The following is a 54299-nucleotide window of genomic DNA, read 5'->3' as shown; positions in this document are numbered from 1 at the left end:
CTGACGCACGGCTGGCCCGGCTCGGTGCTGGAGTTCGAGAAGGTGATCGGGCCGCTCAGCGATCCCGTCGCCCACGGCGGCTCGGCCCGCGACGCCTTCCACGTCGTCGTACCGTCGCTGCCCGGCTTCGGGTTCAGCGACCGGCCACGCGAGCGGGGCTGGAACCCGGGCCGCGTCGCGCGGGCGTGGGCCGCGTTGATGACCGCGCTCGGCTACCAGCGCTTCGGAGCGCACGGCGGGGACTGGGGTGCCCACGTGAGCACCGAACTGGCACTCCTTGCTCCCGAACGCGTCGCGGGCCTGCACCTGACGATGCCGCTGGCCTCTCCCCTGCCGGAGGACCGCGTCGCGCCCGACCCGGCCGAACAGCGCTTGCTGGACCGGCGCGACCTGCATCTGGCGGACGGCTACGGCTTCGGGATGGTGATGAGCACGCGCCCGCAGACGCTCGGCTACTCCCTGCTCGACTCGCCCTCCGGCCTGGCCGCGTGGCTCGGCGAGAAGTTCGCCGCCTACTCCGACACCCGGCCCGAGGCCGGTGGCGGCGTGAGCGTGGCAGAGCAGATCGACAACATCGCGCTGTACTGGCTGACCGGCACCGGCGCTTCGTCCGCTCGCTGGTACTGGGAAGCGATGCGCCGCTACCTCGACCTGCGGTCGTGGCACGAACTCGACCACGGCGGCCACTTTCCCGGCCTGGAACAACCGGCGGTTCTGGTGGCCGAGATCAGGGACGCCTTCCGCCATGCGCGGGATGCGGCACCCGTCCCTTCGGGGAACCGATGAACGAGTTGAGGGAGCGGTCGTGATGGAGTTCAACGGCAAGGTCGCGCTGGTCACCGGAGGTGCGGCGGGCATCGGACTGGCGGTCGCGCGACGGCTGGCGCTGGGCGGTGCCGTGGTCGTCGTCGCGGACCGCGACAAGGCCGCCCTGGACGCGCTGGACCTGGACAACACCATCGAGCTGGACGTGGCCGACGCGGGGTCGGTCGAGGCCGGAGTGCAGCGGATCGTCGACCGGTTCGGGGGCCTGCACCTGGCGGTCAACAACGCGGGCGTCAGCGGGACCGTCACCCCGACGGGCGCGTACGACCTGGCCGAATGGCACCGGATCATCGACGTCAACCTGCACGGTGTCTTCTACTCGCTGCGCTACGAGCTGCCCGCGATCGTCGCCTCAGGCGGCGGGGCGGTCGTGAACATGGCCTCGGTTCTGGGCACCAACGGCTTCCCCGGAGCCGCTGCATACGTGGCCGCCAAGCACGCGGTGGTGGGCCTGACGAAGACCGCCGCCCTCGATTACGCCGAGCAAGGAGTACGCGTCAACGCGGTCGGCCCCGCTTTCATCGACACGACGCTCCTGGCCGAGGCCGACAAGCAGGCCGTGGTGCCGCTGCATCCGCAAGGTCGGCTGGGGCGGCCAGAGGAGGTGGCGGAAGTGGTGGCGTTCCTGCTTTCCGACCGGGCCTCGTTCGTGCAGGGCAGCTACCACCTTGTCGACGGCGCTTACACGGCGCTCTGAGCTGCGCGACGGTTCTCGCTGCTGACGTCGAACGCAGAAGCGCGCACCGCACACGCGCTCGTCTTGCCGTAACCGCAAGATTTCGTGCCAAATCGTGGGTCTCCTGTCAAGACTGAACGCATCCCACACAAGGAGGCCCACCGTGCCCAGCACCGCATCACGACAGGAATCCATGACCACCGCTCCCCGGCCGCCGTCGCGCCGCCGCCTCCGATCAACGCGCGCAGCGACGGCCGCCGCCCTCGCCCTCCTGCTCGCGACCGGCACCGCCGCCTGCTCCCCACCGGCGGCCGACGCCGTCCCCTCCTACGCCACCGCCACGCAGGACGATCCCCAGTTCAAGAAGACCTTCCGGCACCAGTTCGCCGATGTCGACGGCGTCCGCATGCACTACGTGACGGGCGGCCGCGGCACGCCGGTCGTGCTGATCCACGGCTGGCCGCAGACCTGGTACGGCTGGTGGCCGATCATGCCGGAGCTCGCCAAGCACCACACCGTCTACGCCATCGATCTCCCTGGCCTGGGCGACAGCACCGGCTCACCGACCGGCTACGACAAGGCCGCCCTGGCGCGGTACGTGCACAAGCTGATCGCCGAGCGGCTCGGCGTGCGCGACGCTCGCGTCATCGGGCACGACTTCGGTGCCGCCGTGGCCTTCCAGTACGCCGCCCAGTTCCCCAACGACACCGCACGCCTCGGCTACCTCGACCTGCCGCTCCCCGGCCCCGCCATCGACGCGGCCAAATACCGCTCGATGAGCTGGCACATCGCCTTCCACTCCCAGCGGCGCGTCCCCGAAGCGGTGGTCAGTGACGACGTCCGCGAGTACCTGGCGCTGTTCTACCCGCAGGTCTCGTTCGGCGGGACGGCGTTCGGCGGCACCTCGGAGCGGTCCCCGTTCACCAACGCCGAGATCGACGAGTACGCGCGCACCTACCGCCGCCCCGAAGCCCTGGCAGGCGGCTTCGAGCTCTACCGCGCCCTCGACAAGGACGTCCGCGACACCACGGCCGCGCGACCGGTACGCGTCCCGACCCTGCTCATGGCCGCCCAGGGACAGATCGGACCGGTCCGGGCCACCGCCGCCCCGCGCATGACCAACATCGTGCGCGCGGTGGACGTGCCGAAGGCGGGCCACTGGCTCGTCGAGGAGAACCCCCAGTTCGTCACCGCCGAGTTGTTGCGCTTCCTCGGTGGATGACACCGCCCGCCCCTTCACCCAAAGGAGCCATCTGACATGCACAAATACGACGTCACCGTGACCACCAGCGCCTCGCAGGAGACCGTCTGGAAGCTCCTGGTCGACGCCGCGAGCTGGCCGCGCTGGTCCCGGATCGACAGCCTGGAGACGGCACGCTCGGTCGGCCTCGATCCCGGCGGCGACGATGAGGTCGGTGCCATCCGGGCCTTCCGGACGGGACGCACCGTGACCGGCGAGCGGCTGACCGAGAAGATCGAGCCGCGCCTCCTCGGCTACGAGGACGCGTTCGTCTCGTCGATGAGCAACTATCGCGCGCGCATCGAGCTGGATCCGATACCCGGCGTAGGCACGCTCATCCACTGGCACGGCCAGTACGAGACGAGCTGGCTGCTGCGCTGGTTCATGCCGCGCTACATCAGGAAATTCATGCAGGGCATGGCGGAGGGACTGGCCCGTTACGCCGAGGAGTGCGAGCGGACGCAGTGAGGTCTATGCCGCGCCGGGCACGAAACCGTCCGGGACGAACACCACGGGCGTGACGCTGCGGCGGATGCAGTACAGGCCGATGCCGCCGGGGATCTCCGGGGAGCTGATCCCGGTGGTGCCCAGCACCAGCAGCCGCGCGTCGCGGGCGCGCTCGACCAACTGCTCGCCGGGCGGGCCGTGCAGCGGTGCGGTGATGACGTGCTCGGGGCGTTCGCGGCAGCGCACGAAGGTCTCCAGCGCGCGTTGCAGGCGCTCGCCCGCGATGCGGCGCCGGTCGTCGTCCAGGGCGGGCAGAGCGGGGGCCTGCTCGCCCAGGTCCTCCCACACCGACACCACGTCCAGCACCGCGCCGTCGTCGGCCGCCTGCTTCGCCGCCCAGCGCAGGGCCCGGTCCGCGCCGAACGAGCCGTCGACGCCGACGACGATCCGGTTCCGCCAGGACTCGGCGTCCAGGCCACCGGCGGGCACCTCCCAGATGTCGCGCATCGGGTCCGGAGCAGAGGAGGAGGGCATGGACTGTCCTTTCGAGGGGTCGGGTTGAGGCATCAGCGGGTGAGGTGCAGGTAGGGGCCGTCGTGCCGGTCCAGCGCGTCGTGGGGGCCGTGCTGGACCACCCGGCCCCGGTCGAGCACGACGATCTCGTCCACCTGGTCCAGGCCCGTCAGGTCGTGGGTGATGAGCAGGACGGTCCGGTCGCGGGTGGCGCGCAGCAGGTCGGCGGTGAGGGCGGTGCGGGCGGCCGGGTCCAGGTGGGCGGTCGGTTCGTCGAGGACCAGCACGGCGGGGTCGGCGAGCAGGGCGCGGGCCAGGGCCAGGCGCTGGCGTTCGCCGCCGGACATGCGCGCGCCGTGCGCGCCGACCGGGGTGTCCCAGCCCTGCGGCAGCGACTCGATCCACGGCAGCAGGCGGGCGTCGGCGGCGGCGCGGCGCAGGTCGTCGTCGGTCGCGGTGGGATGGGCCAGGCGCAGGTTCTCGCGGACCGTGCTGTCGAACACGTGCGGGTCCTGCGGGCAGCCGCCGACGACGGCGCGTACGTCGTCGGACGCGTAGTCGGCCAGGTCGCGGCCGTTGAGGGTCACGCTGCCCCGCTCGGCGTCCAGGAAGCGCAGCAGCACGGCCGCGACGGTGCTCTTGCCCGCGCCGCTGGCTCCGACGAGCGCGACGCGGCGGCCGGGCGTCAGGTCCAGGTCGAGATCGCGGATGGCCCAAGGGCCGTCCGCCGCGTAGCGGGCGCTCATGCCGCGCAGCCGCAGCGTGACCGGCCGCTCGGGAGCCGGGAGCGGCAGGACCGGCTCCCGGACGGGTTCGGGCGTGTCCAGAACGCCGGTGATGCGACGCGCCGCCGCAGCCGTCTCGGCGAGGCGGGCCGCTGCGGCGGGCAGGGGCGCGACGGCCTCGAAGGCGGCGAGCGCCGTCAGCGCCAGCGCGGCCAGCGGGACGCGGCCCAGCGTGCCGTCCTCGACGGCCGCCACGCCCAGCACCAGCACGCCCCAGACCGTCGCGCCGCTGGTCAGGACGGCCAAGCCCGCGCCGACCGCCTGCGCGAACGCGTTGCGGCGGGTGTGGGCGGCGAGGTCGGCTTCGGCGGCGTCCAGGGCGGCCAGGGCGCGGTCCTGCGCGCCGAACGCGGTCAGGTCGGCGACGCCGGTGAACACGTCCACGGTCCGCGCCGACAACGTCCCGCGCGCGGCGCTCGCCCGGTGCGCGGCGCGTCGGGCCAGCACGGCGGTCGTCCACGGCACGACGACCCCGGCGACCAGCAGCCCGACCGCCAGCACCCCGGCGGCCGGAGCGAGCAGGAACGCGCACGCCGCCACCGTCGCGCCGCCCGCCAGCGCGGCCGCGACCGGCGGCAGCACGCCGCGCAGGAAAAGGTCCTGGGTGGCGTCCACGTCCGACACCAGCCGCGCCAGCAGGTCACCGGACCGGAACCGCCCCAGGCCCGCCGGGGCCAGGCGCTCCAGGCGGCGGTAGACGCGGACGCGCAGGTCACCGAGCACGCGGAACGCCGCATCGTGCGAGACGAGCCGTTCGGCGTAGCGCAGCACGCCGCGCCCGATGCCCAGGGCGCGGACGGCGACGACGGCCACGGTCAGCGCGGTGACGCTCGGGTGCTCGGCGGCGCGGGCCAGCAGGAAGCCCGACGTCCCGAGCAGCGCGATGCCCGCCAGTGTTGTCCCGGCTCCGGCGAGGGCCGCCAGCGCGAGCCTGCCGCGCATCGGGCGGGCGTAGGCCAGCAGGCGCACCGAGGGAGTGGTCATGCCGGCACCGCCAGGGGTTCGTGGACGGTCAGGCGGCCGTCGCGGAGTTCGGCGACGCGGTCGGCGGCCCGCGTCCAGGTGTGGTCGTGGGTGACGAGCACGACGGTGCGGCCCGCCATGAGCCGTTCGACGGTGTCGCGGATCTCGCGGGCGGTGCCGCCGTCCAGGTGGGCGGTGGGCTCGTCGAGCAGCAGCAGGGGCGCGTCGCGCAGGAACGCGCGGGCCAGCGCCAGGCGTTGCCGCTGGCCGCTGGACAGGCGCGCGCCGCGTTCCCCGACGGGGGTGGCGTAGCCCTGCGGCAGCTCCTCGATGAAGGCGGCGGCCCCGGCCAGGTGGGCGGCGCGGCACACGGCGGCGTCGTCGGCGTCGGGCGCGCCGAGCCGGATGTTGTCGGCCACGCTGGCGTCGAACAGGTGCGGCTGCTGCGGCACCCAGGAGACGCCGCGTCGCCACTGCTCGGCAGGGACGTGCCCGAAGCCCGTGGTGCCCTCGGACGGCTCGACGAAGCGCAGCAGCAGCGCCAGCAGCGTGCTCTTCCCTGCGCCACTGGGGCCGGTGACGACCAGGCGTTCCCCGTCGCGAAGGTCAAGGGTGACGTCGGACAGGGCGGGGCGGTCCCGATCGGGGTAACGCACGGTGACGTTCGCCAGGCTGGGACGGGCGGGCCCCTCCCCCGTCGCCAAGCCCTCAGGAACGGGAGCGTCCAGCACGTCGAGAACACGTTCGGCGGCGGTGACGCCCTCCAAGCTCGCGTGATACTGCGCGCCAACGTTGCGTAGCGGCAGGTACGCCTCGGGCGCCAGCAGCAGCACCAGCAGCGCGGTCCGGTAGTCGATGCCGCCGCCCAGCAGTCGCAGCCCGACCTCGACCGCGACGACGGCGACCGCCAGCGTGGCCAGCAGCTCCAGCACGAACGCCGACAGGAACGCCACCCGCAACGTGCGCATGGTCGCCCGGCGATGGGCGGCGGTGATGTCGCCGATCACGGCGGCCTGCGCCTTGGCACGGCCGAAGACCTTCAACGTGGCCAGGCCCTCGACCACGTCGAGGAAGTGGCCGCCCAGGCGCTCCAGCAGCAACCACTGCCGTTCGGTGCGGGCGCGGGTGTGCAGCCCCACCAGGATCATGAAGATCGGAACCAGCGGCAGGGTGAGCGCGATGACCAGCGCTGACAGCGGGTCGGCGCGGACGGTCACGGCGAGGACCGCGACCGGTACCAGGCACGCCAGGACGAGTTGCGGCAGGTAGCGGGCGAAGTAGGCGTCCAGCGCGTCCAGGCCTCGGGAGGCGAGGACGGCCAGCTCGCCCGGCCCGCCGCCCGCGCGGCGGCCGGGCCCGAGGCGCAGCGCGTGCGCGGCCAGGTCGCGGCGCAGGCGCGTCTTGACGGCGGCGGCCGACCGGTGCGCGAGGGCCTCGGCCGCCCAGGCGACGGCTGCCCGCGCCGCCGCGATCGCCAGCAGGGCCAGCAGCGACGGCGTCAGCGCGGCGGCGGTCCGTCCGGCGAACGCCCCGGCCAGCACGTCGGCCAGCAGCACCGCCTGCGCCACGATCAGGCCCGTGGTGACCAGGCCCGACACCGCCGACGCGGCCAGGAAGGCGCGCGCGGCGCGGGCCCGGCGCAGCAGGCGCGGGTCGAGAGGCTTCACCGGGCAGCCTCGTCGGCGGCCGGGACGGGCGTGATCGCGGTGCGGGTGATCCGCTGCCGGAACACCCAGTAGGTCCAGCCCTGGTAGAGCAGCACCAGCGGCGTGAAGACGACCGCGACCCACGTCATGACGGTCAGGGTGTAGGGGGTGGAGGCGGCGTTGTGCACGGTCAGGCTGAACGCGGCGCTGGTGGAGGACGGCATCACGTTCGGCCACAGGTCGCCGAACAGCGTGGCGACGGTCGCCACGATCGCGACGGCCGTGCCGGTGAAGGCGATCCCCTCGCGGCCGCGCAGCGCCGCCGCGACCCCGCCGACCAGCGCCGCGGCGGCGACGGCGGCGGTGACCCAGGTGAGGGCGCGGCCGTGCTGGAGCTGGGTGGCGACGAGGAACGCCACGGCGACCGCCGCCGTCGGGAGCCACATCCGCTCGATCAGGGCGCGGGCGCGGTAGCGGACCTCGCCGTCGGTCTTCAGCGCCAGGAACACCGCGCCGTGCAGGGTGAACACCGCCAGCGTGGTGAGGCCGCCGAGCAGCGCGTAGGGGTTGAGCAGGTTCAGCAGGCCGCCGGTGTACTGGTGGTCGGCGTCGATCGGGACACCGCGCAGGATGTTGGCGAACGCGACACCCCACAGGAACGCCGGGACCAGCGACCCCCAGAAGATCGCGTGGTCCCAGGCGCGCCGCCAGCGCGGATCGTCGGCCTTGCCGCGGAACTCGAAGGCGACGCCGCGGGCGATCAGCGCGGCCAGGATCAGCAGCAGCGGCAGGTAGAAGCCGCTGAACAGGGTGGCGTACCACTCGGGGAAGGCGGCGAAGGTCGCGCCGCCCGCCACCAGCAGCCACACCTCGTTGCCGTCCCAGACCGGCCCGATCGTGTTGATCATGATGCGGCGGTCGGTGTCGGCGTGCGCGGCCGAGCGCGCGCCGAGCACCGGCAGCAGCACCCCGACGCCGAAGTCGAAGCCCTCCAGGACGAAGTAGCCGGTCCACAACACGGCGATGAGCAGGAACCAGACGGTGGTGAGTTCCATGGCCTTGGGTCTCCGGAGATCAGTACGAGAAGGCGGGCATCGGCTCGTCGGCCGCGGGCGTCTGGTCCTCCGGCGGCGGCCCTTGCCGCACGTGCCGGACCATCAGGGCCCCGGCGACGGCGGCGAGCACCGCGTAGAGCAGGGTGAACACGACCAGGGAAGTGACGACCTCGCCGGACCCGACCGACGGGGACACGCCGTCGCGGGTGCGCAGGACCCCGGCCACCACCCAGGGCTGGCGACCCATCTCGGTGAAGATCCAGCCCATGGTGTTGGCGAGGTAGGGCAGCGCGATCGCCGCGAGCGCCAGGCGCGCGAACCAGCGTCCGGTGGGGGTGCGGCCCCAGCGTGTCAGCCAGAGCCCGGCGAGCGCGAGCAGCCCGGCCAGCGCCCCGAACCCGATCATGAAGCGGAAGCTCCAGTAGGTGACCGGCACGACCGGCTTGTAGCTGCCGGGACCGTAGGCCGCCTCGTACTGGCGCTGCACGTCGTTGATGCCCTCGACGCGCCCGTCCGGGTCGCCGGTGGCCATGAACGACAACACGTGCGGCACCCGCAGGCTCCACAACTCCCGGCCGCCGTCCAGCGAGCCGACCGTGAACAGCGAGAACGAGGCGGGCGCGGTGGTGTCGTACAGCGCTTCGGCGGCGGCCATCTTCATGGGCTGCTGCTCGGTCATGATGCGGGCCTGGACGTCGCCGGAGACGGTGACGCCGAGCGCGGCGACCAGCGAGACCGCCAGCCCCGCCCGCAGCGCGGGCCGGAACACCGTCGCGTCGCGGCCCCGGGCGAGCTGCCAGGCGCTGATGCCGATGACGAACAGCCCGGCGGTGAGGAACGCCCCGAACAACACGTGCGGGAACGTCACCAGCGCGGTGGAGTTGGTGAGCAGCTTCCAAATGCTGGTCAGCTCAGCGCGGTTGGTCTCGGGGTTGATGCGGTAGCCGACCGGGTGCTGCATCCAGGAGTTGGCGGCCAGGATGAAGTAGGCCGACACGTTGGAGCCGATCGCGGCGATCCAGATCGTGGCCAGGTGCAGCCGGGGCGACAACCGGTCCCACCCGAAGATCCACAGTCCGAGGAAGGTGGACTCCAGGAAGAACGCGAGCAGCCCCTCCATGGCCAGCGGCGCGCCGAACACGTCGCCGACGAACCGCGAGTAGGCCGACCAGTTCATGCCGAACTGGAACTCCTGCACGATCCCGGTGACCACGCCCACCGCGAAGTTGATCAGGAAGAGCTTGCCGAAGAACCTGGTCATCCGCAGGTGGGCGGGGTTCCCGGTGCGCCGCCAGGCGGTCTGCATGCCCGCGACCAGCAGCGACAGCCCGATGGTGAGCGGGACGAACACGAAGTGGTAGACGGTGGTGATCCCGAACTGCCAGCGGGACAGGTCCAGTGCGTTCACCGGCGGGTCAGCCTTCCTCGGTCACGTCGGCGGCGCGCCGCACGGTGGCGAACCCGGGCCCGGCCGCCGTGCCCAACCGCAGGATCATCTGCGGATGCGCGCCCGCGCAGAACCGGTCACGGACGAAGTCGCGCAGCTCGGGGATCTCCAGGGCCTGCGTGTGGAACGCGGCCGCCAACCCGGCCTCGGTGGCGCGCAGCAACACACGTTGCAGGGCCTGCCCGGCGCGGACCCAGTCGCGCGGCTCGTCGGAGCCGGTGACCAGCAGCAGGACGGCGCCGGTGAGCAGAGCGTCCTCGGGCGGCTCGACGTGCACGCCCCAGCCGTGGCCGCGGGCGAAGTCGCGCGTCGGGAAGTGCGGCTCGGTGCGCGGCGACTGCTGCGGGTAGGACTCCTGGGGCACGCCCTCGGCGCGGGTGCTGCCGGGGGCGGGGGCCCAGCGGGCGGTCTCGCTCATGTACTGGCGGCTGCGGCGCTGCACGTGGTCGGCGGCCTGGGTGAGCGCGGCCAGGGCGCCCTTGGTGTGCATCTCGATCGCCTGGACGAGACGGGCACCTTCGGCCTCGGCCTCGTAGTGCAGGCCCGCGAGGACGGGCGCGCCCACCGGCTCGTCGACGAAGGCGCCGCGATGGGTGCGCCGCCGCTCGATCTGGGCGTACAGGCGGCGCACGTCGGCGTCCTCGATGGCGTCGCCCTCGGCCACGTGGACGTCGGCGACCAGGTGCGGCCGGTCGGGGTCGGGCAGCACGACGGTCTCGGGCCGGTAGCCCTCGGCGCGCAGCGCGAGGCGCAACGTGTAGAGGGCCGCCCCGCAGCTGAGCAGCATCTCGCGACCGTCGGGGTCGGCGACCTCCAGCCGCCGGTCGGCGTCGGCGCGCAGGCTGATGGTGGACCCGCGCACCGAGAACCGCCACGGCTGGGTGTTGTGCACCGAGGGGGCCCAGACGGCGGCGTCGATGGCAGCCCTGAGGTCCTTGTCGGTGCGCCCGGAGGCGGGTTCGCGTGTCATGTCGGCTCCTTGCTCGTCGCTGATCCCAGCCCACCACCGGGGGCGGGGGCGGAGGCAGGGGCGAAGGATCACAAGGAGTGGGACCTTGGTCCCGGAACGAGGCAGGTTCGTTAAGGAGCGCGGTGGACTTGACGGCCGCCTGGCCTGGGACGTCGGCGCGCCCCAGGCCAGGCCGGGTTCAGGCGGCGACCCACCTGGTGCAGTTGGTCGTGGTGTTGGGGCCGACGCAGACGCGGAAGGACGTGACCCGCCATCCGGACGGCGTTCTGATGGCCCCGCACCCGGAGGCGCTGCCGTTACCGTCGCCGACCCAGTTGAACTGGCCGTTGGCGTAGAACTCGGTGCGGATGCCGAGGCCGTCGGCGTTGGTGTCGCAGGCGTAGACGCGGGTGTGGCTGTTGGTGACACCGCCGTACCCGCGGTTGACGTAGGAGACGGAGGCGTCGTGGGCGCTGACGGGCATGGCCGTGGCGGTGGCCAGGGCGAGGGTGCCCACGGCGACGGCTGATCCGAGTGCGATCCGCCTCGTAGTGGCGTCCATCGCAGTCCCTTCTGTGCGGCGGGCCGGTGGCTCCAGCCCGCTCACCCCCACTCCACAGGCGTTCACGAAAATGCGCCAGTATTCACTGGCTTATAACGGTCGACACGCCGAGGAGATGTCCCGGCCAACGACCGGAGGACACCCACATGGTCGCCATTGGATCTCCATCGACCGCAATTCCTCCGGCTCCGCCGCATCCATCCTTGGCCGAAGCCGGACGCGGACCACCGCTCGCGCGGGTGAGACTTCAGCGCTGGTCCTCCACGTGGACGATCCAGAGCTCACGGCCGTCGCGGTCCCGCTGGAGCCCGCCGCGCAGATGATCGGGCTCCTCAGCCCGTCTGGCGCCACGTAGGTCAGCACGTCCGGATGGTGGCCCTGCACCGCCCATCCGGGGGCGGCTTCCACTGCTTCACGCTGGACACCCACCACACCGGCGGCTTCGAGGACTACCTGTCGTGAACCGGCCGGGCGTGCTCCTGCTGAACGCGTCCGGCCCCGAGGCAGGCCTCCTCACCGACCGCAGAGCGCCTTCAGCTGCTGGCGGCGTGGACGGCCACCGCGATGACGGCGCGGCGCTGATAAGCCGATCGCGGCCGAACCCGGCCTGACCGCGCCGTACGCCTCGATGCGGTAGCCGGTGTCAGCGGGATGCGTCGGCCGGCCGGGCTTCAACCGGTTTTGGGGCCGGGCTCTGTTCGCTGGGAATCACGAGCCGTCCACCGGGTATGCCGGCAGAAAGCCCTGCGGGGCAGATGTTCAAGGAGAAGATCACGATGGCGGAAGACCATAAGGCTCAGGCGGCGTTCGACGACTTCGTCCAGCTGTGGACCACCGGCACGACCGCGGGGCGCCGCGCACCGGTGCTGCGCCGCCCCGACGAGGTGGGGCTGGAGTACGAGGACGTCTTCTTCCCCTCGATGGACGGCGTGCCGCTGGAGGGCTGGTTCATCCCGGCCGATTCGGACAAGCTCGTCATCCACAATCACTTCCTGCCGGGCAACCGGTACGGGTACCCCGGGCATCTCCCGGAGTTCAGCGGCCTGGGCGGCTTCGAGGTGAGCTTCCTGCCCGAGTACCGGGCCTTGCACGACGCCGGCTACAACGTCCTGGCCTACGACATCCGCAACCACGGCATGAGCGGTCAGGGCAACGGCGGGATCACCGGAATCGGGCTGCGCGAGTACCGCGACGTCATCGGCTCGTTGCGCTACGCCGCCTCGCGGCCCGACACCCGAAGCATGAGGAAGGTCCTGCTGTCGGTGTGCCTGGGCGCTGACTCCACCGCCGTGGCCTGGTCCACCCACCCCGAAGAGTTCTCCGAGATCCAGGCGATGGTCATGTTGCAACCGGTCTCGGCGCGCCCCGTGATCGAGGAGTTCGTCAAGGGCATCGGCATGGCCGACGGGTTCGCCAAGTTCGACAAGGCCGTGCACGAGCGGACCGGGTTCCACTTGGACGAGCAGTCCCCCATCGAGCACGTCAAGGCGGTCACCGTCCCCACGCTCGTCGCGCAGGTCCACGACGACACCATGACCCGCCCCGAGGACGTCCAGTCGATCTACGATGCCCTGCCGGTCGCCGACAAGGACCTGCACTGGATCCGCGGCACCGACCAGCGGTTCCGTGGCTACAACTACTTCGGCGAACACCCCGAAGTCCTGATCAACTGGTTCGACAAGCACCTCCAGTGATCCAGAACCCGCAGAGGGCGGCGGGATGGCTGCGCCCTCCAGAGAGACCATCGGGGAGGACGCTGCCATGCCGAACGTGCTGGTACTGGGCGCCGGCGGACGGATCGCACAACAGGCGACCCGCATGCTCGCCGACAACGACGCCGACCTGACCCTGTTCGCACGCGACCCCGGCCGCCTCACCGACACGCCCGCCTCAGCCCGGGTCGTCGAAGGCGACGTACTGGACCGCGACCGCCTCGCCGATGCCGTGGCCGGGCAGGACATCGTCTACGCCAACCTTGCAGGCGACCTCGACGTCCAAGCCGAACGCATCGTCGAGGCGATGCGGAAACAGAGCGTCCAACGCCTGATCTTCATCACCTCGCTGGGGATCTACGACGAGGTCCCGGGCGCCTTCGGCGAATGGAACCGGCGGCAGATCGGCGGAATGCTCCCGCCCTACCGCGCCGCCGCCGACACCATCGAGGCCTCCTCCCTCGACTACACGATCCTGCGGCCCGCCTGGCTCACCGACACCGACGAAGTCGACTACGAGCTCACCCGGAAAGACGAACCCTTCAAGGGAACCGAGGTCTCCCGCAAGAGCGTGGCGGCCCTGGTCGCCGACATCATCGCCTCGCCCGACCTGTGGCCGCGCTCGAACCTCGGAGTGAACAAACCCGGCACCGACGGCGACAAGCCGTCATTCCTATGACCTGTCGAGTTTCTCCCGAACGTGACTCCAGGGCCGAAAGGAGTCATGCGCAGCGACCGTCGCTCTTCGTGCTCGCATAAATGACCGGTTGTGCGAGACCCGCGAACCGCCCCGGCGCCGCCGTGTCCGCCCAGGTCGCGATTCTCAGAATTCCTCGCAGAACCCGATGGTTGTGCGAGAAGGTTCTGCGAGGCTGGCCGGGTGGACCTCACCCCAGATGAGGCGGCCGACGCCGTCGAGGCCCACGACTGCCCGGCATGCGAGGTGATGGCACCCTTCACCGCGCCGCACCCGCGGCGGCAAGGTCGCCGCCAAGTACCACACCGCCCGGTTCATCCTGGTGCCCGCACTGCGCGACCTACTCGAGGTACCCGTCCCAGCCGGGCGCCGGCCCGGCGCGCCATGGCAGGCGCGGCCGCCGGTGCCGCCCGCCGAGATCAGCCCGGCCGCGCCGCCGATCCGCGTCGGGTACGCGCGCTGCTCCACCAAGGGCCAGGAGCTCGACAGCCAGCTGCCCGCGCTGCGCGCCGCTGGCTGCCCCCGAATCTTCGCCGAGAAGATCTCCACCCGCGTCAAGGTGCGGCCCGAGCTTGAGGCGGACGGCGATCGGCGGCACCGTCCACCCACCGGGTGCCAACAGACACCGGCTGGGATCGTTCGTGGTCACCGGCCCGGACGCCAGCGAGATCGAAGAGCGGGCCGATGCGCTCCTGCGGCGGGTCCGTATCGGCGTGGAGCCGCTCCCCGTGCTCGTTCAGGCCAGTTCGGCCAGCACCTCGGCCATCGCGCCGTAGCTGTCGCGGACCGCGTCCGCTTTGGCCAGCCGGTGGCGCTCCAAGCGGATCGCGCCCAGGTGCCGGGCCTGGTAGACCCGCGCCCGCCACTTTGCGGCAGGCGAGCGGTCCAGCACGCCATAGGTCTCCCAGAACGCGGTCCGCTCGTCCTGCTTGGCCGTCGCCATGCGGATGGTCCAGTCAGCGGCGGGATCACCGAACCATGCGCGGTCGAAGTCCACCACGCCCGTGATCACCGGTTCGGAAGCCGCCGGGTCCATCAGGGCGTTGACGGTCCACAGGTCACCGGTCAGCAGCCTGGGCTCGGTGACCTGGTCGAGCACAGCGCGGTCATGCGCGGCCGCCGCAGCGACCTTCCGAACATCGGCCGCGTCCAGGTCGACACCGTCCAGGTCAGCGGCGATGTCCTCCAGCGACGCGATCACCGCCTCACCCCACGTCCCGTACCCCGGACCGCCGACGGGCCCAAAGCGCGGGCCCCGCACGTCGTGCACGCAGCGGGCGATGGCGCCCATCTGCCGGAAGAACACCGGCCACGCCGCGCGTGGATAGGTCCCCAGGTGCTCCGGAGCCGGGACACCGTCCAGCTGAGTCTGGATCATCCAGTCCCGGTCGATCACCTGGTGCGACCAGTCCGCGGCCAGCACCTGCGGCATCAGCGGCGCGATCACCGCCAGCCAGGGCTGGGTGGCGTACTCGTTGCGCATCAGACGGCGCTCACTGCGGAACTGGCGCTGCTTGTGCGGCGCGACCCGCAATATCACCGGCCGCTCCCGTCCGGCCAGGGCCACGCGGTAGATGTTGTTGTACATCCCCGTACCCAGCTCAACCGCAGAGACCGGCGTGGCGGTGTCCCCGAATGCCCGCCGACAGACACTCGCGATCTCCTGCGAGGTCAGCGACTGCTGGAACGCCTTCGCGGAACGCTCGACGGGCTGGAAATCCATGCCGCTCAGGATGCCCGCCCGCAAGCTGTTCGTCACGCACACCCCATACTTGGCCGCCAGGGCACCCACGGCTCGGCCGTGTCCGAAGTGCCACAATGCGACGAGCTCTCCGATGCTGATCGTGGTCAGCGGCCCGTCTGGCAGTGGTAAGACCACTCTGGCCAGGACGGTCGCCGCACAGATCGGCTGCCCGTTGATCGTCCGACGATTGAATGTGAGCAGTATTGAGCCCCTAAGTCAGCGACCTAGGGACCCTCGCAGCAGGGATTCTGTTGTTTGTTCAGAGGCCCTTCATGACGTCCACGAAGCGCCGGAAGTCCTGACGGTCAACGAGGATATTGCTGCCCTCAGGGTCCTTTGAGTCTCGCACAGCGACGCTACTGGGCATGGTGGCGAGTTCCACACAGGCATCACCTTCCTGGTGCGAACGCTTGCTCTTTCGCCAAACAGCTTTGCTCAGGTCCATCTTTCGCTAACACCTTTCTGACGAACTTCTTTATGTCGGCCACATTAAGGGATTCAGTCGACAGTGTAACCATTGTACGCGATGTTCGCGACAAGTGGGCGGACTCATTGTGAATGTTCCCGCCAACAGCATTAATTGTATAGAGAAATTCACGGCAATTCTGCCTCACCTGACTCTCCTCCGAGACCGCGAGATGGGGAGCCGTCTCCGGTTTTGGGGAACATCGGCTGCCCTGATGTCCCCAAGGCCGATCTCCCGCGGACGTCACCGCTTCCCCATGCACCGCGCTGTTCACGCCAACCCCTGATGAGAACGTGCGTCTCCTTAACTAGTATGTAGTGCTGTACCGCCCAATTGCATGCGAGCAGCATTGAGCCCCCCTGAGTCAGTGACCCAGGGGGCTCGTGTAGCAGGGATTCTTTTGTTTATTCAGAGGCTCTTTATGGCGTCCGCGAAGCGTCGGAAGTCCTGACGGTCAACGATAATGTTGCTGCCCTCAGGGTCTTTTGAGTCTCGCACAGCGACGCTACCCTGCAGGCCAGTGATTTCCACACAGTTGTCGCCTTTATCGCTACTGCGGGATGACTTTCGCCACGTGGCGTTACTCAGGTCCATCGTTCAGTTAGCACCTTTCTTAATTGGAGCCCCCTAAGTCGATGACCTAGAGGGCTCTGTGCAGGGAATCCTACAGGGCTTTTACGGCCTCGCCTAGCCGCGCAAATTCATCACGGCTCATGGTGAGGTGTCCGGCCTCTGGAGCCTTGCTATCGCGAATGGCGACCGCACAGGGCGTGCTGGCGAGTTCCACGCAGTTATCACCTTCAGCGCCACTGTAACTGGACTTGCGCCATGCAGTGTTGTTCAGGTCCATAGTTCTTCAATCACCTTTCTGATGAGGGTGCGAGTGTCCCTCACGTTGAGCGCTTCGCCCTGTATCGTAGCGTGCTTAGCCGTGATATCCGCGAGTTCCTGGGGGTCGGACGTCGTAACTCCGCCTGTTTCGGTCGTTAGATAGGCGACATCCCCACGACTTTGCTGGGTCGCGATAGTAAACGCCCCCCGTGCAGCGGGAACGTATATCTCCGGCAGGACCTGCAGTGTGATGTTCCTGTGTTCGGAAAGTTCTAGGAGATGTTCGAGCTGTTCCCGCATCACTTCCTTGCTTCCGACAAGTCTTCTGAGAACGCTTTCGTCCAAGATGACGATGAAAGCTGCGCCGTTCTCGAATACCTGACGCTGACGCGCCATTCGCTGTTCTAGGTCTTCCGGATTATAGAGAACTGCCGTTGCGTAGGCTTTCGTCTGGAACAGGCCGTAGACGAGGTGGTGTTCGTAAGCACGTAGCATGCATGCTGCTGCTTCTGCGCGCTTGAAGGTCGCAAAATAGGTCGGATACTTCTTCTCCTGCAGTGGTTCTATGAATTCCCGCCATGCGCTGTGAATCTCGCTTCCAGTGTCAAGCGCAGCGTCCATCCGTTGTGCGAAATCTTCCCTGCACTGGGCGTCCCCGGTCTCCACCTGAGAGATATAGGACCTCACGACATTGAGTCGGCCGGCAAGCGTTTGTTGAGAGATCTTTGCACGCTTACGCCGCTTGCCAACCTCCCGACCAAAGGCCATGGACTCCGGAGTCTTTGGCGGATTGCCCATGATCCTCAAGACCCTTCGCTAGTACTCGTCAGACAGTCGTCAGTCGGTGTCAGACGGTGTCGGTGAGTGGAGGGGGAAGACGCTCTGACGGCGCCAGATTACGCCGCACCACGCGAATGTGTCACTAGTCACAACTCAGCGACCAGGAGTCACCGATCCAAGGTAGTAGCCATGATCACGAAGGAACAGCTCCTTCCGCCGGAAGGAATCACCCCGCCGTCATCGCTCATGATCGAAGCTAGGCCCGAAGCGATCAAGAAAGCCCGCGATTTCGTCGGCTTCTGGTTCGCCCGTCACGGCCTGGACGCCGATGACGCGTGCGCCGTCACGTCCGAGCTGGTCACCAACGCCTTCCGGCACGCCTGCCAGCCGGGAGACAAGATCATCATCCGCGTTTACCGCAGCGCCCAAGGCGAGGTGATCGAGGTTCTCGACCCCTCGCCGGAACTGCCCACGATCAAGCCGTTCGATCTCACCAGCGAGGACGGGCGGGGGCTGGCGATGCTGTCGATCATGGCGGCGAAGTGGGGCACCTACACCCGGCTCGCGGGCGGCAAGTGCGTGTGGGCGGTGATCACGCAATGAGGTTCCGGCTCAGCCCGCGCCACGTGGATCACCCCGTGCTACTGCTGGTGGATCGCTTCTCCTCGCAACTGAGCGCGTGGCGGCTGGCGGTCCAGGGCGCGGATGAGATGCGCAGCATGGCCGAGTTCAACGACAAGCGTGCCGAGTACGCGAAATCACCCGAGGAGCGCGCCTACCTGTCGGGCGAGGTGGACGCCTACCGGTTTGCGGCCCTGCGGCTGGACAAGGTGGCGAACGCCGCACAACCCGGCTGGAGGAAGCAGAAGCCGCCCGACATCCCGCACCGCCCCGTCTACCTGTTCGCCTTCCGCCTCAAAGGGGCGCGCGCGGCGATGACGGCCGTGGAGAACGCCCCTGCCGTGCTCTGCAAGAAGGCCAAGCGGTACGACGAGGAAGCCATCAAGGTCGCCGTGACCGATCCCGACCGGGTCGCCTACCTCCGGGGCCGCGCCGCCGGGCTGCGCGACGCAGCCGACGAGGTGGACCTGATCTTCCTCGACTGCGTGGCGCTCTGGCCCCAGTGGCGACGGCAGGCAGGCGACAACAACCCCGCTCCGCCCTCCCCATAGACAGGAGACGCGACGGGGAAACGCCGGCCCGCGTTGGGACCGTCGCGCCTTCGCCAGACGGGTGCCAGAGCAGGGGAGTTCTCGGCACCCGGCACCCTCTCCCCGCTGGAACTCACTGTCTCCGTGGCGGGGAGAGGGTGACCTACCAAGTCATGACACCGCTTCCCCGTGCACTGCGCTATTCACGCCAGCACCTGATGAAGGCGTGCGTCAGTCCAGGTCGTCCCAGCCCCACCGCTCAGCCGGTCGACCGCCAGGATCCCGGCCGAAGGTGTATCGGGCCTGGTGGTCACATGCTTCGAGGAACTCGTGGAACAGTCCGGCGGCGGGCATACGTTCGGCCAGAACGGCGAACTGTTCCTGGGCGCCGATCTCGTGCAGGTTGCGGAGCAACATCGTCGGACCCGTATTTCCGCTGATCAGGACATGGTTGGCAGGGTCGCGGCTCAGCAGCACGGCGATCTGCTCATCGGCTCCAGCCCGATGCAGACTGTTCAGGAGCGTTGCGATGCCGAATCCGTCATCCAGACGGAGGCGGACGCCGGGATCACGAGCCAGCAGCACGGCGGCCTGCTCCTCAGCACCGATCTCGCGCAGGCTGTCCAGCAGATGTGCCACGCCGCCCCCGTCGTCCAGGAGAGCCTGGGCGGCGGCACGGGCGGCCAAGGCCGCCGCCTGCTGCTCGGCACCGATTTCCGCCATGATTTCCAGCACTGCGGTCATGGGCCACAGCGGATCCACGGGCAGGTGGGCGGCCGGGTCGCGAGCCAGGAGCGCTGCGACCTGCTCGTCCGCCCCGGCCTCGCGCAGTCCGTGCAGTGCTTCGAAAAGCATGGCCGCCTTGTCCAAGGCGACGTGGGCAGCGCAGTGATCGGCCAACGCCTCGGCCCGCTCATCCGCTCCGACCCTGCGCATCATCGCCAGCATCGCGGCCAAGCCGCTTGCGTCATCGCGCAAAGCGAAGTCGTTGGGGATCTGGGCGAGCACCGTCATGACCTGTTCGTCCAAGCCGGCGTCGTGAAGAATCCTCAGCAGCTCCGTCGCATCTCTCAGCGTCTTCAGGCTGACAGGGGCTGCGAAGAGACGGGTCCGCAGCGTGGTGGCCTGCTGGTCGGCGCCGATGTCGTGCAGGTCCCTGAGTAGCGCGAGCACCCCTGGTATGTGATCCAGAGGAGCGTGAACAGCGGCTCGATCGGCCAGGATTGTGGCCTGCTCGGCGGCACCGCCCTTATGCATGGTCGCCATGAGCAGGCTCGTGCGTCCCGGATGTTCCAGCGAAACGTGGACGGCGGTGCGGTCGGCCAGGACACGCGCCGGTTCGTGGGCACCGCTCTCTCGCAGAACGCGGAACAAGCTCGCTGCTTCCAGCGGATCGTTCAGAGGTGCGGCGGTGGCAACCTGGTCGGACAAGTCCACGGCCTGTTCACTGCTGCCGAGCTTGTTCAGGCTGTCGAGCAGATGGCGCGTAGCCCAAGGGTCGTCCACCGCGACGCGGGCGACGCTGTAGCGGGCTGGGCGAGGATCGTCGGGGTGCAGTTGGTGCAGGATACGGACCAGCAGGCTGGCTGCTTCACCATCGCCTTGAGCGGTGGCGTTCTTGAGCATCTGAGCGGCAGCGCGGTACAGGCCGCGGTCATAGGCGGCCTTGCCGAGCGTGTACAGATCCCCCGGGTCGGCATACGCCGTCAAGGCATTCCAGAATCCGAGGGGCGGAAGGTGCTCGCTGCGCTCCTGACGGCCGTACTGGTCCAGGAAGTCGGTCAGCAGATAGACGGTCGCCGTTCGCTGCTTCGTACCAGGCGTACGAGGGCGGATCCGGGTGAGAGGTCCGCGGGCTCCGTGACAGGGCGCAGCGGTGTAGGCCAGAGCCTGTTCCAGCCAGTCGTCGTCCAGCAGGTCCCACTCGGTATCGGTCAGGTAGGCGGGCGCAGCGGCGGCCAGCAAGTCCAACGGCAGGGCTCGGCGATGGCCCAGGCGGCGAGCGTCCATCGCGGCGTGGATCAGTGCTCGGGCGGCCGGTGTCGCCAGCCGATAGCGGCGCAGCAGTTCGGGGACACCGGCCAGGTACTGGGTGATGTGCCCGTCCTCGGCGTGCTCCGCCGCCCGTCGCAACCGCGGATCGTCGCCAGCCGCCTGCCGCAGGTCGTGGAGCGCCTGGCCGGTGAAAGCGGCGGGGACCTCGATGTCGCTCCCGGACAACACGGCGCGGGCGGCGGCGTGCGGGTCGTCGGAACCGGCGGCCGGGGCGCGGGTGAGGGTGTCCCAGTGCTCGGGCCACAACGTGCCCAGCACCAGGACGGGTGCCCGCGCCGGATCGGCCAGCAACGAACGCAGCCCGGCCGCCACCTTCGGCCCGGTGCCGTCATGGGTGTGCAGGTAGAACTGGGTCTCGTTCAACCACACCACCGTGAACGGGCCGACCTGCTCCATTGTCTCCAACGCGGCCTCGGGTCGGGTGGGGTCGTAGAAGTGCCACAGCCGCCACCCGCCCGCCTGCCGTAGTGGCCGCAGAGCCTCCCAGCAAGCGCGGGGCTTGCCGGTTGACGATCCGCCCACCAGTACCGCCATCGCGCTGATGCCACCGACCGCACGCCCCACTACCTGTGCCAACGCGGCGTCATGCTCGCGTGGCACATACACCGGCAACCGCCCCTGCGACGGGATCTGGGCATCGTCGTCGACCTGGACCGGACGGTGGACCTCCAACGCGAATGGGTCGTCCACCTGCTCCAGCGGAGTCCCCGGCGTCGGAACGGTACGGGCCCGCATCCACAATTGGCGCGCCCGTCCGGCCGCGTCAGCGGCGTCCCAGCGGGCCATGCGCGCCAGCACCATCGCCACGGCCACGGTGTTGGCCTGCGACGGCGGAACCGTCCGATCACCCAGCACCCGACGGATGGTGTCGCGGCTGGGTGCCCCGCTCAGATCCTCGTGCTCGTCCTGGTCGATGGCGGCCTTGATGCTGTCCAGCGACGGTTCCCCGGCAGCCAGGTACAGCTCGTGCAGCAGGTCCTTCAGCTCGCGCAGCGGGCCCGCCGGGACCAGCGGTCGCGGCACGCCTCTGCCTCGGCCGACGGCGGATTCGTCGCTTTTCATCGCATCGAGCATCGCCCATCCACGCGTCGCCCGCCCGCCCAACAGGACGATCAGCGTGGCGGGATGCGGTCGCGTCGCATTTCGGAACGGCTCTCCGCGCAGGCCGAAGACTGGTCACCAAGCCGGCCGGCTCCGCCTGATCCCCTTCTCTACCAGCGGAGATGACGATGACCAGCAAACCCGCCCCCGACTCCCCCAACCGCACCGGACGCCTGGCGCTGTGGCCGGAGCGTTCTCCGGCGCCGTCCGCGCGCTGGTCGACCACCTGCTCAGCTGACGTCGGCCCCCACGGGGCGGGGCGTGACCGCGCACCGGTCACGCCCCGGTAGGCATGACCCGTCCGTTGCTTCTCAACGGTCAGTACCCGCCCCACCGAGACCTTCGCGAATGCGGGCGTAACCTGCTACCCATGCTCAATAGGGCGAAAGTTGCAGTCGTCGGGGTCGGCAACAACGTTTCCGCGCTGGTCCAGGGCATAGCCCTGTACCGCGCCACGGGCAGCCTGCCCGGCGTCCGCCGACCCGTGCTCGACGGGCTGGGCGTGGGCGACATCGACTTCGTGGCGGCGTTCGCGATGTCCCCGGAGAAGGTCGGCAAGGACCTCACCGAGGCGATCTTCTCACCGCCCAACAACTTTCCGCGGCTGACCGACGAGCTGCCGCACTCGGGCGTCACCGTGAGCCGCGGCCTCACCGACACCACCGAAGTGGAGCGCGTAGCCCGAGAGATCGCCGGGGCCGAGGTGGTGCTGTACGCGGCGCCCAGCGGTCGGCAGGAGACCGCGCGGGCCTATGCCGAGGCGGCGTTGCGGGCGGGAGCGGCCTTCGTCAACATCACCTCCGATGCGGTGGCCCGCGATCCGCAGTGGCTGGAGCGGTTCGTCACGGCCGGACTGCCCCTGCTGGGAGACGATCTGACCAGCCAGTTCGGCACCTCGGTCGTGCACCACTGCCTCCTGCGGCTGCTGGAGGAGCGGGGGCTCACCCTGATCAGCTCGTACCAGGTCAACCTTGGCGGCACCGAGGACTTCCGCAATCTGGTCGAGAACAACAACACCAAGATGCAGTCCAAGCTCAACGCCCTGACCGCCAAGCAGTCCACCGCGGGCCGGGTGGAGCTGGCTCCGCTCGGATACCTGCCCCACCTGGAGTCGCACAAGGTGGCGCACATCAATGTCGAGGCGCAGGCGTGGGGCGGGACTTCGGTGAGCCTGGACCTGAAGCTGAAGGTCCACGATCCGAGCGGCGGCGCCGGGGTGACCATCGACCTGGTCCGCATGGCGGCCGGTGCACTGCGGCAGCAGCGCGCCGGCTACCTCTCCGAGGCGGCGCCGCTGCTCAAATCTCCGCCCGGGACAACGGTCTGATCCAGCCGGGCTCAGGTTCGCGGCACGGTCCGGAGCGAGTGATCCGGGCTGAAGGCGGTGGCTGGCGCCCTGGCCGGGAAGGCCCCCGGCGTCATCGAGCTGCCGCGTCGAGGAGCGTCCGCCTCATCGGGCGAGGATCCGTCCCGCAACCCTGCGCGGGACCGTCCCGGAACCGCCCGTTTCCGGGACGGCCGATTGGGCATTTCGTGGGCCAAGTTGTGGGCATTTTCTGGGCATGATGTGAGAGGCTGGGGGCATGACCCCTTCCAAGATCTCCCCGCCTGATCAGCAGGAGCGCCCGCTGCTGGAGCTGTTGGAGGAGATGCGGGCGGTCGTGCGGTACGGGCTGCCGGTCCACGCCGACCATGCGGGCCCGCATCTGCTGGCGCTGCCCGCCGTTCGCTCCCGGGCCCTGGATCCGGGCGACCGTGTCAGCCTGGCCCGCGCGCTGGAGGCGGCCCTGCGCGAGGAGGTGGACCGGCTGCAGCACGAGCTCGCCCCCGCGGCCCGGCTGCTGCTGGGCAGCGACCCGTCGACGGCGGGCGCGCGGCTGACCGTGCGGCGCGCGGCGGCCGCCAAGGCCAGCGGGTACGAGCTGCACCATTTCCGCAAGCGGATCGAGCCGAAGATCTGGAGCCTGCTGGTCGGACAGCTCGGCCGTGCCGGGGACGTCTCGGCGGTGGTCGCGCCGGTCCTGCACCCCGCTCACCGGCCCTTGGTCCTGCCCGCCGACGTGTTCGCCTGGGAGGCGGTCGAGCACCAGCAAACCCTGGCGTCCTTGTGGGGCGCGGTGTACCTGCTGCGTGCCGAGCTCCTGCGGACCGCCGCACTGGTCAGCATGGACGCAGTTGAGGACGAACTGGTCGCGGCGGCGGCGAGCGCGTTGTGGCGGCACGCCCTGGTCCTGCACGCCACGGCCCGGTATCAGGCCGCCTACGGACAGGTGCTCCTACATTCGGCGGCCGACGCGGGGCCGGCGCTCGGCCCGACCCAGATCGCCGCCTCGGCAGGGTGGACTCCGGAGCTGACGCCCGCCCAGGAACTGCTCCTGATCGAGGTCGCCGCCCCCGAGGCCAGCCTTCTCGACTTCATGACCGTCCTGGCCTGTGCCCAGGGCGGCCCTCGGCTCATCGCGACCTGGCGATGGGCCCTGACCGGCCGCGCCCCCTCCGGGACCGGCCCCGACCAGGAGGAACCGTAAGCATGAGCCTCGACCAGTTGCTCAACCCGGCGACGCCGCCGCGCCGGTACGTCATCACCGGCGGCCCCTCCTCAGGGAAGGAAGCGGTGTTCGGGCTGCTTCACGAGATGGAGATCCCGTCGACAGAAGGTGAACCGGCGCGGGAGATCTACCGCAAGCACCGTGACCGGCTCGGCCGCCATCTGCAGGTCGGTGATCGGCAGGAGTACTCCCGTGACGTACTGGCGGCGTTCGTCGCCGAGTTCTGCGACCACAAGCAGGGGCTGCGGTTCTACAACCGCGGCATCCCCGACGGGTACGGGTGGGACGCCTTCTTCGGCCTGCGCCCCTACCCCGAACTGGAGGAGGCCACCAGGGTCTACCGCTACGACGCGGTGTTCGTGCTGGACGCCCTGGACGACTTCGACTCCGAAGACGACCTGGTGTGGGCCAAGGAACGCGAGATCCGCCGCGTCCACGAACTGATCGTGCAGGGCTACTACGACGCCGGCTACAAGCCGATCTTCGTGCCGGCCGACGAGCCGCGCCGCCGCATCGACTTCATCTGCGCCCAACTCCCCGTCCCCGCCAGCTGACCGGAAGGGACCGATCCTTCGATGAACGGCACCAACCGCTTGGAGATCGTCAGCCCGAACAACGTCCTGGCCAACGCGATGCTGCGCAGCGTGGACATGGTCCGCCCCCGGCTGCAGGCCACCAACCCCGACCGGGTCGCGTTCTGCGTCGGCACCCAGATCAACGGCGCGCCCCACCTGGGCACCTCACTGGTGCAGACGGCGGCGTTCCTGCTGGCCAAGCAGACCAAGCGCGCCTTCGGCGTCGACACCATCGTCCGGTTCGGGGCGCTGGACAACGCCCCCTACGACATCCAGCTCGACCCCGAGACCCACCACGCCTACCAGCAGACCTACTTCCACGCCCTCGGCTCGGACGGGGTGGAGGACCTGCTCGGCAAGTACTACCGGGCGATGTTCGACTCCCTGGCCGACGCCACCGGCGTCGACTACGAGATCGAGACCTACACCGCCCAGCAGGCCGACCCCGCGTTCCGGCACGAGTTCCTGGCCACCCTGGGACGCCTGGACCAGATCCGCTGGCCGCTGGCGCCCTCCCACGGCCAGGTCCATGTGCGCCTGCCCTGCCCGCAGTGCGGGTGGACCGAGAAACGCGCCGAGCGCACAAGGCTGATCCGCACCGGGTCGGGCGGCGCGGACTTCGCTGCGGTGTGCACCGACCACGGCGACTACGAGGTCGTCGTCACCGCCGACACCAGCGCCTACCTGGACCTGGCCACCCTCTACCGCAACCTGGTCAAAGAGCGGATGGCCGTCCGCGACCACGTCACCCTGTCGGTGATGGTCAAGGGCGGCGACTGGTCCTATGGCTGCCAACTGGTGGACGAGGCTTTCGCCCAACTGCCCGGCCTGGCCCCGCCGCCCCGGATCTTCACCCCGATGGTCCTGACCGACACCGGCGCCAAACTGTCCAAGTCGCTGATCAGGGACGGCCGGGTCGCGCCGCCGCCCGGCGCCCGCCCCTGGATGCTGGACGTCACCGACTGGGAGGGCGACACCGACGACTTCGTCGACGCCATGGTCTGGCTGGTGGGCAAGATGCTCGCCGACCCCAAGCACTTCTACCGCTCCTACACCACCGCCGAACTGGACAAGATCATGACCGCCCGACCCTCCGCCACCACCACGCCCCGCGCCCGGGAGATGAACCTCTACCGCCGCTACTTCGACCTGGTCGCCGCCGGAACCAAGACGATCGAGGTTCGCGTCCAGTACCCCAACCTGCGCAACCTCGCCGCCGGCGACCACATCCGCTTCGTGTGCGGCCGCGACGACGCCCTCACCCGCGTCAAACGCGTCGCCCGCTACAGCAGCTTCGAGGAGATGCTCGACACCGAAGGACCCGAGCGGGTGAACCCCACCAGCCCCCGTGACCAGCAACTGGCCAACATCCGCCGCATCTACGGCCCCGAGAAGGAAGCCTTGGGCGTGCTGGCCATCGAGATCGAACTCATCCCCGGCCCCATCCCCTGAGCACAAGGATCCGCCCCCGCCGGGCCCGCTGTGCCGTAGATCGGCACGGCGGGCCCGGCGGGGGCGGGATCTACTCGCCTTCGTCCCCCTGACCCTCGTCGTCCTCGGCGTCTTCGAGGTCGTCGTCCATGTCGAGGTACCAGTCGGGACCGCGGCACGGGTTGGAGTCGCAGTCCCACCCCTCCCCAGTGATGATCATGCCGTCGGACCACAGGGTGGCGTAGGTTCGCCTGGTCTCCGGAAGCGGTGAGCAGGGCTCCGGAGCGAAGCGTGCCGAGCGATCATGACGTCCGGCACGCCCGCCGTCGTTCCGGGCGGCCTCAGGCCTCGCCGAGGGCGGACGTCATCGTGTCGAGGTCGGTCAGCAGGGCCGCCAAGCGGGCGGCGGGGACTGCGGCGATCATTTGCCGCTCCACCTCGTACACCGCCGTCCGCGCGGCCCGCAGGCGGGCGAGGCCCTGGTCGGTGAGGTGGACCGGGAGCACGCGGCCGTGCTCGGCGGTCGTGGGGCGCGTCACCAGCCCGGCCTGTTGCAGGCCGCGCAGCACCACCGCCGAGGACTGGCGCGTGACGAACGTCCCGCGCGCCAGGTCCGAACCGGAGATCCCCGGCTGCTCGTCCAGCAACTCCAGGCACGAATACTGCGGCACCGTCAGCCCGTGCTCGCGCAGCGCCTGGTCCATCGCCCCGCGCAGCGCGGCGGCCGCCCGCTTCAGCCGGTAGCCCACGTGCTCGGTCACGTCTTTCGCCTCGTGCGGCGGCTCGGGCCGCCCTTCCTGCTCCATGTCAACATTTTGACATAGGCCACGAGCTGCGCCTACAGTCGAGTATGTCAAAGTCCTGACATCAACAAACCAGCTCAGGAGCAGCCATGACCAGCACCGCCACCGTGACCGGACCCGACTTCCTCGCCCTCCAGGTCCGCGACGTCGAGGCCGCCGCCGCCTTCTTCGAGCAGCACCTCGGCCTGACCCGCTCCCCCGCCGCTCCCCCGCACGCCGTCGTCTTCGAAACCCGGCCCATCCCCCTCGCCGTCCGCGAGCCCCTGCCCGGCACCGACCTGGACAGCGGCCAGCCCGGCCTCGGCGTCGCCCTCTGGCTCGCCACCGACAACGCCCAGGCCCTGCACGACCGCCTCGCCGCCGCGGGCGTCCCCATCCTCACCCCGCCGCAGGACGGCCCCTTCGGCCGCGTGTTCACCTTCGCCGGGCCCGAGGGCTACGCCCTCACCGCCCACGGCGGCTGACCCGCCCCGCACGAACCGACCAGGAAGAGCAGCACCCCATGACGATCGCGATCATCGGCGCCACCGGTAACTTCGGCGGCCTCACCATCGACGCCCTCATCGAGCGCGGCGTCCCCGCCGGCGACGTCCTCGCGCTCGGCCGCAACACCGAGCGCCTGGCCGCGCTCGCCCGGCGCGGCCTGCGCGCCGCCGCCGTCGACCTGGACGACGTCGTCGGCACCGCCGCTTCCCTCACCGGCGTCGACAGGCTGCTGCTGGTCTCCTTCGGCGACCAGGGCAGTCGTGTGGCCCAGCACGGCAACGCCATCGAGGCCGCCCGCCGGGCGGGCGTCCCGCACCTGATCTACACCTCAGGCCTGCACGCGCCGACGACGATCCTCAAGCTCGCCGCCGACCACAAGGCCACCGAGGAACTCGTCACCGCCTCCGGCGTCCCCGCCACCTTCCTGCGCAACGGCTGGTACACCGAAAACCACGTGCAGGACTTCACCATCGCCCGCCAGCACGGCGTCGTCGCCAACAGCGTCGGCCCCGGCCGCATCGCCAGCGCCCCACGCGCAGAGTTCGCCGAGGCCGCCGCCGTCGTGCTCACCACCCCCGGCCACCAGGGCAAGGCCTACGAGCTGTCGGGCGATGTCGCCTGGTCGTTCGAGGAGTTCGCCACCACCGCGCAGGAACTGCTCGGCACCCCGGTGCGCCACCAGGTCCTCACCCCCGAGGCCGAACGCCGGCAGCTCCTGTCGTTCGGCCTGGACGAAGGCACCGCCGACTTCCTGGTCACCTTCAACGCCGACCTGCGCGACGGTGCCATGGCCCCCACCCCCGGCGACCTGGCCCGCCTCATCGGCCACCCGACCCAGCCGCTCGACCAGACCATGAAGACCTGGCTCTGACCGCCCGGCGAACCGTCCTGCCGGTGCCCTCCTCAGCCGTCGGGATGCACCATGAGAAGGACGGCGCGATTGTGGGCGGCGTGGCCCTGGTACTGGTGGGGGCGGGCGGCGTCGAACCGGATGGAGTCGCCTTCGGCCAGGTCGGTCAGGGAGTCGGCGGGGCCGACGGTGGCGCGTCCGGAGGTCAGCACGAGGCATTCCTCGACGCCGGGCAGGTGGGCGTCGGAGTGCTGGGCGTTCTGGCCGATGGCGATGTCGTAGACCTCCACGGTGCCGCGCAGCGTGATGCGGTGGAGGAGGCGCGCGCTCACCGCGTCGCCCTCGACCTGCGGACGGCTGTCACCGGCGCGCACCACTTCGACCGTCGTGGCAGCCGGTTCCAGCAGCTCGCCGAGGGACGCCTTCAGCGCGGTGGCCAGGGCCCACAGGGTGCTCAGGGTCGGGTTGCCCTGGCCCTGCTCGATGCCGTGCAACGTGGTCTTGCTGATGTCGCTGGCGGCCGCCAGGTCGGCCAACGAGGTTCCGGCCGCCGTACGGAGCCGGTGCACGTTCCGTCCCACCACTTGCGCAAGATCCATGTGTATCAGCATAGTGGTATGCCTGTACCAGTAAAAGTTCCAACGGTGGAGGCGACATGACGGTGACGCGACTGCGCGACATCCCGGGCATCGGGGTGGACGCCATCGGTGACGCGGCCGATGCCGCAGGCGACCCGGAATTCCTGCGGCTGGAGAACCTCGACACCGACCTGCGGCCGCCCGCCGTCGCCCTCGCCGCCACGCACGCCGCCGTCGACGCCGACCCGGCCAACAGCTACCTGCCGTTCCAGGGACACCGCTCGCTCCGGGCCGCCGCCACGGCGCACGTTGGCCGCATCTCCGGGCGCTCATACGACCCCGACACCGAATGCGTCAGCGTGGCCGGTGGGCTCAACGGCATCCTCAACACGCTGCTGGCCACCGTGGAACCCGGCCAGGAGGTCGTGCTGTGCGATCCCATCTACGCCGGGCTGGTCAACCGGGTCCGGCTCGCGGGCGGCGTCCCCCGCTTCGTCCCCGCAGAGCACACCGCGGACGGCTGGACCGTCGATCCCGAACGTCTCGCCGCCGCCGTCGGACCCGGCACCGCGGCGGTCCTGATGATGGGACCGGCGATGCCGACCGGCCTCGTCCTGGACGAGCGCCACTGGTCCGCCCTCGCCGACGCCTGCGAGCGCCACGACGCCTGGCTGATCTACGACGCGGCCATGGAACGCCTCCGCTTCGACGGCCGCCCGCCCAGCCACCCGGCCGCCCACGAGGCACTGGCCCGGCGCACCATCACCGTCGGTTCGGCCTCCAAGGAACTGCGGCTCATCGGCTGGCGCGTCGGCTGGGTCGTCGGGCCCGCCCCCATCATGGCCGACATCCGCCTCGTCGGCCTGACCAACGTCGTCTGCCAGGTCGGCCTGGCGCAGCAGGCCGTGGCCGCCGCGCTGGACGCGCCCGACGCCGAGGCCGACGTCGCCGCCGCCACCGCCGAATGGCAGCGGCGCTGCGAAACGGTCCTGGACCAGCTCGCCGGCTACCCGGCCATCCGGCCGCACGGCGGCTGGTCACTCCTCATCGACACCAGGCCCCTGGAACTGACCGCCGCCGACCTGTCCCGGCGCCTGTTCGACCGGGCGAAGATCGCGGCCACCCCCATGGACGGCTGGGGCCCGAGCGGCGAGCACTACCTGCGGATGGTCTTCGCCAACGAACCCGTCGAACGCCTCACCGCCCTCGGCGACCGCTTCCGCCTGGCCCTCTGACGACAGTTTTGTGACCGCACCCGTCCGAAGAGGACACGATGGCGCTCGTCAGGTTCGACGATCTCCTGACACCCGGCGCCCCGGCCTACCGTGGTGCTCTCAAGGTGGCGACGGCGTACCACACTCCCTCCCAGCTCAACCACTCCGTCCGCGCCCACCTCTGGGCGGCGGCCCACGCCCAGGGCAACGGCATCGCGTTCGACGCCGAACTGCTGCACGACATCGGTCTGGTGGCGGAGTTCGACAGCCACACGGTGCCCTTCGAGGATGCGGGCGGCCACGTGGCCTGGGTCTTCGGCGCTGGCGCGGGCTGGTCCCCGGAGCGCCGGGCGCGGGCGTCGGAATCATCGTCCACCACATGGGGCCCGAAATCCCGGCGGCGGAGGACCCGGAGGGCCATGTCGGGCTTGACTTTGACATCGGCGTCAACCCTTACGCTGGGCCGCCTATGAACCACGACACCCTGCTGCAACACGACCAGACCTTCTTCCAGGCCCTGATGGACGCCGACACCGCCCGGCTGCAGGAGCTGCTCGCCGAGGACTTCGTCCTGGTGGGCGTCGAGGACGGCGCGGTCGCCGACAAGGCCGCCCTGCTCACCCTGATCACCAGCGGCGACCTGCGCTTCCCGGCGATCGGGTCCTTTCCCGACGAGGCCATCGTCCGCCGGGTCGGTGACGTCGGTGTGGTCGTCGGCCGAACGAGCATGACCTTCGACAACCCCGATGGGACGACGTTCAGCGCGGGCAGCCGCTACACCCACGTCTTCGCCACCGACGCCTCCGGCACATGGCGTCTGCTGTCGGCCCAGGGCACGACCATCAAGCCCTGACACCGCGCCGGACCTGACGCTTGGAGCGCTGCGCGGCTCAAGAGCCGCGCAGCGCGTACATGATGACCGCGGCCAGCGCGAACAGCACCAGCGACCTGAGCACCATCATGATCGCCAGCCTGGTGGGCAGTGCCCGCCGATCAACGGCGGGCGGGCGCGACTCGTCCACGACCTCGGCGAAGTCCCGCCGGCCCCCGGCATGCACGCGGGCTGTGCCATCCCGCTCCCGTGCGGCTCCCGAGGGATGACTTGCGTCGACGTCCTCCGTCAGGCGTCGGTTCGTGCCTGTTCGCGTAGCCAGGACACCAGTGCGGTCACGCGGTCGTCCTCGGCGGGCAACCGCGTCATCAGCAGGTAGGCGCTGCCGTCGCGGCGGAAGCCGAACGGGGCCGTCAACTGCCCGGCCTCCAGGTCATCGTGCACCAGGGCCCGGGGGCCGATGGCCACGCCCAGGCCGCTCGCTGCGGCTTGCAGGCTCAGGTAGAAGTGCTCGAAGGTCTGCTCGGGCGCGGGCGGCAGGGGCGTCGGGTAGTGCTCCGCCCAGTCGGCCCAGGCTGAGGGCCGCGTGCTGGTGTGCAGCCTGGGAACGTGCGCCAGGTCTTCGGGGCCGGACAGGCCGCGTGCCAGTTCGGGTGTGCAGACGGGGCCGACCCACTCGTCGAACAGCTCGAAGGTCGTCAGGTCGCCGGGGATCTCGAAGTCGTTGCGGCGGATCGCGACGTCGATGCTCTCCCGGTCGAAGGCGACCGGCCCGCCCGACGCGACCAGATGCAGGTTCAGGCCCGGAACGGCGCTGGTCAGCGCGGGCAACCGGGGGATCAGCCAGCGCATCAGCAGTGTCGGCTCGCAGGACAACACCAGCGGGACGGGCTGCGTGGCCGCTCGCGCCTGCCGGGCGGCAGCACTGAGCAGGTTCAGGGCGTCGTCGACGCTCTGGACGAACGTCCGCGCCGCCGCCGTCGGCACCACCGCCCGGTTGCGCCGCTCGAACAGGGCGACGCCCAGCGCGCGCTCCAACTGCTGGATCTGCCTGCTGACCGCGCCGTGGGTGAGATGCAGTTCCGCGGCGGCCTTGCTCACGCTGCCGTGCCGCATCGTCGCCTCGAACGCCACCAGCGGCCCGAGCGGCGGCAGATCGTTCCAAGACATGTGTGAGAAATTATCACGAATGCTATGCAGAACTATCGCTTTTACCTGGACAGATCTCCCCATAGGTTGATCTCAAGTAACACGTCTCCAAGAGAGCGGCGATGTACGAGATCAATCTGGCCGAAGCCTTCCCCGCCGCCACCGCGGCCGGACGCCCATGACTCCGCTCCCCAGCGTCGCCGTCGTGGCCGACGACCTGACCAGCGCCGGTGACGGAGCCGCGCCGTTCCACCTGGCGGGCTTCCCCGCGCGCATCAGCCTCGGCACCGCCGTCACGGCACCGGCCGGTGCGGTCACGGCCGTGGACTGCGACACCCGCACCCGGTCGGAGACGGACGCCGCCGCCCGCATCACCGAGGTGGTCCGGCGGCTGGCAGGCGCGGACGTCCTGGTCAAGACCATGGACTCGACCGTGCGCGGGCACCTGGCGGCGGAGATCGCCGCCGCGCTGGCGGCCGGCGGCCGGACCACCGCCGTCATCGCTCCCGCCTTCCCCGCCGAAGGCCGCACCACGGTCGGCGGGGTGCAGCACTTGGCGGGCGTCCCGGTCCATCGGACGGCCTTCGCCCGCGACCCCGGCCACCCCGTCCGCGACGCCGACCTGACCCGGCTCGTCCCTGGCGCTGTCCTGGCCGACGGACCCGACCGGCTCGCCGAACTGGTCGGCCAGGCGCGGTACGTCATCGCCGACGCCGTCAGCGATCACGATCTCGACAGGATCGTCGCCGCCGTCCCCCAGCCGCATGAAGTGCTCTGGGTCGGCTCCCCCGGGTTGGCCGAAGCACTGGCCCGCCATCTGGCACCCGGCCAGACCCCGGAACCGGCGCTGCGTCCCGCCAGCCGGTCGCGCGTGCTCACCGTCGTCGGCAGCCTCCACCCGGCCAGCCGGGAACAGGCCGCGCGGCTCGGCGAACTCGGCACCGGCGCGCTCGTCCCGATCACCGACGACCACGCCGCCGAACGCACCGAGCACGCGCTGAACGACCGAGGCTCCGCCCTCCTGCACGGCCCCCAAGACCCTGCCGCAAGCTCGGTACCGGCGGCCCTGGCCGACGCCGTCTCCCGCCTCGCCGCCCGCCGCGCCTTCGACGCCCTCGTGCTCACCGGCGGCGAGACCGCCCGCACCGTCCTGGACGCCCTCGCCGTCAGCACCGTCCAGCTCGTCGGGCAACCCGAACCCGGCGTGCCGCTGGGCGTGGTCGATCACCCCTGGCGCTTCCCCGTCGCCCTCAAGGCGGGCGGCTTCGGCGACCTCGACACCCTCGCCCGCCTCAACGACCTGCTCACCACATCCGTCCCCGCGGAGGACACATGCGCCCCATAGCCCTCTCCATGGGCGATCCGGCCGGTATCGGACCGGAGATCGCCCTCAAGCTCGTCGCCGACCCACGCTGCGACGTCCCCGTCCTGATCATCGGCGACGCGGGCGTGCTCACCCGCGCCCGCGCGCTCAGCGGGCTCGACGTGCCGATACGCGTCGTCGCCTCGGCGCAGGACTGCGCCGACACCATCGGGGTCGCGCAGATCTTGGACGAGACGTCCCTGCCGGAGGACCTCCCCTGGGGCCAGGTCGACGGCCGGGCGGGAAGGGCGGCTTACCAGTACGTCGCCAAGGGCATCGAACTCGCCCTCTCTAACCAGGTCGCCGCCCTGGTCACCGCCCCTATCAACAAGGAGGCGCTGCGGCTCGGCGGCTTCCCCTACCCCGGGCACACCGAGATCCTGGCCGACCTCAGCGGCACCGGCGACTACGCCATGATGATGGCCAACGACGAGTTGCGCGTCGTGCTCGTCACCATCCACCAAGCCCTGCGCGACGCCATCGACGCCGTCACCACCGAGGCGGTGTCGCGGACGCTCCGGCTCACCTACGACGCGCTGCGCCGCTCCGGGATCGACGCCCCCCGGATCGCCGTCGCCGGACTGAACCCGCACGCCGGTGAGAACGGCCTCATGGGCCGCGAGGACCTGGACATCATCGCCCCGGCCGTCCAGGAAGCGCGCGTGGTGGGCATCGACGCCAGCGGCCCGTGGCCCGCCGACACGGTGTTCCTGCGCGCCCGCACCGGCGAGTTCGACGCCGTGATCGCGCAGTACCACGACCAGGGCCTCATCCCCGTCAAGTACCTGGGCCTGGAGCGCGGCGTCAACATCACCATCGGCCTGCCGTTCGTGCGCACGAGCGTCGACCACGGCACCGCCTTCGACATCGCGGGCAAGGGCGTGGCCGACCACGCCAGCCTGCTCACGGCCCTGGAACACGCCCGCGCGCTGGCCGGGCTGCGCTGACCACGCGCGCCCGGCCCCCGCCTTCGCCATCCCCCGAGGAGAACCCCGTGGACTTCATCTTCATGCTCACTCGCGACGACCAGACCGTGCGCGACTGCCTGGCCCTGGTCGACGAGTTCGCCGATCTGGGACTGGAGCACATCGGCTTCAAGGACATCGGCGTGGACGCCGCCACCCTCGCCACCCTGCACCGCCGCATCAAGGACACCGGCGCGACCAGCTACCTGGAGGTCGTCAGCACCAACCGGGAACGCGCGCTCGACTCGGCCCGCATGGCCGTCGACCTCGGCGTGGACTGCCTCATGGGCGGCACCTGGGTGACCGAGACCTTGGAGCTCCTCGACGGCACGCCGGTCGAGTACCTGCCGTTCCCCGGCACCCCGACCGGCCACCCCACCCGCCTGGGCGGCACGCCCGAGCAGGTGGCCGACCAGTGCCGCCGCTTCGAGGAGGCGGGCTGCGCGGGCGTCGACCTGCTGGCCTACCGCGCCACCGACGCCGCTCCCCTGGACCTGGTGCGCAGTGCCCGCGAGGCGACGTCCGGCCGCCTGGTCGTCGCCGGTGACATCAACAACGCCGCGCGGGTGCGGCGGCTGGCCGAGGCCGGAGTGGACGCGTTCACCGTGGGATCGGCCGCCCTGGCGGGCACCTTCGCGCCGCACCTGCCGTCGGTGCGCGACCAGCTCACCGCCATCCTCCGGGCCGCGGCGGAACCGGCGGGCGTCGGCGGCGACCAGCGCCCTTGAGTCGCTGCCGTCCTGGCGCACAGGACGTCAGGACGGCAGCGACGCTCGTCAGGACGTCAGCAGGCGCGCCTTGAGCGTGGCGATCGTGGCGTCCGACAGGCCCAGCCCCCTGCGGACGTAGTTGTCGAACGAGCCGAAGGAGCGGTTGACCTCGGCGAACGCCGCGTCCAGCCAGTTGGCGCGCACGCTGTCGGTGCCGTAGTAGACGTTGCTGGCCAGGTAGTCGTTGTAGATCGTGGCGCGGTCGACGCCGAGGATCGTCAGCAGCACCGCCGCCGCCCAGCCGGTGCGGTCCTTGCCCGCCGTGCAGTGGAACAGGGCCGACTCGGGTTGCGCGGCGAGTGAGGTGATCAGGTCGCGGTAGGCGGCCTGGGCGCTGGGCGCGTTCACCATGAGGCGGTAGCCGAGGTTCTGCTCGGCGTCCTTGGACGAGGACAGCAGGCGGGGCAGCGCCAGCAGCAGGGCGAGGGTCAGGTCGGGCGCGGTGGGCAGGCCCTTGCTGAGGTCGATCAGGTCCGCGACCTTGTAGGACGCGCCCGGCGGCAACTTGTCCGGGGCCTCCCAGCGCTCCTGGCCGTTGCGCAGGTCCACGACGAGCTTGACCTTGCTGGCGGCGAGCGTCGCCAGGTCGGTCGAGTCGAGGTCGCTCAGCTTGTTGGAGCGGTAGAACACGCCCATGCGGACCCAGCGGCCGTCCGACGTCCGGTAGCCGCCGACGTCGCGGAGGTTGCGGGCGCGCGCCAGGTGCAACGAGCGGTCGGCGACGACCAGCGGGCCGCCGTTCGCCGGGACGAGCCGGAAGTACCAGCGGGCGGCGGGCGGCAGGCCGGTCGCGGTGAGCGCGCCGGTCTCGCCGCCCGAGCCGACCGGGCGCGCCGTCCCGCCGCCGGACGCGTCGGTGGTCGCGGTGACCGTGACGTTCCCGGCGGCCGGGGCCTGCCACCTGATCGTGTACGAACCGTCGGCTGCCTGCGCGACGGTGGCGGCGGTGAAGACCGATCCGGCCGTCACCGCCGCGCGGGCGGTGGGCGTGAGCACCGGGGACGCGGGGGCCAGGAGGGTGAGCGTGGTCGTCAGAACGATGGTCGTGCGCATGGGAGCTGCTCCTCGGCAGGGGTGTCAGCCTTGCGGGCGGATGGTGCAGGGCTGTCCGGCGCAGGTGTCGACGATCCGGCCGGTGCGCAGGAACTCGGCGAGCTGCGCCATGGCCTCCGCTGATCCGCGCGAGTCGCCGTGCGGGTCCTTCCCGGCGGTGTTGGGGGTGTTGGTGATCGGCGGGGCGGGCGTGCCGCTGTCCCAGATCACCAGGCCGGAGCCCGCGTGCGGGAAGCGGGTGAGCGGACGCAGGCCCCAGAACGGCGTGACGTCGGGTGTGCGGCCGGGCGCGAGCGCGGGTTGCCGCACCGGGACGTCGCCGAGCGTGCGCGCCATGACCTCGGTCGCGATGTTGGCCACCTGGTGGTCGCCGAACGCCTCGTGGAGCAGGACGCGGTGCGTCGGCGTGCCGGGCAGCGGGTCGCGGGTGACGTGCGCGGCGTAGCCGTTGCCCTCGCCCCGGTCCCAGAGCATCTGGATCAGGTTGAGGACGAGCTGCTGTTCGAGCTTGTCCGGGTGGCTGACGTTGAGGATCTGCTCGTACTGGGTGAAGTCGACGCTGCGGTTCAGCATCGTGCTGTAGTTGATGCCGGGGACGATCAGGGCGGATCGCCGGAAGTCGGTCGCGAGCGCGGTCAGCGCCGTCCCCTGGATGCCGCCCTGGCTCGCGCCCGCGTACGCCAGGCCGTCGCCGATGAGCGGGCGGCCGTCCGGCGAGCGGAACGCGGCGTCGCCGGTGAAGCCCTTGGGGTGGATCAGTTCGCGGCCGAGGAACAGGAAGTTCAGGTAGCTCTGCTGCTGCCGGTCGGGCACGGTGTTGAAGCGGGAGATGTTCAGCAGGACGCTGGCGACGTTGGTGATGTCGCCCTCCGACATCCCGATCCAGTCGGTGGCGCACAACATCAGGTTGTGCTGCTGGGAGGCGCGCCGCAGCTTCTCGCCGTCGATCTCGGCGGCGCGGCCCATGAGCCCGTGCCCGTACAGCACCGGCTGCGCGGGCTGGGCGAGCGCGCTGCGCGGGACGTTGCAGCGGAAGTTCGCCTTCTGGACGTTGCCGGGGAGTTGCTCGGGGAGGCCGCCGCGCCCGTAGCGCAGCGACGAACCGGGCGGGCCGCCTGGCTGGTCGAGGTAGCTCGGCACGTCAACGGTGCCTTCGATGCGCCGGGCCAGGTAGGGGTCCTGGTCGGCGGTGAAGTCGGTGACCTTGCCGACGGTGAACGCCGGGGCCTTCGTGCCGAGCTTGCGGAAGGCGTCGTCCCGCATGTGAACGGCGCGCTCGGCGAGGTTCCGGGTGGACGCGACGGTGAAGTCCCACGCCAGGTAGAGCCCGGACGTGGAGACGCGATGCCCGTTCAGCTCGCGCACCGTGTGGCGGAGTGCCGCGCCGCGCTCCTTCTCCGTGCTGCCGATCGGGTGGCCCGACAGCATGCGCTGGACGGCGGACGTCGCCTGGAGGGTGCGCCCGTCCTTGTCCTTGAGGCCGCGCAGCAGCACCAGGTAGCGGTGGCCCTCACGGAAATTGCGAGCGGGACGCACCAGGAGCAGCCGTCGCGACTCGGGCGCGTTGGCGTCGAGTTCCGCGAAGTACGGCCAGCGTTCGCCGGTGCGGGCGTCCATCAGGACGATCGGCGCATCCGGGGCGAGCGAGCGGGCCATGTCGGTGATCGGGGCCGCGCCCGTCCGGGCCAGGTCCAGGCCCGGGACACGGGTCAGCAGCGCCGAGCCCGGGGAGAACCCGTCGCTGCGGTTCCACTGCGCGGGGTCGATCGGGACGACTCCCCCGGTCCGCGGCGTGGCGAGCGGCGACAGGTTGACGCGCCGTCCGGTCGCGGTGGAGCGGTCGGACACGGTGAACCAGTCGTTCGGGAACGGCACCATGCACGCCGCCGTGTCGGCCGGATCGCACACGTGCGCCGCCGGGACCCCGGCCCCGGCCGTGGCGGACGGCACCGCCACGGCCGAGGCCGCCGCCGCGAGCAGCGCGACCAGGACGGCGCGGACCCTCATCGGGCCGCCTGGAGCTGCTCGGCGATGATGCGGGCGTAGTTCTCCTCGCCCCGGCGGTTCGGGTGCAGCGGCGCGGCGACCGACGTCGGCGTGAAGCCCTCCAGCCACTTGGCGGACGGCGACTGGCAGGCGTCGTGGCCCGCGCTCGGCGTGACCAGGTCGATGTAGGTCATGTTGTGCGCGACGGCCTGCCGCGCGATCACGCCGTTCATCCGGTTGACGCTGCCCTGGAGCCAGTCGGCGTCCACCGGCAGGACGGGCACGGCGGGCCAGCATCCGCCGCGCTTGATGTAGAGGCCGTAGCCGGTGACGACCACGCGCGCCTGCGGCGACCGCTGCCGGACGCCGTCGAGCACGGCCCCGAGCTTGGGCTCGAACGCGTCGATGCGCTGGGCGATCTGGTCGACGCCGCCCTGCACGTACTTGGTCTTGCAGGGCGTGCCGGTGGGCAGCAGGTTGACGCAGTTCTGCGCGACGCCGACGAGGCCGGCGTCGTTGCCGCCGATCGTGAGGGTGACGAGCCGGGTGTCGGCGGTGAGCGCGTCGAGCTGCGGCGGAACGGTGCCCGCCGGCTGGCCGAGGAGGCTGAGGCTCTGCGGCTCGGTCATGTGCTTGGAGGCCGCGCCGCTGCACGTCACGTCCTTGAGCCCGGCGACGCCCAGCCGGGACGCGAGCTCGTGCGGGTAGTTGTGCGTCGAGCGGCCGCAGGCGACCGGGCCGGTGATGTCGGGGATGAGCGGGCCGGACGCCATCGAGTCGCCGAGCGCGACGTAGGCGGGCGCGGCGGCGGCCTGGGCCGTCGGGGTGAGCGTCAGCGCGGCCAGGGCGGCGGGGACGAGGGCGAGGAGGGAGCGGCGGAGCAGGGGGCGGGATGCGAGGGGCACGGGTCCTCCTTGGGGGGCGATGCAATGTTCCGCCCGCCGGCCCCGATGACCAACGGGGAAATATCCAGATATGGGCGGAGGGTCCTGTGACCGAGACCAAACCGACCGGTAACCGCGCGCCGTCCATCGGCGGCGTCCCGGCGGACTCCTTGCTCGGCGCGCAGGTGCCCGCCCTGGCCCGCCGCATGGTGGCGACGTTCGCCGACCGCTTCCCCACCTACTCGGCGCTGCCCCGCGAGGAACTCGCCGGGGACATCACCCGCGTGGTCGAGGCCAACCTGCGGACGTTCGTCCGCACCCTGCGCACCGGGCGGCTCCCCTCGCCCGACGACCTCACGGAGATGACGTGGTCGGCGGCCCGCCGCGCCGAGGAGGGCGTGCCGCTGGGCGCGGTGTTGTCGGCGTACCACCTCGGCTGGCGGATCGGGCTGGACGCGCTGGTCGCCCGCGCCGGTCCGGCGGACGTGGAGGCCATCGTCGAGGTGCAGCGCATCCTGCTCGACGTGCTGCAACGGGTGTCGGCGGCCGTCGCGGACGCTTACGTCGAGGAGCACCAGGCCCTGCACAGCCAGGACCAGATGGCGCGCCAGCAGGTGCTGTCCGCGCTGCTGGACGGGCAGGACCCGAAGGAGGCGACCCGGCGCGCGGGCGTCCGCCCGGCCGCCGCGTACGCCGTGCTCACCCTCGCCCTCGGAACCCACCCGGACGAGACCGACTCGGACGTGTCCGGCAGCGTCGCGGCGCGCCGCAAGCTGCGACGCATCCAGGCCGAGATCGACCACCACGGCCGCGACCAGGCGCTGCACGCGCTCAACGCGCACGGCGGGACGGCCCTGCTTCCCGTGGACGACCCCGACGCGGCGCTCACCGACGGCTGGGACCGGCTGACCGGCCTGGTCGCCCGCATCGCCGACCGCGCGGGCACCACCGTGCACGCCGGGGTGGCCACCACGACCGCCGCCGCGATCGCCGAGGCCGCGCGCCAGTCGGCGGACATCCTGGAGATCGTGCGCATCACCGGCCGCTCCCCCGGCGCGTACCGGATCACCGACGTGCTGCTGGACTACCAGCTCTCGCGCCCCGGCCCGGCGCGCACGCACCTGGCGGGCCTGCTGGCGGTCCTGGACGGCAACCCGGTGCTGCTGGAGACGCTGCGCGCCTACGTGACCAGCGGCTTCAACCGGCGCCGGGCCGCGCCGCTGCTGCACGTGCACCCGAACACCGTGGACTACCGGCTGCGGCGCATCGCGGTGCTGACGGGCCTGGACCCGACATGCCCGGGAGACCTACCGCAACTGCGGGCGGCGCTCGTCGCCCACGACTTCACGCCGTCCCGCCGCGGCTGACGAGCATCGGCCCCGAAAAGCAAAGCGGACGAATTACCTGCTCAGATATCAATCGGAGCACTGCCGCAAAGACATTAATCCAGAAGAAGGCCTTCGCTTTTCGTTGGAGCTCCGCGCTATAAGTCCAATTCTTTCGCCATTCAACGAACCGGGTCGCAGTGCGGGAGCCGCACGTCTCTGTGAGCCCCCAAGGGTGCCGCCCGGCACGTCACCGCACGTGAACGACCCACCTCCCCCAAGTCTCGGAAAAGCTTTGCCAATAACCGCGCTAAATCGCGAGCTTTCTCAGCCGCAGGCGACAGGTGGGGTTTCGTTCCCCGATGGGCGGATACAGACAGTACTAGTTTCACGTCGCCGCTAATGACACGAGTGCCTTTTATGTAGAGGTCGCATCCGGCCGCGTGAGGCATCGAACCATCCGGGGACGGCCCACCGGTCGCGTCCCGGATGAGGGGAAGACCGAGACGGCGTGCTTGGGTGCTGGCTCGTTCCACGAAGTGAGGAGATACACGGTGCAGACGAAGCTGACGGGCAAGGATCTGATGGACCGTGAGGTCGTCGGTAAGGACGGCTCCAAGGTCGGCCAGGTCAGGCAGGTCTATCTCAACGACGACTCGGGCGCCCCCGAGTGGATCACGGTGAACACCGGCTGGTTCGGCATGCACGAGAGCTTCATCCCGCTGGCCGGCGCCCGCGAGTCCGACGGCACGATCCAGGTCTCCTACGACAAGGCCACCATCAAGGACGCGCCGCGCATCGAGGCCGACCAGCACCTCGACCACGACGAGACCAACGAGCTGTACCGCTACTACGGTCTCCAGTCGCCGCGCGCCGCCGCCGCTCCCGGCCGCGAGCAGGCCGGCGACGCCCGCACCCGGACCCGGGCCGCCGCCGAGCAGCCCGACCGCAAGAGCATGCGCGAGACCGACGCCGGGCGCGCGGAGAACCGGCGTCCCGCCCAGGGCAAGACCGCGCGCGGCGACGTCGCCCGCGCCGCCGAGGTGACGCGCTCGGAGGAGCAGCTGCGCGTCGGCACCGAGACCCGGGAGGCCGGCCACGTCCGCCTGCGCAAGTGGGTGGACACCGAGCAGGTCAGCACGACCGTGCCGCTGGTCCACGAAGAGGTCCGGGTGGAGCGCGAGCCCCTGTCCGGCACCGCCGAGCCCGGCGTCGAGCTGGGCAACGACGAGCAGGAGATCATCCTGCACGAGCAGCGCGCGGTCGTGAACAAGGAGACCGTGCCGGTCGAGCGGGTCCGGGTCAGCACCGAGCAGGTCACCGAGGAGCAGACCGTCCAGGGCGAGGTGCGCCGGGAGCACGTCGAGGTCGTCGACGACACCAAGGACCGGCCGCGCCCGAAGGACCCGAACGCCAAGCGGGACGCCCGCAACCGGGACGACAACCGCTGAGCGCGTCGCGGCCTCGCTGACTGAGGCACGTCACCACACCGGTCCCCGGAGCCGCACGACGGCTCCGGGGACCGGCCGTTGCAGAGACGTCCTGGGCGATCTGATCGAAGATCGCGCGGGTGCCGGCGATCCCGACCTGTCCAGCCCCTCGGGCCGGGGAGCGACGCGTCTCAGACTCGTTCCGGCTCGGACCGCTGCCCGGACGGCGTGCCAGCGGGGACGTCCCCAGGTGTAGGAAGCGGACCGCTCCGCAACAGCAGCCCGGTCACGACGGCACCGAACGCCAGGATTCCGGCGCTCCACCAGAACACCGTGGAGTAGCTGTGCACCGCCGCGAGCTGGAGCTGCTCCGGGGACGGCCTGCCCTGCACGTGGCCGTCCAGCCAGTCGGTCGCGGCGGTGGCGGCGATCGTGTTGAGCAGCGCGGTGCCGAGCGCGCCGCCGATCTGCTGCCCGGCGCTGACGCACGCCGAGGCGACGCCCGCGTCCTGGGGCGCGACGCCGGACGTGCCGGTGTTCAGCACCGCGGAGTAGATCAGCCCCGTGCCGACGCCGATCACGGCGAGCGGGCCGAGCAGGTCCGCCGCGTAGGTGGAGTCCACGCCGATCCCCGCCAGCCAGACCAGCCCGAGCGCCCCGACCAGCAGGCCCGAGGGGATCATGGGCCGGGGACCGAACCGCGGCACCAGCTTCGTGCCGCCGACGCCGGTGCCCAGGATGGTGCACACGATCGTCGGCAGCAGGGCGCTGCCCGAGACGATCGGCGAGTACCCGAGGACGGTCTGCATGTAGTAGACGAGGAACAGCAGCAGGCTGAAGAAGCTGGCCCCGACGAACAGCACGGTGAGGTAGGCGCCACCGCGGTTGCGGTCGGCGATCACCCGGGGCGGCAGCAGCGGGTGCGCGGCGCGCGTCTGCCAGAACGCGAAGGCGGCCAGCAGCGCGCCGCCGAGCGCGAGGAAGCCCCACGTCGAAGACCGGCTCCAGCCGTCCTCCGCGTTGGAGAAGCCGTAGACGACGCAGAACATGCCGCCGGACGCGGCGAGCACGCCCGGGACGTCCATCCGGACGTCCGCCCTGGGCTGCCGGGCCAGCAGCAGCACGCCGCCGACGAACGCGGCCACGGCGAAGACCAGGTTGACGTACATGCACCAGCGCCAGTCGAGACCGGACGTCAGCGCACCGCCGATGATCAGGCCGAGGCCGCCGCCCCCGGCCACGACGCCGCCGAAGACGCCGAAGGCCCGGCCGCGCTCCTTGGGATCGGTGAATGTGGTGGCCAGCAGGGAAAGGCAGGCCGGCGACAGCAGCGCGGCGAAGGCCCCCTGGGCGGCGCGGGCCGCCACCAGCGTCTCGAAAGTGGTCGCGGCGCCGCCGACAGCGGAGGCGATCGCGAAGCCGACCAGCCCGATGAGGAAGGCGCGCTTCCTGCCGATCAGGTCGGACAACCGCCCGCAGAACAGCAGCAGGCTGCCGAAGGGCATCGCGTACGCGGTGACGACCCACTGCCGGTCGGCGTCGGTGAAGCCGAGATCGCGCTGCGCGTCCGGGAGCGCGAGGTTCATCACCGTCAGGTCGAGGCTGACCATCAGGTAGGCGCAACAGATGACGGCCAGGACGAGCCACCGTCTGGAGTGCGCGGTCTGCACTGCCATGATCATCTCCTTGGTCCACTTCGGTCGGACGGTCACGAGACGATGGCCCCCCGATCCCTGTGACAACACCGCCCTGTGACGTGGGTCACCCCTCATGAGGTGTCACAAAGCCGCCCGAACCGTCGTCTCGTGCGTGTGGCGGTACGAGGAGCGAACAGGCGGGAGCCGGACATGAGCGAGCGCAGCGAACGACCTACGGGCACCGAGCCACCCGACGGCGTGGACTCCGCCACCAAGGCGTTCGTCGTCCACCGCAACCTGCTGTTCACCGTCGCCTACGAGATGCTCGGCTCGGCCGCGGACGCCGAAGACGTCCTCCAGGAGACATGGTTCCGATGGGCGGGCGTCGACCTCGACGCCGTGCGGGAGCAACGTGCCTACCTGGTGCGGATCGTGACGCGGCAGGCGCTGGACCGGCTGCGCGTGCTCGGCCGCCGCAAGGAGTCCTACGTCGGGCAGTGGCTGCCCGAGCCGCTGCTGACCACGCCCGACGTGGCCGAGGACGTCGAGCTGGCCGAGAGCGTGTCGATGGCGATGTTGCTGGTGCTGGAGACGCTCGCGCCGACGGAGCGGGCGGTGTTCGTGCTGCGCGAGGTGTTCGGCCTGGACTACGACGAGATCGCCGAGGCCGTCGAGAAGAGCCCGGCCGCCGTCCGCCAGATCGCGCACCGGGCACGGGCCCATGTCGCCGCGCGCCGACCGCGAGGCTCGGTCTCCCAGGCGGAGAACCGAGCCGCCTTCCACGCCTTCCGGCAGGCGGTCGAGACCGGCGACCTACAGTGCCTGGTCGACGTTCTCGCGCCGGACGTCGTCGCCTTGGCCGACGGTGGCGGAGTCAAGCGCGCCCTGCTGCATCCCATCGTGGGAATCGACAGGGTGGCCCGCCTGCTGGCCGTCGGCTGGTACAAGCAGGGCGTCGAGAGGTCGGTCGAGCCGGTGGAGGTCAACGGCGGCCCCGGCCTGCTCGTCCGGATCAACGGGGAGATCGACGGCGTGCTGGCGGTGCGGATCGAGAACGGCCTGGTCACCGGCCTCTACCACGTGCGCAACCCGGAGAAGTTGTCACGCGTGGAACGAGAGACCACCGTGAGCCGCTGAACCCGAAAGCCAACGCTGTCGGGCACCGAGGGCTCACCGGAGCACGACGGTGACGCCGCTTTGTTCGAGGAACTGCACGATCTCCTCGAAGTAGGAGAGCCGACTCGCCGTGTCCACGACCTCTGCCAGTGCACGCCGCGCGACGTCGGAGTCGTGCCAGACCAAGGTGAACGGAGGGACCACTCCGGACCCACCGCACAGGCAGTCCGCGAAGGCGTCCCACCCATGGCCGAAGTACTGGCCGGGCCCAAGCAGCGCCTCAGCGATCGCACAATGCAACCCCGGGACGTCCGTGACGAACCGGCCGTCGAGATGACGCTCCCCGCCGGACCGATCCGGCGAGGACGCGGGCTCCCGCCGGCCCCGGAGGGCGAGATGGAGCCACTCGACCCTGCCCGCCGAGTCGTAGGACGCCCAGAGGTTCGGCTCGGTAGGCGGGCCCGCGTACCGCTGCTCCCAGATCGGGCGGGCCACCGTCGAGGGCCGACCGTCTCCGCCGTCGGCCAGGGTGACGTCGACGAGCGCGCCACCCAGCACGGACGGGCGCGCTCCGGCGATGGCCAGCCCCACGGTCTGGGAGGCCATCACCGCGCCATGACGATCCAGCATCAGGAGGTGGGCCCAGTCCCCTTTCCGCCGTTGTGGTCGCCGCAGCTTCGCGAGCAGGGGTTCGGTAGGTTCGCAGCCGATCAACTCCATCGGGACGGGAGCCGGGGCCGCGCGCGGTCGGAACAGTCCCTCAACCGCCGAGCACCGGCCCGCACTCTCAGTCGCTGCCGTTGTCCCTGCCAAAAGCTCGAAGTCTGGCCTGGCGGGCAACTCGAAGAAGCTCTCCTCATGCCGGACGCCGGCGCCGAGGACGATGTCGTACCGCGCCGGATCGGCCGGGTGAGGCCGATGGGTCACCACGACCGCGTCGACGAGCGTCCACCACTGCACGGGCTGCTCGCCGTCCCGGACCTCGACAAGCACGTCGCCCAGGCTCCGGGACGAGAGGCCCGGGGTGGAGAGGACATCGTGCAACGGGCCGTCGGGGCTGCATCCGCGAAGCGTGAGGACCTCTCGTGGCAGCGGCACCGGGTCGACGAACAGCCCTTCAACGCCCGCACACCTGCCCCAGAACCGTTCCACGCCGTCTTCGTCCTCCTGGACCAGGAGGTAACGCACCGGCACATCCCGCTCCCAGCTGACGTGATCTGCGATCCGCATCCAGCTCCTCTGTGGTGGATGATCGGCTGCTAGCTGTGGTCCGGGCTTGGGGTGGTGGGGTCGGCCGGCGTTGCTTCGGTGTTGGTGTAGAGGACCTCGCGGGCCTGTTCGGCGGCGCGGATGAGTCCTTCGCTGACGAAGGCGAGGAAGCGGGCGGCGCTCTCCAGGCGGGCGGCGGCCGGGGTGCCGCGGCCGAGGATGGCGACGCCCTGCTGCGCGGTCTGGGCGAACCGCTCGTTGTCCCGCGCGCTGCGGATCACCGACTGGTACCAGATGTCGTCGTCGACGGTGTAGCGCTCGCGGCGGCGTTCGTCGCGGTGGCGGCGGATGAGGTCCAGGTCGGTCAGGAACGTGATCGCCTTGGAGACGGTCGCCGGGCTGACCTGGAGGCGCTGGGCGAGCTCGGACGCGGTGAGGCTGCCGGTGTCGGTGGTGTAGAGAGCGGCCAGCACGCGGGCCATCATCTTGGGCAGGCCCGAGGTCATGAAGACGGTGGCCAGCGTCTCCTCGAACTCGTGGACGGCCTCGGCGTCGCGCCCGTGCTCCTGGGGGACCGGCCTCGCCTCTCGCGAGGAGGCGGGCCTGCGGCGCTGGGTGCGGCGTTCGGTGGCGCGGTGGGCCAGGTCGGCGCGGTAGGAGGTGGGTCCGCCGTTGCGCATCACCTCGCGCGTGATGGTCGAGGTGGGGCGGTCCAGGCGGCGGGCGATCTCCGCGTAGGCCAGGCCGTCGGCCAGTCCCAGCGCGATCTGCTGGCGGTCCTGCTGGGTGAGCCTGCCTCCGGGCACCGCGATCTCCTTCGTGTTGCTACGAGGCCTTCACCTTAGCGTTCACTCTTCTTCTATTGCAACGCGGGCTTGCTGCTTGTTGCGTTCTCCTTCAGGATCTCTGCAACGATTCTCATATCTTCACTTGCACTCATAGTTTTCTAGCGCAAAGGCAATGTTGCCAGCTTAGTGAAAGCAACATAGCGTTTCCATCAACAGAAACAAGTTGGCGCGGAACTCAAGAACGTGGCCGCCTGTCGGTCGCCCAGACGCCCAGCGCACAGGCCGCGAAGCCGGCCCCGAGAAGACTGGAGCCCGCCCACCCATAAGCGGCGAAGACGGCGGTGGTCGTGGCCGCGCCGAGAGCCGAGCCGAGCGAGTAGAAGACCATGTAGCCACCGACAGCGCTGCTGGTGCGATCCGCATACGCGGCAGTGAGCACGTGCTGGTTGCTCACGTGCACGGCCTGGACCGCGAAGTCGAGAATCACGATCCCTACGGCGAGAAGCCACAACGACCACGGCAACTGCGCGATCGCCGCCCACGCCAAGATGAGCAGGACAAGCGCCAGACCGCTGACCGGAGCCGCCCGCCCCGCATCCGCCCACCGTCCCGCGCGTCCAGCGCCGAGCGCCCCGGCGAGTCCGGCGATGCCGAACAACCCGATCTGGCTCTCGTTCAACTGCCACGGCGCGCCCGCCAGCGGCAGGGACAACCCGCTCCACAACGTTCCGAACGACGCGAACAAGAAGAACGCGATGAGCCCCCGCGTCAGGAAGACACGCTGCCCGAACAGCCCACCGAGCGAGGCGACGGCCTGCCCGTACCTCACCGGCCGACCAGAGCGCTCCTCCGACGGCAGCGCGACGAGCACGAGAGCCGCGAGTCCGAGCGACAGCAGCGCGAGCACGGCATAGACGCTCCGCCATCCCCACACCTCGGCGAGCGTTCCGGTGACGACCCGCGCCCCCAGGATGCCGACCACCACGCCCGAGGTCACGACACCGATGTTCCGCCCACGCTCGGCAGGTGGTGAGACCGACGCGGCGTAAGCCACGACGGTCTGCACCACGACCGCGAACACCCCGGCCGCCGCCAGCCCCACGAACGCCGCCCACGCGACCGACGCCGAGGCCGTCAGGACCATGCCCGCCGCGACGAGCGCCAGATGCACGGCGATGAGCCGTCGCCTGTCGACCACATCCCCCAACGGGACCAGCAGCACCAGCCCCGCCAGATAGCCGAACTGCCCGACCGCGACGATCCACCCGGCGAGTTCCGCCGACACCCCGAGATCGTGCCCCATCGGCTCCAGAACCGGCTGCGCCGCGTAGATGCTCGCCACCGCGACACCGCACACCACCGCGAGCAACAACCGTCGCCACACGTCCATCGCGCCCCCACTCCAATCAGTAGCAAAAAGCAACTAATTCGACCGTAGGGCATGATGGTTTCAATCTGCAACCGATCGGGAGGCGGCATGCCGCGCACCACCACGGACACCTCGGACCTCACCTGGACCGACCCGGAGTGCCCCGTCGCCCGCACGCTCGACCTCGTCGGCGACAGGTGGAGCCTGCTCGTCGTCCGCGACGCGATGGACGGGGCGCGCTCGTTCACCGAGTTCCAGCGCCGCACGGGCATCGCCCGCAACATCCTCACCGACCGCCTCCGCAAGCTCATCGCCCACGGACTCCTGGCCCAGCGCACCGCCGCGTCGGGCCGCCGCCAGGAGTACGTGCTCACCGACGCCGGACGCGACCTCTTCCCGGTGATCCTCACGCTGCGGCAGTGGGGAGAGCGCCACGCCTTCGCCCCCGGCGAGGCGCGCTCCATCCTCGTCGACGAGCAGGGCGTTCCCGTGCCGGAATTCGCGCCGACGAGCGCGAACGGCACCTCCTTGGACGCCGACACCACCCGCGTGGAAAAAGCCCCGGGCAGCACTGACGAAGTTTGAACGGATCTGAGCCTTGTCCCCGCCGTACACGGCCCCGGCGCGGACCACGCGACGGCCGCCCGCGACCGGCGCTCCGTCCGCGATTCTTTCCGTCCGGAAATCGTGTTGATCATCACATCCGGGCCCCCGCCGGAATATATGATCTTGATGCCGGTGGGGCGTGGACCACGCCCCACCGGAAACCGCCCAACCCCCCACTCCTGAAGGAATGGCGCATGTCCACCAAGCTCGGCAGACTGGCCGCGACCTCGCTGGCGGCGGTCGCCCTGGCGACGGCCGGAACGACGCTGACCGCCCCCGCCGCCTCGGCCTCCCCCACCTGGGTCGAGTACAGCTACTACCCGACGGAAGCCTCCTGTAAGGCCAAGGGCGCGGAGCTGCGGAGGAACGGCACCTACCTGTCGTACTTCTGCAAGTACTCCTACCCCCAGGGCCACATCCTGATGGTCCTGACCCGATAGCGGATCGGACGCGCGCGGCCCGGAGGGACGGACGACCCCGGGCCGCCGCTACGACGACGGGCAGAAGACGGTCTCCATGGCCTTGCCCATGGCCTGGCCCGCCCCGGCGGTGTCCTTGCCGCTCAGGGTGGCCGACACCGCGAACTGGCGGCGGCCGTCCGCCGAGTAGAAGGTCATGGCGAGGAAGCCGGGGCCGGTCCCGCCCGCGATGTAGAGATCGTCACCACAAGCGCTGCGCGTCTTGCCAAAGGACTCCAGGCCACCGGGCAGCCGGTCGGTCAGGACGCGCTGGAGTTCCGGCGGCAGCAGCCTGCCCTGGGTGAACGCCCGCTGGAAGGCGCTGACGTCGTGCGCGGTGGAGACCACCCCTCCGGCCGACCCGGCGATGCTGGCGTTGAACCGGTCCACGTCGCGCGGCCTGCCGCCGGCGTCGGGGTAGTAGCCGTGGCCGTGCGGCCCTTTGATGCCCTCCGGCGGCTTGACCGGAAGGTAGGTCCTGGCCATCCCGACCGGGCCGAACAGACGGCGGTGCAGCTCGGCGGCCAGGCCGTGGCCGGTCGACCTCTCGACGATCATGCCGAGGAGGGTGTAGTTGGTGTTGGAGTAGGACCACTTCTCGCCCGGCTCCCCGGTCCGGGGCCGGTCCCGGCTCCACTGCACCAGGTCGAGCGGCCGGTAGCGGGTCGTGAAGTCGAACACGTCGAACGAGGGATCTTCTCCCTCGCTCCCGTCCGGGTTCGGCTTGGCGGCGTACCAGTCGGGGATGCCGGAGGTGTGCCGGAGCAGTTGCCGCACCGTGATCTCGTCGGCCCGCTCCACCAGGTCCTGTTCCACCACCACCGGCAGCAGGTCACCGAGCTTGTCGTCCACGCCGAACCGGCCGTCCTCGACCAGTTGCAGCACCACGGTGGCCACCATCTGCTTGGTCTGCGACCCGATCCGGAAGCGGGCGTTCGCGGGGATCCGGCCGCCCTTGCCGTCCAGCAGCCTTGAGCCCCCGCTGCCCGACCCGACGGCTTTCCCGTCGACGTAGGCTCCGCCGACGGCTCCCACGACCCCGGGAGCCTTGGCTACTTCCTCCATCGCCTTCTGCACGTTCCCGACCGGCTTCGGGGCGGCAATGGCAGGACCGGCCTGGGCCATCACCAGCATGACGGCACCGGCGGCCAGGCCGGCCTTCCGCAGCGGCGGACGAACGTTCCTGTAGGACACGACGTGCTCCGTTTCGTGATCACGTTCTGGAGCCGGGGCACCATGCCCTCGGCACGGACCGCTGTGGTCCATGCCTCTACTGAAGATGGAAGAGCGTTGCGGTGCCGTATGCGCTTTTCGATACGCCCGCGATACCCCCGCCCTCCTACGCCTGTCCTCCGGGAAGTCGGACCGTCACGAGGAGTCCGCCGGTGGGGCCAGGCGCAAGATCGAGGGTGCCGTCGTGCGCTCGGACGATGCTGTGCACGATGGCCAGCCCGAGGCCGACGCCCGCGTGCTCGTCGGTGCGGACGCGTGTCGTTCCGCGCTGGAAGGGTTCGGTGAGGGTCGGCAGGAGTTCCAGCGGGACCGGCTGGCCGGTGTTCTCGACCTGGAGCACGCTCGCGTCGTGCTGGGACCGGGTGTGGACCGTCACGGTGCCGCCGGTGGGGAGGTTGTGGACGATCGCGTTCTGGACCAGGTTGCTCACCATCCGCAGGAGAAGCGCCGCTGACCCGGCGGTCTGTGTCGGCTCGCCGGTGACCTCAAGGGTGACCTGGCGTTGTTCGGCGAGGGGCAGCAGGGTTTCGGCGGCTTCCTCGGCGATGAGGGACAGGTCGACGGGCTCGCGGGTGACGCTCTGGTGGTCGCCGCGGCTGAGCAGCAGGAGGGCCTCGGTGAGGTCGATCGCCCGCGTGTTGACGGTGCGGAGGCGTTCGATCAGTTCGCCCTGGTCCCGCCCGGGATCGGTGCGGGCGACGTCGAGGAGCGTCTGGGAGATCGCCAGCGGGGTGCGCAGTTCGTGGGAGGCGTTCGCGGCGAACCTTCGCTGTTCGGCGACGTGGGATTCGAGCTGCTGGAGCATGGTGTCGAACACGTCGGCGAGTTCGCGGAACTCGTCCCTGCGGCCCGGGAGCCGGATGCGGTGGGAGAGCGATCCGCTGGAGGCCATCCGTGCCGCGTCGGCGACCCGGATGAGCGGAGCGAGCATCCGGCCCGCCAGGATCCACCCTCCCAGCAGGCCGAACACCATCAGGAAGACCAGTGCCGTGGTCGCGGCGGGGACCAGGCCGAGCAGGGCGTCGGAGCGGTTGAACCCCATGATGACCACGACGCCGTACTGCTGCCGGATGGAGCTGGGGTCGTCGGTCCTCAGCCAGCGCAGCACGAACACCCACACCACGACCAGCAGGAGCGCGCCGCCGAGCATGAGGAACCCGGCGTAGCTGAGGGTGAGTTTCAGCCGGGCGCTGAGTCCTGGACGCCTATCCATGCCCGCCGCCAGGGCGGGTGGTGTCCGTGGCGATCGCCCCTGCTCGGCCGGATCGTTCGCGCGGGGTGGAGGCGGCGGCGAGCAGGATCAACATACGCATGCCCCGAGCCTAGGAAACCCGGCATATCGTCGACATATGCAAAGCCGGACGCCCTCCGCAGGGCGGTCCGGCCGCGGCGGGCCTTCCCGGCCCGGTGTTGGCTCCGATCTTGCTACGCGCCGCTCACCACCTGATCCCGGCCGCCACCGGCAGGTGGTCGCTGACCGTGGCCGGCAGCACCCGCGCGTTCACCGGCTGCACGCCTCTGACCAGGATCTGGTCGATCCGCACCATCGGGAACCCCGCCGGCCAGGTGAAGCCGAAACCGGCCCCGGCCGCGTCCTGGGCCGAGCGCAGCCGCGACGTCATGGCGTTGAACGCGCGGTCGCCCGTGCTGCCGTTCAGGTCGCCGAGCAGCACCACCCGCTCGTTCCGCTCGGCGGCGACGGCTTCGGCGAGCGCCTGCACGCCCCTGTCCCGCTGGGCCGTCCCGAAGCCCGCCTTGGGGTTCACCCGTACGGACGCCAGGTGGGCCACGTACACCACCAGCGGCCCCCGGGCCGTGGCCACGGTGGTGCGCAGCGCGCGGTTGTCGGGCAGCTTGGCCTCGGCCGGTTTGGTCGCCGCCAGCGGACCGTAGTCCATCCTGATGTCGACCGGCCGGGTGTTCGACAGCGGCCGCCTGCTCCACAACCCGACGGTGCCCTGCACCGTGTGGTGCGGGTACGCCTTCGCCAGCTCCTTCTTGTACGTGCCCAAAGCTTGCGGGGCCAGCTCCTGGAGAGCCAGCACGTCCGCCCCGGAGGACGCCAGGGCACGAGCGGTGCCGGCCGGATCGCGGTTGTCGGCGCCGACGTTGTGGCTGGCCACCGTGAAGTCGCCGCCCGGGTGGGACCTGTCCCCGAGCAGCCCGCCGAAGAGGTTCAGCCACACGACGACCGGCAGCGCCAACGCGACCACCGCCGAAGCCGAACGACGCCACAGCGCCCCGGCCAGCAGCACGGGAACGAACATGCCGAACCACGGCAGGAAGGTCTCCACCAGGCTGCCGAGGTTCCCGATCCGGTTCGGGATCTTCGCGTGCAGCAGCATGAACACGCCGAGCAGCAGCGCCAGCGCCGCGAGCACCAGGCCGCGCTTCCAGAGCCCCGGCCGGGAGCCGGCGCGGATCGCCCGGCGGACGCCCGCGCGCCAGGTACCGGCGCCGGTGTCCGGGCGTCCGGCGTCGTCCTGCCCGGTCTCCGCCGTGTCCGCCTGCACCATCGTCTGTCCTCGTTCGCTATCGGTCACTGCTGCATCCTCGGGTCCTGGGTGGGGTCGGCGTACATGCGCGGGCAACCACGATCGATCGCTTCGAGGCGCAGTTCGTAATGCCAGGGCTCGTTGCGGTAAATCTGGCACAGTCCGTATTCGGCGCCGTGTTCGACCAGCCACGCCGTCGCATTGGAACGCCCGATGTCGACCGCGTCCCCCGACACGTGAGAGGACGTCGCCGGGGTGGCCACCCATCGGGCGGCAGCTTCTTCGGACCCGTACTGGGAGACCGCTTCGCGAAGGAGCTTGTTCTGATAGGCCGGGGAACGCCAGCCACTATTGACGTAGAACTCGACTTTCTCGTTCGCGGCGTCCGCTGCGGCCTGGCGGAGGGCCTTGAGCAGGTCCGGGTCGAGGTTGGCCACGCCTGGAACCGTGTTGTCGAAGACGGTCACGCCCTTGGGGACGGCACCGCCCGCCTCGCCAAGTGCCTCACGGCGCTCGCCGGGAGGATCCTTCAAAGGCGTGGAGGATGAAGAGGGCAGGAAAGGGGTGGAATTCTGCGTCCGGCAACCGACGACCACGGTGGTCGCCGCCACGACGGCCAGCAGGCCGACGGCAAGGAGCCGGCAAATCCAGCGGGCCGTTCTTTGCGTCGATAGCGGGATTTGGTCCATGTCGCCAGTGAAGGCAACGCGGCGTTGTCAGCACGTATGGGTTTTTCGATACGCGGACGATATGCGCCGCCTCGTAGCATCGACGGTATGCGCGTGCTGATCGTCGAGGACGAACCCTATATGGCGGAGGCCATCCGCGATGGTCTGCGCCTGGAAGCGATCGCGGCCGACATCGCCGGTGACGGCGACACCGCCCTGGAGCTGCTGAGCGTCAACGCCTACGACATCGCCGTCCTCGACCGCGACGTCCCCGGGCCCTCCGGTGACGAGATCGCCGAACGGATCGTCGCCTCCGGCAGCGGCATGCCGATCCTCATGCTCACCGCGGCCGACCGTCTCGACGACAAGGCCTCCGGGTTCGAGCTCGGCGCCGACGACTACCTCACCAAGCCCTTCGAGCTGCGGGAACTCGCGCTCAGGCTCAGGGCGCTCGACCGCAGGCGCGCCCACAACAGGCCCCCCGTGCGGGAGATCGCGGGGCTGCGGCTGGACCCGTTCCGCAGGGAAGTCTACCGGGACGGCCGCTACGTCGCGCTGACCAGGAAGCAGTTCGCGGTGCTCGACGTCCTCGTCGCCGCCGAGGGCGGTGTCGTCAGCGCCGAAGAACTCCTGGAACGGGCGTGGGACGAGAACGCCGACCCGTTCACCAACGCCGTGCGCATCACCGTCTCGGCACTGCGCAAACGGCTCGGCGAACCCTGGATCATCGCCACCGTGCCGGGCGTCGGCTACCGGATCGACACCGACACCACCGCTCATGGATAGACGCCCGGGGCTCAGCGTCCGGGTGAAACTCACCCTCAGCTATGCC

The 54299-nt window shown here is 70.6% G+C and carries 59 protein-coding genes (2 of these 59 only partly in view); 29 read left to right on the top strand and 30 right to left on the bottom strand.

All coding sequences use genetic code 11. The annotated features are described in order from the left end of the window. The 4 genes from AH6_RS04845 to AH6_RS04830 all read left to right on the top strand — a co-directional run. Nucleotides 1–786, top strand: the 3' portion of a protein-coding gene (locus AH6_RS04845; RefSeq protein ID WP_245679183.1) for an epoxide hydrolase family protein. It extends 321 nt beyond the left edge of the window; the window shows 786 of its 1107 coding nt (coding positions 322–1107); its start codon lies off the left edge, out of view; it ends in the stop codon at nt 784–786. Nucleotides 787–808: 22 nt separating this feature from the next. Then, nucleotides 809–1522: an SDR family NAD(P)-dependent oxidoreductase gene (locus AH6_RS04840; RefSeq protein WP_067474163.1), complete on the top strand. Its 714-nt coding sequence runs from the start codon at nt 809–811 to the stop codon at nt 1520–1522. Nucleotides 1523–1694: 172 nt separating this feature from the next. Continuing rightward, nucleotides 1695–2723, top strand: coding sequence for an alpha/beta fold hydrolase (locus AH6_RS04835; protein ID WP_067474160.1), 1029 nt, complete (start codon nt 1695–1697; stop codon nt 2721–2723). Between the two features lie 36 nt (nt 2724–2759). Beyond that, the gene (locus AH6_RS04830; protein WP_067474157.1) at nt 2760–3209 is read left to right on the top strand and encodes an SRPBCC family protein; all 450 of its coding nucleotides are present in this window, start codon (nt 2760–2762) and stop codon (nt 3207–3209) included. A gap of 3 nt (nt 3210–3212) precedes the next feature. Here the strand turns inward: AH6_RS04830 and AH6_RS04825 are convergent, their stop codons facing one another. From AH6_RS04825 to AH6_RS04795, 7 genes are all read right to left on the bottom strand, one after another. Next, nucleotides 3213–3722 carry a universal stress protein gene (locus AH6_RS04825; protein WP_169807796.1) on the bottom strand — a complete coding sequence of 170 codons (510 nt, stop codon included), beginning with the start codon at nt 3720–3722 and terminating at the stop codon, nt 3213–3215. Between the two features lie 32 nt (nt 3723–3754). Then, a complete protein-coding gene (gene cydC / locus AH6_RS04820; protein WP_067474150.1) occupies nt 3755–5470 on the bottom strand; it encodes a thiol reductant ABC exporter subunit CydC in 1716 nt (571 codons plus the stop codon). Beyond that, on the bottom strand, nt 5467–7116 hold the full coding sequence (cydD, locus tag AH6_RS04815; protein ID WP_067474148.1) for a thiol reductant ABC exporter subunit CydD: 1650 nt from the start codon (nt 7114–7116) through the stop codon (nt 5467–5469). The genes cydC and cydD overlap by 4 nt, the downstream gene beginning before the upstream one ends. Next, nucleotides 7113–8150 carry a cytochrome d ubiquinol oxidase subunit II gene (gene cydB / locus AH6_RS04810; RefSeq protein ID WP_067474145.1) on the bottom strand — a complete coding sequence of 346 codons (1038 nt, stop codon included), beginning with the start codon at nt 8148–8150 and terminating at the stop codon, nt 7113–7115. Before cydB ends, cydD begins: the two co-directional genes overlap by 4 nt. Nucleotides 8151–8169: 19 nt before the next feature. Further along, nucleotides 8170–9558, bottom strand: a complete 1389-nt coding sequence (locus tag AH6_RS04805) for a cytochrome ubiquinol oxidase subunit I (protein WP_067474142.1) — start codon at nt 9556–9558, stop codon at nt 8170–8172. 7 nt (nt 9559–9565) lie between these two features. Further along, complete coding sequence (locus AH6_RS04800) at nt 9566–10567, bottom strand: Acg family FMN-binding oxidoreductase (RefSeq protein WP_067474140.1); 1002 nt, start codon at nt 10565–10567, stop codon at nt 9566–9568. A 178-nt stretch (nt 10568–10745) separates the two neighbouring features. Then, nucleotides 10746–11108: a hypothetical protein gene (locus tag AH6_RS04795; protein ID WP_157431268.1), complete on the bottom strand. Its 363-nt coding sequence runs from the start codon at nt 11106–11108 to the stop codon at nt 10746–10748. Between the two features lie 776 nt (nt 11109–11884). Here AH6_RS04795 and AH6_RS04790 point away from each other — a divergent pair. Both AH6_RS04790 and AH6_RS04785 read left to right on the top strand, forming a co-directional pair. Then, nucleotides 11885–12802, top strand: a complete 918-nt coding sequence (locus AH6_RS04790) for an alpha/beta hydrolase family protein (RefSeq protein ID WP_067474920.1) — start codon at nt 11885–11887, stop codon at nt 12800–12802. Between the two features lie 25 nt (nt 12803–12827). Next, nucleotides 12828–13499 carry an SDR family oxidoreductase gene (locus AH6_RS04785; RefSeq protein WP_245679182.1) on the top strand — a complete coding sequence of 224 codons (672 nt, stop codon included), beginning with the start codon at nt 12828–12830 and terminating at the stop codon, nt 13497–13499. A 144-nt stretch (nt 13500–13643) separates the two neighbouring features. Here AH6_RS04785 and AH6_RS47230 read toward each other — a convergent pair whose 3' ends face one another. After that, a complete protein-coding gene (locus tag AH6_RS47230; protein ID WP_067474131.1) occupies nt 13644–14066 on the bottom strand; it encodes a hypothetical protein in 423 nt (140 codons plus the stop codon). A 23-nt stretch (nt 14067–14089) separates the two neighbouring features. Between AH6_RS47230 and AH6_RS47010 the strand changes: the two genes are divergently transcribed. Beyond that, on the top strand, nt 14090–14293 hold the full coding sequence (locus AH6_RS47010; RefSeq protein WP_169807795.1) for a hypothetical protein: 204 nt from the start codon (nt 14090–14092) through the stop codon (nt 14291–14293). On the opposite strand, the gene AH6_RS04775 is transcribed toward AH6_RS47010, so the two are convergent. After that, a complete protein-coding gene (locus AH6_RS04775; RefSeq protein WP_245679181.1) occupies nt 14254–15309 on the bottom strand; it encodes a phosphotransferase family protein in 1056 nt (351 codons plus the stop codon). The two genes, AH6_RS47010 and AH6_RS04775, sit on opposite strands and share 40 nt — an antisense overlap. Between AH6_RS04775 and AH6_RS47005 the strand changes: the two genes are divergently transcribed. Beyond that, the gene (locus tag AH6_RS47005; protein ID WP_373861731.1) at nt 15239–15601 is read left to right on the top strand and encodes an AAA family ATPase; all 363 of its coding nucleotides are present in this window, start codon (nt 15239–15241) and stop codon (nt 15599–15601) included. The two genes, AH6_RS04775 and AH6_RS47005, sit on opposite strands and share 71 nt — an antisense overlap. Here the strand turns inward: AH6_RS47005 and AH6_RS04770 are convergent. The 4 genes from AH6_RS04770 to AH6_RS42085 all read right to left on the bottom strand — a co-directional run bounded on the left by AH6_RS04770 (nt 15521) and on the right by AH6_RS42085 (nt 17356). Beyond that, nucleotides 15521–15706, bottom strand: a complete 186-nt coding sequence (locus tag AH6_RS04770) for a DUF397 domain-containing protein (protein ID WP_067474125.1) — start codon at nt 15704–15706, stop codon at nt 15521–15523. The two genes, AH6_RS47005 and AH6_RS04770, sit on opposite strands and share 81 nt — an antisense overlap. Before the next feature lie 429 nt (nt 15707–16135). After that, nucleotides 16136–16321, bottom strand: a complete 186-nt coding sequence (locus tag AH6_RS42095) for a DUF397 domain-containing protein (RefSeq protein ID WP_083982225.1) — start codon at nt 16319–16321, stop codon at nt 16136–16138. A gap of 70 nt (nt 16322–16391) precedes the next feature. Further along, a complete protein-coding gene (locus tag AH6_RS42090; protein WP_083982224.1) occupies nt 16392–16577 on the bottom strand; it encodes a DUF397 domain-containing protein in 186 nt (61 codons plus the stop codon). Beyond that, nucleotides 16568–17356 (bottom strand): helix-turn-helix domain-containing protein, encoded by a 789-nt coding sequence (locus AH6_RS42085; RefSeq protein ID WP_245679194.1) that lies wholly within the window; start codon nt 17354–17356, stop codon nt 16568–16570. Before AH6_RS42085 ends, AH6_RS42090 begins: the two co-directional genes overlap by 10 nt. 171 nt (nt 17357–17527) lie before the next feature. Here AH6_RS42085 and AH6_RS04765 point away from each other — a divergent pair, with 171 nt between their 5' ends. Next, nucleotides 17528–17941, top strand: coding sequence for an ATP-binding protein (locus AH6_RS04765; protein ID WP_083982222.1), 414 nt, complete (start codon nt 17528–17530; stop codon nt 17939–17941). A 23-nt stretch (nt 17942–17964) separates the two neighbouring features. After that, complete coding sequence (locus AH6_RS04760) at nt 17965–18510, top strand: hypothetical protein (protein WP_157431267.1); 546 nt, start codon at nt 17965–17967, stop codon at nt 18508–18510. A 210-nt stretch (nt 18511–18720) separates the two neighbouring features. Here the strand turns inward: AH6_RS04760 and AH6_RS04755 are convergent, their stop codons facing one another. Continuing rightward, nucleotides 18721–21618 (bottom strand): hypothetical protein, encoded by a 2898-nt coding sequence (locus AH6_RS04755; protein WP_067474117.1) that lies wholly within the window; start codon nt 21616–21618, stop codon nt 18721–18723. Nucleotides 21619–22015: 397 nt separating this feature from the next. On the opposite strand from AH6_RS04755, the gene AH6_RS04750 reads away from it, so the two are divergent. The 4 genes from AH6_RS04750 (at nt 22016) to AH6_RS45700 (ending at nt 26221) form a co-directional block, all read left to right on the top strand. Then, entirely contained in the window at nt 22016–22972 is a 957-nt protein-coding gene (locus tag AH6_RS04750) for an inositol-3-phosphate synthase (protein ID WP_067474115.1), read from the top strand. 256 nt (nt 22973–23228) lie between these two features. Beyond that, nucleotides 23229–24173 carry a hypothetical protein gene (locus AH6_RS04745; RefSeq protein WP_067474110.1) on the top strand — a complete coding sequence of 315 codons (945 nt, stop codon included), beginning with the start codon at nt 23229–23231 and terminating at the stop codon, nt 24171–24173. A 2-nt stretch (nt 24174–24175) separates the two neighbouring features. Beyond that, nucleotides 24176–24748 carry an AAA family ATPase gene (locus AH6_RS04740; RefSeq protein WP_067474107.1) on the top strand — a complete coding sequence of 191 codons (573 nt, stop codon included), beginning with the start codon at nt 24176–24178 and terminating at the stop codon, nt 24746–24748. A gap of 21 nt (nt 24749–24769) precedes the next feature. Continuing rightward, nucleotides 24770–26221, top strand: coding sequence for an ASCH domain-containing protein (locus tag AH6_RS45700; RefSeq protein WP_245679180.1), 1452 nt, complete (start codon nt 24770–24772; stop codon nt 26219–26221). Between the two features lie 70 nt (nt 26222–26291). Here AH6_RS45700 and AH6_RS46505 read toward each other — a convergent pair whose 3' ends face one another. Next, entirely contained in the window at nt 26292–26420 is a 129-nt protein-coding gene (locus AH6_RS46505; protein ID WP_281180191.1) for a hypothetical protein, read from the bottom strand. Nucleotides 26421–26541: 121 nt separating this feature from the next. Continuing rightward, on the bottom strand, nt 26542–27006 hold the full coding sequence (locus tag AH6_RS04730; protein WP_067474102.1) for a MarR family winged helix-turn-helix transcriptional regulator: 465 nt from the start codon (nt 27004–27006) through the stop codon (nt 26542–26544). Nucleotides 27007–27092: 86 nt separating this feature from the next. Between AH6_RS04730 and AH6_RS04725 the strand changes: the two genes are divergently transcribed. Beyond that, nucleotides 27093–27467 carry a VOC family protein gene (locus AH6_RS04725; protein WP_067474099.1) on the top strand — a complete coding sequence of 125 codons (375 nt, stop codon included), beginning with the start codon at nt 27093–27095 and terminating at the stop codon, nt 27465–27467. Between the two features lie 38 nt (nt 27468–27505). Further along, nucleotides 27506–28360, top strand: coding sequence for an NAD(P)H-binding protein (locus tag AH6_RS04720; protein ID WP_067474096.1), 855 nt, complete (start codon nt 27506–27508; stop codon nt 28358–28360). Between the two features lie 32 nt (nt 28361–28392). Here AH6_RS04720 and AH6_RS04715 read toward each other — a convergent pair whose 3' ends face one another. After that, nucleotides 28393–28938, bottom strand: a complete 546-nt coding sequence (locus tag AH6_RS04715; RefSeq protein WP_083982220.1) for a helix-turn-helix domain-containing protein — start codon at nt 28936–28938, stop codon at nt 28393–28395. A 56-nt stretch (nt 28939–28994) separates the two neighbouring features. Here AH6_RS04715 and AH6_RS04710 point away from each other — a divergent pair, with 56 nt between their 5' ends. Genes AH6_RS04710 through AH6_RS44540 form a run of 3 tightly spaced genes read left to right on the top strand, consistent with a single transcriptional unit; the run spans nt 28995 to nt 30984 of the window. After that, nucleotides 28995–30152 carry a pyridoxal phosphate-dependent aminotransferase gene (locus AH6_RS04710; RefSeq protein ID WP_067474090.1) on the top strand — a complete coding sequence of 386 codons (1158 nt, stop codon included), beginning with the start codon at nt 28995–28997 and terminating at the stop codon, nt 30150–30152. Between the two features lie 38 nt (nt 30153–30190). Continuing rightward, nucleotides 30191–30604, top strand: a complete 414-nt coding sequence (locus tag AH6_RS04705; RefSeq protein WP_067474087.1) for a hypothetical protein — start codon at nt 30191–30193, stop codon at nt 30602–30604. After that, nucleotides 30601–30984, top strand: coding sequence for a nuclear transport factor 2 family protein (locus tag AH6_RS44540; RefSeq protein ID WP_067474084.1), 384 nt, complete (start codon nt 30601–30603; stop codon nt 30982–30984). The genes AH6_RS04705 and AH6_RS44540 overlap by 4 nt, the downstream gene beginning before the upstream one ends. 37 nt (nt 30985–31021) lie before the next feature. On the opposite strand, the gene AH6_RS43415 is transcribed toward AH6_RS44540, so the two are convergent. Further along, nucleotides 31022–31189, bottom strand: a complete 168-nt coding sequence (locus AH6_RS43415) for a hypothetical protein (RefSeq protein WP_157431266.1) — start codon at nt 31187–31189, stop codon at nt 31022–31024. A 62-nt stretch (nt 31190–31251) separates the two neighbouring features. Next, on the bottom strand, nt 31252–32133 hold the full coding sequence (locus tag AH6_RS04695) for a LysR substrate-binding domain-containing protein (protein ID WP_067474081.1): 882 nt from the start codon (nt 32131–32133) through the stop codon (nt 31252–31254). A 157-nt stretch (nt 32134–32290) separates the two neighbouring features. Between AH6_RS04695 and AH6_RS04690 the strand changes: the two genes are divergently transcribed. From AH6_RS04690 to AH6_RS04680, 3 genes are read left to right on the top strand one after another with little or no spacing between them, the layout of a single operon-like run. Then, complete coding sequence (locus tag AH6_RS04690; protein ID WP_067474078.1) at nt 32291–33457, top strand: four-carbon acid sugar kinase family protein; 1167 nt, start codon at nt 32291–32293, stop codon at nt 33455–33457. Continuing rightward, nucleotides 33445–34422 (top strand): 4-hydroxythreonine-4-phosphate dehydrogenase PdxA, encoded by a 978-nt coding sequence (gene pdxA, locus AH6_RS04685; protein ID WP_067474075.1) that lies wholly within the window; start codon nt 33445–33447, stop codon nt 34420–34422. Before AH6_RS04690 ends, pdxA begins: the two co-directional genes overlap by 13 nt. Nucleotides 34423–34469: 47 nt before the next feature. Continuing rightward, complete coding sequence (locus AH6_RS04680) at nt 34470–35168, top strand: beta/alpha barrel domain-containing protein (protein WP_067474072.1); 699 nt, start codon at nt 34470–34472, stop codon at nt 35166–35168. Between the two features lie 48 nt (nt 35169–35216). On the opposite strand, the gene AH6_RS04675 is transcribed toward AH6_RS04680, so the two are convergent. The 3 genes from AH6_RS04675 to AH6_RS04665 are packed head-to-tail and all read right to left on the bottom strand — an operon-like array spanning nt 35217 to nt 39154. Continuing rightward, nucleotides 35217–36263, bottom strand: a complete 1047-nt coding sequence (locus tag AH6_RS04675) for a tyrosine-protein phosphatase (protein WP_067474069.1) — start codon at nt 36261–36263, stop codon at nt 35217–35219. Nucleotides 36264–36287: 24 nt separating this feature from the next. Then, nucleotides 36288–38270, bottom strand: a complete 1983-nt coding sequence (locus tag AH6_RS04670) for a hypothetical protein (RefSeq protein ID WP_067474066.1) — start codon at nt 38268–38270, stop codon at nt 36288–36290. Continuing rightward, nucleotides 38267–39154, bottom strand: a complete 888-nt coding sequence (locus AH6_RS04665) for an SGNH/GDSL hydrolase family protein (protein ID WP_067474063.1) — start codon at nt 39152–39154, stop codon at nt 38267–38269. The genes AH6_RS04670 and AH6_RS04665 overlap by 4 nt, the downstream gene beginning before the upstream one ends. A gap of 86 nt (nt 39155–39240) precedes the next feature. On the opposite strand from AH6_RS04665, the gene AH6_RS04660 reads away from it, so the two are divergent. After that, on the top strand, nt 39241–40500 hold the full coding sequence (locus tag AH6_RS04660; protein WP_067474060.1) for a PucR family transcriptional regulator: 1260 nt from the start codon (nt 39241–39243) through the stop codon (nt 40498–40500). Nucleotides 40501–41012: 512 nt separating this feature from the next. Continuing rightward, nucleotides 41013–41909: a DUF2382 domain-containing protein gene (locus AH6_RS04655; protein ID WP_067474058.1), complete on the top strand. Its 897-nt coding sequence runs from the start codon at nt 41013–41015 to the stop codon at nt 41907–41909. Between the two features lie 170 nt (nt 41910–42079). Here AH6_RS04655 and AH6_RS04650 read toward each other — a convergent pair whose 3' ends face one another. Continuing rightward, on the bottom strand, nt 42080–43564 hold the full coding sequence (locus AH6_RS04650) for an MFS transporter (RefSeq protein WP_083982260.1): 1485 nt from the start codon (nt 43562–43564) through the stop codon (nt 42080–42082). A 171-nt stretch (nt 43565–43735) separates the two neighbouring features. On the opposite strand from AH6_RS04650, the gene AH6_RS04645 reads away from it, so the two are divergent. Next, entirely contained in the window at nt 43736–44662 is a 927-nt protein-coding gene (locus tag AH6_RS04645; RefSeq protein ID WP_067474056.1) for an RNA polymerase sigma-70 factor, read from the top strand. Between the two features lie 33 nt (nt 44663–44695). Here AH6_RS04645 and AH6_RS04640 read toward each other — a convergent pair whose 3' ends face one another. The 3 genes from AH6_RS04640 to AH6_RS04630 form a co-directional block, all read right to left on the bottom strand. Continuing rightward, nucleotides 44696–45871, bottom strand: a complete 1176-nt coding sequence (locus tag AH6_RS04640; RefSeq protein ID WP_218005714.1) for a barstar family protein — start codon at nt 45869–45871, stop codon at nt 44696–44698. A 29-nt stretch (nt 45872–45900) separates the two neighbouring features. Then, nucleotides 45901–46656 carry a GbsR/MarR family transcriptional regulator gene (locus tag AH6_RS04635; RefSeq protein WP_067474054.1) on the bottom strand — a complete coding sequence of 252 codons (756 nt, stop codon included), beginning with the start codon at nt 46654–46656 and terminating at the stop codon, nt 45901–45903. Nucleotides 46657–46873: 217 nt separating this feature from the next. Then, the gene (locus tag AH6_RS04630; RefSeq protein WP_067474049.1) at nt 46874–48028 is read right to left on the bottom strand and encodes an MFS transporter; all 1155 of its coding nucleotides are present in this window, start codon (nt 48026–48028) and stop codon (nt 46874–46876) included. Between the two features lie 87 nt (nt 48029–48115). Here AH6_RS04630 and AH6_RS04625 point away from each other — a divergent pair, with 87 nt between their 5' ends. Together AH6_RS04625 and AH6_RS04620 are read left to right on the top strand one after the other, a co-directional pair. Then, entirely contained in the window at nt 48116–48592 is a 477-nt protein-coding gene (locus AH6_RS04625; RefSeq protein WP_067474046.1) for a winged helix-turn-helix transcriptional regulator, read from the top strand. Nucleotides 48593–48807: 215 nt separating this feature from the next. Continuing rightward, nucleotides 48808–49053, top strand: a complete 246-nt coding sequence (locus AH6_RS04620; RefSeq protein ID WP_067474044.1) for a hypothetical protein — start codon at nt 48808–48810, stop codon at nt 49051–49053. A gap of 48 nt (nt 49054–49101) precedes the next feature. Here AH6_RS04620 and AH6_RS04615 read toward each other — a convergent pair whose 3' ends face one another. The 4 genes from AH6_RS04615 to AH6_RS04600 form a co-directional block, all read right to left on the bottom strand. Then, on the bottom strand, nt 49102–50265 hold the full coding sequence (locus AH6_RS04615; RefSeq protein ID WP_067474031.1) for a serine hydrolase domain-containing protein: 1164 nt from the start codon (nt 50263–50265) through the stop codon (nt 49102–49104). 145 nt (nt 50266–50410) lie between these two features. After that, nucleotides 50411–51517: a sensor histidine kinase gene (locus AH6_RS04610; protein ID WP_067474028.1), complete on the bottom strand. Its 1107-nt coding sequence runs from the start codon at nt 51515–51517 to the stop codon at nt 50411–50413. Nucleotides 51518–51740: 223 nt separating this feature from the next. Then, a complete protein-coding gene (locus tag AH6_RS04605; RefSeq protein WP_083982216.1) occupies nt 51741–52820 on the bottom strand; it encodes an endonuclease/exonuclease/phosphatase family protein in 1080 nt (359 codons plus the stop codon). 23 nt (nt 52821–52843) lie between these two features. After that, a complete protein-coding gene (locus AH6_RS04600; protein WP_067474025.1) occupies nt 52844–53488 on the bottom strand; it encodes a M15 family metallopeptidase in 645 nt (214 codons plus the stop codon). Between the two features lie 87 nt (nt 53489–53575). Here AH6_RS04600 and vanR-Sc point away from each other — a divergent pair, with 87 nt between their 5' ends. Further along, the gene (gene vanR-Sc / locus AH6_RS04595; protein ID WP_067474022.1) at nt 53576–54253 is read left to right on the top strand and encodes a VanSc-type vancomycin resistance response regulator transcription factor VanR; all 678 of its coding nucleotides are present in this window, start codon (nt 53576–53578) and stop codon (nt 54251–54253) included. After that, nucleotides 54246–54299, top strand: partial view of a sensor histidine kinase gene (locus tag AH6_RS04590; RefSeq protein ID WP_067474019.1) — the 5' end (the start) only. 1065 nt of this gene lie beyond the right edge of the window; only the first 54 of its 1119 coding nucleotides appear in the window; it begins with the start codon at nt 54246–54248; its stop codon lies beyond the right edge, outside the window. Before vanR-Sc ends, AH6_RS04590 begins: the two co-directional genes overlap by 8 nt.

It is taken from the genome of Actinomadura hibisca NBRC 15177, assembly GCF_001552635.1.
Classification (GTDB): Bacteria; Actinomycetota; Actinomycetes; order Streptosporangiales; family Streptosporangiaceae; genus Spirillospora; species Spirillospora hibisca.
Note: the sequence above shows the minus strand (reverse complement) of the source record. Positions and strands in the feature narration are given on the sequence as shown.

Excerpts from the sequence above, each read along its gene's own strand:
- AH6_RS47005 (WP_373861731.1), top strand. The coding sequence starts at position 15,239 with ATGCCGCTCAGGATGCCCGCCCGCAAGCTGTTCGTCACGCACACCCCA.
- AH6_RS04830 (WP_067474157.1), top strand. The coding sequence starts at position 2,760 with ATGCACAAATACGACGTCACCGTGACCACCAGCGCCTCGCAGGAGACC.
- AH6_RS04825 (WP_169807796.1), bottom strand. The coding sequence starts at position 3,722 with ATGCCCTCCTCCTCTGCTCCGGACCCGATGCGCGACATCTGGGAGGTG.
- AH6_RS04715 (WP_083982220.1), bottom strand. The coding sequence starts at position 28,938 with ATGGATCTTGCGCAAGTGGTGGGACGGAACGTGCACCGGCTCCGTACG.
- AH6_RS04835 (WP_067474160.1), top strand. The coding sequence starts at position 1,695 with ATGACCACCGCTCCCCGGCCGCCGTCGCGCCGCCGCCTCCGATCAACG.
- AH6_RS44540 (WP_067474084.1), top strand. The coding sequence starts at position 30,601 with ATGAACCACGACACCCTGCTGCAACACGACCAGACCTTCTTCCAGGCC.
- AH6_RS04610 (WP_067474028.1), bottom strand. The coding sequence starts at position 51,517 with ATGGATAGGCGTCCAGGACTCAGCGCCCGGCTGAAACTCACCCTCAGC.
- AH6_RS04800 (WP_067474140.1), bottom strand. The coding sequence starts at position 10,567 with ATGACACGCGAACCCGCCTCCGGGCGCACCGACAAGGACCTCAGGGCT.
- vanR-Sc (WP_067474022.1), top strand. The coding sequence starts at position 53,576 with ATGCGCGTGCTGATCGTCGAGGACGAACCCTATATGGCGGAGGCCATC.
- AH6_RS04745 (WP_067474110.1), top strand. The coding sequence starts at position 23,229 with ATGACCCCTTCCAAGATCTCCCCGCCTGATCAGCAGGAGCGCCCGCTG.
- AH6_RS42095 (WP_083982225.1), bottom strand. The coding sequence starts at position 16,321 with ATGGACCTGAGTAACGCCACGTGGCGAAAGTCATCCCGCAGTAGCGAT.
- AH6_RS04675 (WP_067474069.1), bottom strand. The coding sequence starts at position 36,263 with ATGCGCACGACCATCGTTCTGACGACCACGCTCACCCTCCTGGCCCCC.
- AH6_RS42085 (WP_245679194.1), bottom strand. The coding sequence starts at position 17,356 with ATGGGCAATCCGCCAAAGACTCCGGAGTCCATGGCCTTTGGTCGGGAG.
- AH6_RS04640 (WP_218005714.1), bottom strand. The coding sequence starts at position 45,871 with ATGCGGATCGCAGATCACGTCAGCTGGGAGCGGGATGTGCCGGTGCGT.
- AH6_RS04695 (WP_067474081.1), bottom strand. The coding sequence starts at position 32,133 with ATGTCTTGGAACGATCTGCCGCCGCTCGGGCCGCTGGTGGCGTTCGAG.
- AH6_RS04710 (WP_067474090.1), top strand. The coding sequence starts at position 28,995 with ATGACGGTGACGCGACTGCGCGACATCCCGGGCATCGGGGTGGACGCC.
- AH6_RS04670 (WP_067474066.1), bottom strand. The coding sequence starts at position 38,270 with ATGAGGGTCCGCGCCGTCCTGGTCGCGCTGCTCGCGGCGGCGGCCTCG.
- pdxA (WP_067474075.1), top strand. The coding sequence starts at position 33,445 with ATGCGCCCCATAGCCCTCTCCATGGGCGATCCGGCCGGTATCGGACCG.
- AH6_RS04650 (WP_083982260.1), bottom strand. The coding sequence starts at position 43,564 with ATGGCAGTGCAGACCGCGCACTCCAGACGGTGGCTCGTCCTGGCCGTC.
- AH6_RS04645 (WP_067474056.1), top strand. The coding sequence starts at position 43,736 with ATGAGCGAGCGCAGCGAACGACCTACGGGCACCGAGCCACCCGACGGC.
- AH6_RS04790 (WP_067474920.1), top strand. The coding sequence starts at position 11,885 with ATGGCGGAAGACCATAAGGCTCAGGCGGCGTTCGACGACTTCGTCCAG.
- AH6_RS04705 (WP_067474087.1), top strand. The coding sequence starts at position 30,191 with ATGGCGCTCGTCAGGTTCGACGATCTCCTGACACCCGGCGCCCCGGCC.
- AH6_RS04725 (WP_067474099.1), top strand. The coding sequence starts at position 27,093 with ATGACCAGCACCGCCACCGTGACCGGACCCGACTTCCTCGCCCTCCAG.
- AH6_RS04605 (WP_083982216.1), bottom strand. The coding sequence starts at position 52,820 with ATGGTGCAGGCGGACACGGCGGAGACCGGGCAGGACGACGCCGGACGC.
- AH6_RS04750 (WP_067474115.1), top strand. The coding sequence starts at position 22,016 with ATGCTCAATAGGGCGAAAGTTGCAGTCGTCGGGGTCGGCAACAACGTT.
- AH6_RS04765 (WP_083982222.1), top strand. The coding sequence starts at position 17,528 with ATGATCACGAAGGAACAGCTCCTTCCGCCGGAAGGAATCACCCCGCCG.
- cydB (WP_067474145.1), bottom strand. The coding sequence starts at position 8,150 with ATGGAACTCACCACCGTCTGGTTCCTGCTCATCGCCGTGTTGTGGACC.
- AH6_RS46505 (WP_281180191.1), bottom strand. The coding sequence starts at position 26,420 with ATGATCATCACTGGGGAGGGGTGGGACTGCGACTCCAACCCGTGCCGC.
- AH6_RS45700 (WP_245679180.1), top strand. The coding sequence starts at position 24,770 with ATGAACGGCACCAACCGCTTGGAGATCGTCAGCCCGAACAACGTCCTG.
- AH6_RS04740 (WP_067474107.1), top strand. The coding sequence starts at position 24,176 with ATGAGCCTCGACCAGTTGCTCAACCCGGCGACGCCGCCGCGCCGGTAC.
- AH6_RS04620 (WP_067474044.1), top strand. The coding sequence starts at position 48,808 with ATGTCCACCAAGCTCGGCAGACTGGCCGCGACCTCGCTGGCGGCGGTC.
- AH6_RS04730 (WP_067474102.1), bottom strand. The coding sequence starts at position 27,006 with ATGGAGCAGGAAGGGCGGCCCGAGCCGCCGCACGAGGCGAAAGACGTG.
- cydC (WP_067474150.1), bottom strand. The coding sequence starts at position 5,470 with ATGACCACTCCCTCGGTGCGCCTGCTGGCCTACGCCCGCCCGATGCGC.
- AH6_RS04755 (WP_067474117.1), bottom strand. The coding sequence starts at position 21,618 with ATGCTCGATGCGATGAAAAGCGACGAATCCGCCGTCGGCCGAGGCAGA.
- AH6_RS04625 (WP_067474046.1), top strand. The coding sequence starts at position 48,116 with ATGCCGCGCACCACCACGGACACCTCGGACCTCACCTGGACCGACCCG.
- AH6_RS04770 (WP_067474125.1), bottom strand. The coding sequence starts at position 15,706 with ATGGACCTGAGCAAAGCTGTTTGGCGAAAGAGCAAGCGTTCGCACCAG.
- AH6_RS42090 (WP_083982224.1), bottom strand. The coding sequence starts at position 16,577 with ATGGACCTGAACAACACTGCATGGCGCAAGTCCAGTTACAGTGGCGCT.
- AH6_RS04840 (WP_067474163.1), top strand. The coding sequence starts at position 809 with ATGGAGTTCAACGGCAAGGTCGCGCTGGTCACCGGAGGTGCGGCGGGC.
- AH6_RS04785 (WP_245679182.1), top strand. The coding sequence starts at position 12,828 with ATGGCTGCGCCCTCCAGAGAGACCATCGGGGAGGACGCTGCCATGCCG.
- AH6_RS04795 (WP_157431268.1), bottom strand. The coding sequence starts at position 11,108 with ATGGACGCCACTACGAGGCGGATCGCACTCGGATCAGCCGTCGCCGTG.
- AH6_RS04690 (WP_067474078.1), top strand. The coding sequence starts at position 32,291 with ATGACTCCGCTCCCCAGCGTCGCCGTCGTGGCCGACGACCTGACCAGC.
- AH6_RS04720 (WP_067474096.1), top strand. The coding sequence starts at position 27,506 with ATGACGATCGCGATCATCGGCGCCACCGGTAACTTCGGCGGCCTCACC.
- AH6_RS04600 (WP_067474025.1), bottom strand. The coding sequence starts at position 53,488 with ATGGACCAAATCCCGCTATCGACGCAAAGAACGGCCCGCTGGATTTGC.
- AH6_RS04630 (WP_067474049.1), bottom strand. The coding sequence starts at position 48,028 with ATGGACGTGTGGCGACGGTTGTTGCTCGCGGTGGTGTGCGGTGTCGCG.